The sequence below is a fragment of the Actinoallomurus oryzae genome (assembly GCF_039541955.1).
In the GTDB taxonomy this organism is placed as follows: domain Bacteria; phylum Actinomycetota; class Actinomycetes; order Streptosporangiales; family Streptosporangiaceae; genus Actinoallomurus; species Actinoallomurus oryzae.
Genome location: NZ_BAABHF010000016.1, coordinates 458,192 through 501,219, shown reverse-complemented (window position 1 = coordinate 501,219; position 43,028 = coordinate 458,192). Strand labels below are relative to the sequence as shown.

Below are 43,028 nucleotides of genomic sequence, written 5' to 3'. Positions count from 1 at the left end.
CGAACTTGGGATACATCGTGTTGGCCTCGTAGTGCTCGCCGGAGATGGCGGCCCGCAGGTTCGCCGCGTCGTTCCCGACCAGACCGGCCATCGCCGCGCTCTCGGCGAAGTGCTCGTCCCGCTCGGTCGCGGCCGTCCGCTCGAACAGGTCGGCCACCGACCCCAGCCCCTCCCGCCGGGCCTGGTCGGCGTACAGCCGGTACGAGACGTTCGCGAAAGCCTCGCCCCGCATGGCCTTCGCCAGATCGGCGCGTGTCTGGGGGCTCGGCGTACGGGTGACCACAGCAGCGCTCGCGCTGCCCGTTGCGGCCGCGGCGAAGGCCCCGTAAAGCGGGACACTCAGTGCGGCGGCCACCGTACTGCCCAGCAGGAACCGCGTCGGCAGGCTCGTCATGGTGCCTCCTCGCAATGCCACGCCCGGCCTCATGACCTGGGGCGTCTTCCTCCGCTCTGTCACCTCCCAACCTGACCTCGGTGATACGCAAGGGATAGAAGTCACAGCTCCCGACCATGGGGGCGAAAGGGCCCGGCCTCAGATGACTTTCGTCCACTCCCGCGGCGCCCGGTCGCCCGCCAGAGAGCCACGCCTGGTCACTACCGTGGGGAGTGGACCACTCAGCGTGGGAGACGGCATGGTCGGCGAGCGAGACACGCAGGGGATGCTCGACCGTGACGCCTGCCTTTCGCTGCTGCGTTCCGTGGACATCGGGCGCGTCGCGTGGGCGACCGACGACGGGGACGTCACCGTTGTACCGGTGAACTTCGCCCTTGCCGGTGAGGACATCGTTTTCAGCACCGCCACCGGAGGAAAGCTGGACGCCGTGCGCAGCGGCCGGTCGATCTCGTTCGAAGCCGACGATCTTGAGCCGGCGCTGCGCTCCGGATGGAGCGTGCTGGTGGTCGGCCATGCTGAGCTCGCGGCGGAGACGGATCCGGCCGCCGGGCAGCGGTCGATGCCTTGGGACCGGCGTCCCAAGCCGTACGTGATCCGCCTCCATCTCGAACGCGTGAGCGGATACCGGCTTCCGCTGCACGGCGGAGGCGTCTCGATCGAACAGGGATTTCTTTAGCGGCGAGTTTCGCGGCTGAGTGCCGTGATGCGGTCGGCGACCTCGGATACGGCCCGGACGACCGGCGGGCTCAGGCCGGGTCCGAAGCCGAAATCGGTGCCCTCGATGAGGTAGATCCGCATCGTGGCGGGCATCCGGCCGAGGGCCTCCCCCAGCCGTGTCGCGACGCCGAGGCCCAGAGCGTGGCTGCTCGTGTCCGACACGGCACCGCTCACGGCGTCGAGTTCGCGGACACGGCCGGGCTCGTCGGTGGACGGAACGGCGTCGACCACGACGGCGAGGTCCGCCCCGGCCCACAGATCGAGGAGGCGGCTCGGCTCTCCGTCGGAGACCGCGAGGGTCGCCCCCTCCAGCGGCCGGCTCCGCAGCTCGTCGACGACGGCCGGACCGGCGCCGTCGTCGCGGCGGAGTTCGTTGCCGACTCCGATGACGATCACGAGCGCTCCACGGTCAGGTCGAGGAAGTGCGTCGCGCAGGAGATGCAGGGGTCGTAGTTGCGGATCGCCCGTTCGCACACCGCGGTCAGCGCATCGTCGTCCAGTTCGAGGCGCGCCTGGACCACGGCGCGCATGTCGTCTTCGATCGCCGCCTGGTTCTGTGAGGTCGGCGGGACGATGCGCGCCGAGCCGATCACGCCGGCGGGGTCGAGTTCGTAGCGGTGGAACAGCACGCCTCGCGGAGCCTCCGTCGCCCCGTGCCCGATGCCCGCGCGCGGTGGTACGGCGACGAACGGTCCGGGCGGCGGCCGGTACGCCTCGATGAGCCGTAGCGCCTCCTCGACCGCGTAGACGACCTCGACGGCGCGTACGACGATGCTCTGGAACGGATTGCGGCACACCTGTCCGAGGCCCGCCGTGCGTGCGGCGTCACGGGCGAGCGGCGACAGCCTGTCTCGGTTGAGCGCGTAACGCGCCAGCGGGCCGGTCAGGTAACGACCGCCTCCGGCGAGGCGGGCGTGCAGGGCCGTCGAGTGGGGCACCTGTTCCTCGATGATGTGGTCTTCGAAGTCGGCGACCTCGAACGTTCGCCCGCCGGTGGTGCGCGGGACACCGCCTTCGATCGGGTAGACGTCGGCGGTCAGGGCGAGGAACTCATGCTCGAGCCGGTCTTCGGGCATGGCGAAGCCGGCCACCCACTCGACCGTGGCGAGGGCGTGGTCGAGGGCACGGCGCAGGGGCTCGGTCAGCGCGGTGAGTTCGGCTCGGGTGGGCGCGCGGTAGAAGCCGCCGACCCGGACGTTGATCGGATGGATGGGCCGGCCGCCGATCAGCTCCATGATCGTGTTTCCGGCCTTCTTCAGGGCCAGACCGCGTTCGAGGACCTGCCGGTGGTCCCGTGCCATCTCCACGGCGCCGGGGTAACCGAGGAAGTCCGGGGCGTGGAGCAGGTAGATGTGCAGGGTGTGGCTCTCGATCCACTCACCGCAGTACAGCAGGCGCCGCAGTGCCTCCAGGGGTTCGCTCACGGTGACGCCGCAGGCGGCCTCGATGGCCCGGCACGCGCTCATCTGGTACGCGACCGGGCAGATTCCGCAGATCCGGGCGGTGATGTCGGGCGGTTCGGTGTGGGCGCGGCCGCGCAGGAAGGCCTCGAAGAACCGGGGCGGCTCGTAGATGTCGAGCCGGACCTCCTCGACCCGGCCGTCACGAGCCCGTACGTACATCGCGCCCTGTCCCTCGACCCGGGCCAGGGCGCCCACCCGTAAGGTGCGCTCACGGTGGGTCATCGGTCTGCTCCTCGAACGCGGCGACGTTGAAGGTGGAGAACACCCGGTCCACCTCTGGGCGTGACATGCCGATATTGCCCAGCCACGTCTTCAACGAACCCATGTTCGGCCTGGTCGCGGGGCCGAAGCAGCCATAGCAGCCGCGCCCGTACGCCGGGCAGATGGCGCCGCAGCCGGTGTGGGTCACCGGGCCGAGGCACGGCGTGCCGTGGGCGACCATCACGCAGACGGTGCCACGCATCTTGCACTCGAAGCAGACCGGGTGGGAGGGGATACCGGGCTTGCGGCCGGCGAGGTAGGCCGAGATCACCTCCAGCAGCTGACTTCGATCGATGGGGCAGCCGCGCAGCTCGAAGTCGACCGGGACGTGCGCGGAGATCGGCGTGGAGCCGGCAAGAGTGGCGACGTACTCCGGCTTGGCGTAGACGACCGAGCGGTACTCCTCGGTGTCGGCGTAGTTTCGCAGCGCCTGGATGCCACCCGCGGTGGCGCACGCTCCGATCGTCACCAGTCTCCGGGACACGCGCCGGACGTGCTTGATGCGTTCGGCGTCGGCGGGCGTGGAGATCGATCCTTCCACCAGCGACACGTCGTACGGTCCGGGCGCGGTCATGGCGGAGGCCTCCAGGAAGTGGGAGATCTCCACTTCGCCGGCGAGCGTCAGCAGCTCGTCCTCGCAGTCGAGGAGGCTGAGCTGGCAGCCGTCGCACGAGGCGAACTTCCACACGGCGAGCTTCGGAGACACCGCCGGCTCCTTTCTAGAGTTCCTTCACTCCCAGCAGCGGCGCGGCGTCGCCATAGGACACGACCGGGCCGTCGCGGCAGAGCAGCCACGGGCCGAGCTGGCAGTGCCCGCACCAGCCGATTCCACAGCGCATGTTGCGCTCCAGGGAGATCCGGATGTCATCGATCCCCCGGGCGAGGAGCTCGCGTGCGGTGAGGCGCATCATGATCTCCGGTCCGCAGACGAACGCCACGGCGTTCGCCGGCGCGGCGTCAAGCCGGCCGACGAGCGTGGTGATCAGGCCGACGTGCCCGTCCCAGCCCGAGTACGCCCGGTCGACGGTCACCTCGACCCGGACCCCTCGCCTGCGCCAGTCCGCGATCTCGGCGGCGTACAGCAGGTCCCCGGGCGTACGGGCACCGATGAGGAGCGCGATGTCGCCGTAGGAGTCACGGTGCTCCAAGGCGTACAGCAGCGCGGATCGCAGCGGGGCCAGCCCGATGCCGCCTGCGGCGAAGACGACGTCGCGGCCGGCGGCCTCCTCGACGCCCCAGCCGACCCCGAGGGGACCGCGGACGCCGACCATCTGTCCAGGCCCGGCCTCGTGCAGGGCGTGGCTGACCGCGCCAACGTCGCGGATGGTCTGTTCGAGGAGCGGCCCGGTGCGGCTGACCGAGATGGGCGCCTCCCCGACGCCGAAGGCGTACAGCATGGTGAACTGCCCGGGCCGGACCGGCGCGATCGCCGCGCCGCACGGTTCGAGGGTGAGAGTCGCCACATCGTGGGTCTCCACCCGCCGGGACATCACCCGGTACGGCGTCGGCGCCATCGCGGTCACCAGGCGCCTCCGGCCGGCGCGCCGTACAGGTCGAGGAGACGCATGCGGGTGTTCTGCAGCCGGTCGAGCATGACCGCGGCGAACCGGCGGGTCAGCTCGTACCCGAGCGCGGGATCGGCGGCGCACCGGACCCGTACCGCCGCGGCGTCGAACGCGATGGCGTTGACCGGCTCCGCCGCGACGGCCCCGAACCTCCATTCGTAGGGCGGGAACAGCCACGACCAGCCCAGCACCGACCCGGGTCCGAGCGACTCGATGATCAAGTCGCCGCGGGCGGGCGCATGGAGATCGAGCACGACGCGACCGGACCGGATCAGCCAGAACCGGTCCGCCGGACCGCCCTCGTCGAACAGACGGTGACCGGCACGTAGGCACTCGGTGCGGGCCACGGCCGCCAGCCCGTCCAGGTAGTGGGCCGGCATGCCCCGGAAGAATCCGTTGGCGGCGAGAAGAGATCCGGACGGACGTTCAGCCACCCTGTGTCTCCCGCCCGACGGGACACCACATGATGCAGCGGCTACATCCGGCACAGTCGGAGGAGCGTTTCGCGTGCTCGCCCGCACGCAGAGCGCGATGCGGATCGGCGAGTCCGTCCAGCATCCACGGCATAGCCATCCCCCCTGCTCAGCGTGACCGGTGCGGCGCGGTTCCCGAACGGGGCGAAGGTCCTATGGCCAGAGGCCGTTCGACACTCACGACCGGGCCGCGACGGGAGGGAGTGTTGCGAATGGGGGAGGTCATTGATGCGGATCATCATCCCGGGACCCAGGTATGTGGCCGTCGGCTACGACGGCTCACCGAACTCCACGGTGGCACTGCGACGGGCGGCGGCGGAGGCACGCCGCCGGCACGCGCGGCTCGACGTCGTCCGCGTTATTCCTCGGCCGGGCGGGCTCCGGCACACTCCGGCGTCCTGGCTACGGTTGCGCAGGGAGGTCGCGCGACTCCTTCCGCGCGTTCAGCACGTCTCCACCCGGTTGCGGATCGCCCGAGGTGACACGAGCACGGAGCTGTGCCGCATCGCGGAACATGCCGAACTGCTGGTCATCCGGGCACGGGTGAACTCCCGGCACGGCCGGCCGCTCGGCGGCACGACCGTGCCCGCGGTCCTGTCCGGCGCTCCCTGCGAGGTCGTCGTCTGTGAGAACGAGCCCGCCGATGACGACTAGGGACCGGCCGTCCGCCCCGGTCGGAAACATGGTCGTCGTGGGAACGGACGGGTCAGACCGCGGTATGTGCGCGGTCGAGTGGGCCGCCGACGAGGCGGCACGCCGTGACTTCACCGTGCACATCGTCCACACCGTTCCCTGGCTGTACGGCACGCCGATCGACCCTGGGTCCGGGGTAGTGCCCGGCGATGTGATCATGCGGGGCCGGGCCGCGCTGGAGACCGCCGTCTCCGCCGCCCGCGAACGTGCTCCCGGCCTGCTCGTGGAGAGCGAGCTCGAGGCCGGCTCGCCCGCTCGGGTCCTGTTGGAGCGGGCGCGTACCGCCGCTCTTGTCGTGGTCGGCTCGCACGGGACCGGCCTGGCCGCCCGGCTGGCGATCGGCTCCACGGCTCTGCAGGTCGTCACGCACGCGCCGGTACCCGCCGTGGTCGTACGCGAGGTGGAGGACGTCTCGTGGCAGGAGATCACCCTGGGGGTCGACGGGAGTGAGACGGAGGGACCGGCCATCCGCTTCGCGTTCGAGGAGGCGGCCCTGCGGAAGGCGCGCCTCCACGCGATCCATGCCTGGCCGCATCCCGGCTCGGCGGGGCCGGGCGACATGCGGCCGCTGGTCTACGACCCCGCGGTCCTCGGCGAGGAGAAGGGCCGTGAGCTGGGCGAGTTCCTGGCGGCCTGGCGGGCCGAGTTCCCGGACGTGGAGGTGTGCGGTGAGGCGGTGCACGGCCGCCCGGCGCGGATCCTGGCGGGTGCCTCGGCGCGTTCGGACCTCCTCGTGGTCGGCTCACGCGGGCGCGGGGGCTTCCCCGGTCTGCTGCTCGGCTCGGTGAGCCACGCGGTGCTGTACTCCGCGAACTGCCCCGTGGCCGTGGTGCGCTCCGCCTCCCGGCAGGAGGAACCGTGAACATCACCGACGCGGATACCGCGTACTTCCTCGTCGACGCCGCGGCGTGGGCGCCGTCGGTGCACAACACCCAGCCCTGGTGGTTCGGCACGCGAGGCTCGACGGTGACCCTGCACGCCGATCCCGACCGGCGGCTGAACGTGGCCGACCCCGACGGCCGGGAGATGCTGATCAGCTGCGGCGCCGCGCTGTGCACCCTGCGCCTCGCGGTCCGCCGCCTCGGCCACGATCCGCAGGTGCAAACGGCCTCCGACCCCGAACGCCCCGGACTGATCGCCGACGTGAGCCTGGGCCCGGCCCGGCCGTGCGAGGAGGACGAGAACCGGATGTACGACCAGATCCGGCGCCGCCGCACCCACCGCGGCGGCTTCCGTCCCGAAGGCCTGCCGGCCGGCCTGTTGCAGGCGCTGCGTACCTGCGCCCTCGACGAGAACGCCACCCTCCGCGTCGTCGCGGACCCGAGGGCGCGCATCGCGCTCGGTGCCCTCACCGAGGTCGCCGAGCAGATGCTGCGCCAGAACCCGGACTACTGCCTCGAAATGGCCCGCTGGGCGCCGCGCCCGGGCAGCCGCCGGCGAGACGGTGTACACGAAGACGCCTACCCGCGTGACCCCGCACGCACCGACCCTCATTTCGCCCAGCGCGACTTCGCCCGCGGCCGCGGCTGGGGCCTCACCGAAGACGAACGACATGGCGCGCCAGGTTTGGTGGCTCTCCTGACGACGAGAACCGACGAACGCGCCGCGTGGCTCCAGGCCGGACAGGCGCTACAACACGTACTGCTGCGCGCCGCCGAGAACGACGTCTCCGCCGCCTTCCACACCCAGGCACTGGAGATCCCGGAGCTACGCGACTTCATCCGCACGCACTTCTGCGACGGCGGACACCCACAGACGATCATGCGCCTGGGCATCGCCGAGGGGGAGAGCCGGAGCGTACGGCGTCCTCCCGAGGAGCTCCTTCGGCCCGAGCCGTGAACCGGTCGGTTCACCGATGGACGTAGGGGCCGCCGCAGCGTGTGAGACACCGGGGGCGTCGGGACAGAAGTCCCCCCAGCCGCAGGAAGGCCGCCTCTACACCGCGCGCCGGCCATCGGGCGGAATGGGAGGTGCAGGCGAGCTGAGGAGGAGACGATGAGTGTGCCGGCCCGCAGAGAGGCGAGGGGGATGTTCCCTGACCTGTTCGACCTGTTCGAGATGCCGCTCACAGCGCTGCGGCCGTTCACCGGCCAGACCGGTCAGGTCATCCGGGTGGAGGACGCCGTCGAGGACGACCGGTACGTCGTCCGAGCCGAGATGCCCGGCATCGATCCGGAGAAGGACCTGGAGATCAGTGTGTCCCGCGACGTGTTGACGCTTCACGCCGAACGCCATGAGTCGCGGGAGGGACGCCGCCACTCCGAGTTCCGGTACGGCTCTTATGAGCGGCACATCCGGCTGCCGGACAACATCAAGGAAGACGAGATCAAGGCCACCTACGACAAGGGCATCGTGACCATCACGATGCCGTTCGCGGAGCAGAAGGAGACCACCCGGCGCGTGCCCATCGAAAGCTGACTCCCGGCGGGGCGCGAACGTCCGTTCCGGTCCACGACGGCGTTCGTGACCCCGGTGTCGGGAGACGGACCGAAGGTCCTTTGCGGGAATGACCTCGGCCCGCTGCCTGTGCACAGCTGCCGTCCGATGCTGGGAGACATGGCGGATCCTGTGGCTCCGGAGGGGGTCTACGCGCTGCTCACGGACGGCACGGCGGTGGCGATCCGCGAGGTGCGCTCGACCGACCTCGACGCCGTTCACAACCTCCATCGCGACATGTCACCGGATAACCTCTACCTCCGGTTCTTCGGAATCAGCCCACGGATCGCCGACGAGGTGGCGGCGCGCCTGTGCCGGGAACCCGACCCCGATCACGCGGTGCTCGGCGCCTGGCTCGCCGGCGAACTCATCGGCGTGGCCGAGTACGACCGCACCGCGCAGCCCGGCGAAGCCGAGATCGCGCTCGCCGTCGCTGACCGGATGCACAATCGCGGGGTGGGCACCCTGCTGTTGGAGCATCTCGTGTCGCTGGCCCGCTCGCGGGGTCTCGTCGCGTTCCGCGCCGAGACCCTCCCTCGGAACGTCCCGATGCTGAAGGTGTTCGCCTGCGCCGGCCTACCGGTCGACCGTCGCACCGCGAACGGGGTCATCGAGGTGACGATCCCCCTCACCGGGAACGGGACCTACCTTGATGCCGTCGCCGAACGCGAACGGCACGCCGACATCGAAAGCCTGCGTCACCTGCTGCGCCCGGCCTCCGTGGCGGTCGTGGGAGCCGGACGCCGGACCGGATCCGCCGGCGGCGCGATTCTTCGCAACCTTCTCGCCGGCGGTTTCGGCGGACCGGTCTACGCGGTCAACCCGAGGGCAGGGAAGGAACTGGCAGGTGCCGCGTGCTTTCCCTCGGTGTCCGCGCTGCCCGAGAGCCCCGACCTCGCGGTGATCGCGGTGCCACCGGAGGCGGTCGCCGACGTCGCCGAAGAATGCGGGCGCCGCGGTGTGCGCTCGCTCGTAGTAATCACCTCTGGCGTTCACGGGCGCGCGTTGCCCGCGATCTGCCACCGGTACGGGATGCGGCTGGTGGGACCCAACTGCTTCGGCATCGCCAACACCGCCGTACGGCTCGAGGCGACGTTCGCCGCGCGGGCAGCCCGCGCGGGCGGCGCCGGGGTTGTCGTCCAGTCGGGCGGCATCGGCATCGCCCTGCGCGACCACCTGTCGCGCCTGGACATCGGCGTATCGACCTTCGTCTCGACCGGCGACAAGTACGACGTCAGCAGCAACGACCTGCTGCTGTGGTGGGAGTCAGACCCCGCCACCCGGCTGGGCGTCCTGTACCTGGAATCCTTCGGCAACCCGCGCAAGTTCTCCCGGACCGCCCGGCGCCTCGGACGCCGGATGCCGCTGCTCACTGTCGTCGCGGGACGCTCCGCCGCCGGGCATCGGGCGGCCGCCTCCCACACCGCCGCGGCGGCCACCCCCGCCGTCACGCAGGAGGCGCTGTTCCAGCAGGCCGGCGTCATCGCCGCCTCAGGCCTCGGCGAACTCCTGGACACCGCCACGCTGCTCGCCCACCAGCCGCTGCCGGCCGGCCCCCGCGTCGCGGTCGTCTCGAACGCGGGCGGCGCCGGAGTCCTGGCCGCCGACGCCTGCGCCGACGCGGGACTGACCGCCGCGGCCCTCGGCGACGCGACCGTACGGGAGCTGACGCGCCTGCTCCCACCGGGAGCCGCCTGCGCCGGACCGGTCGACACCACCGCGGCCATCGATCCCGGACGGTTCACACGCTGCCTGGACATCGTCGCCGCCGACCCGCACGTGGACGCGGTGATCGCCATTGTGGTGCCCACGGCGGTCTCCGACCTCGCCTCCGCGATCACCACCGGGTGCGCCACGCGTCCCCTGGCGGCCGTCGTCCTCGGCCAGCACGAGACCGTGTGCGCCCGGCCGGGGCCCGGCGGGCGTCGCGTCCCGTCCTACGCCTTCCCCGAACACGCCGCGCGTGCCATCGCCCGCGCCTGGTCCTACAGCCGATGGCTCGCCCGTCCCCAGGGACGCGAGCCCGGCCTGACGGACGTCGCGGCGGCTCCGGTGGCCCGGATTATCCAGGATGCGCTCGCCGAATCACCGGAGGGCGACTGGCTCTCACCGGCCGCGTGCATGGACGTGCTGACCGCCTACGGCGTACCGGTCATCGACTGGCGCTGGGCCGCCTCGGCCGACGAGGCCGTACGCGCCGCAGCCGAACTCGGCGGCCACGTCGCGCTCAAGGCCCACGTTCCCGGACTCGTGCACAAGAGCGATGCGGGCGCCGTCGAGCTGGACCTGCGCGGCGAACAGGACGTACGGCAGGCCTACGCGCGGTTCGCGCACCTGTTCGACGACCGGCTCTGCGGCGTGCTCGTCCAGCGGATGGCCCGCACGGGCGTGGAGGTCCTGTGCGGCGTCGTCCAGGAACCCCTGTTCGGCCCGCTCATCGTCTTCGGCCTCGGCGGCGTGACCACCGACGTACTCGGGGACCGCTCCGCGCGACTTACCCCGCTGACCGACCTGGACGCCACCGAGCTGATCCGCTCGATCCGCGCAGCGCCGCTTCTCCTCGGCCACCGCGGCGCCCCCGCCGTCGACACGGCGGCGCTGGAAGACGCTTTGCTGCGTCTGTCGCGTCTCGCCGACGATCACGCGGAAATCGCAGAGGTCGACATCAACCCGCTCATCGCCCGCCCAGACGGCGTCACCGCCGTCGACGCCCGGATTCGCGTCCTGCCACACCGCCGTTGGGATCCGCACCTGCGGCGTCTCCGTTGACTTCCCCGCGGCGCGCACTGGCCGGGACACCGCGGCGATCCTCCTCGGTCACGCCGCGCCATTCCTGCCCTCTGCCGAACTCGCGCCCGAGGCGGTCTCCGGACCTGCCAGATTACCGGTCGGGCTCGTTACGCGGGAAACGCCGAAGCCGAAGATGGCGCCTCTCACGTTGTAGCTTCGACGATCACGAGATCTCTGACCCTCGCTCGCAGTTCGCCGAGGCGTGCGGCGTCGGCGTACAGGCTGTCCACGAGTCCCCGGCCATGCCTGACGTCGGGGCTGCTGGCGGTCGGAGAGGCGCCGCCGGGCGCGAGGGCGGCGGCGCGGGGGACACGCGCCTATGCGCAGGTGATGGTGTGGTCCTTGTGCGCTTGGCAGGTCATGTTTCTGCTCGTTGTTGCCTTGTCGATCTGTCGCGGTCCTGAGGTCTCTACGTCGGTTGCAGTGATCTTGATTCTCTCTCCGGCGGTGATGGGAGCCGCGGGGGTCGTCTTGATCGCGGTGGTGAATTTCTCGTTCCCGCCGTTGCCTGCCTGCTGCACTGACCCGCTGCCGATGTCGGCACCGCCGTTTGCCGGGGCGACCGTCGTGGTCAGGTTCTCGGTGTGCCCGGGCCGGGTCGCGTTCACAGTCCCGCTAGCGAAGCAGATGTGTTGGTCGACAAGGCACTTGAGACCGTCGAGAGCCAGCCCGACGGCGGCGGACGCGGACGGCGCGGGAACGACCGATCCCGCGCTCAGGGTCAGCGCGGCGGCGATGGCGCCGATACGAAAGTGGAAGATCACAGACTGCCCCTTCATTGACTACTCTGAGTGATCGCCCCGAACAGTATCACTCTAAGTAACTAGTGTGATGGCGATCCGTAAGGCCCTGGCCGACGAGCGTTCGCCGCGATGGCTACGTCCGACGACGGCGGAGACATCGGCGACGAGGAGGAAGTTTCATGATTCCTGAAGTGCCCTCATTTCTGCTCAAACATGGTGGAGCGGAGAGAAAGACCGGGTCACAGGTGAAGGGGTGCAGCCGGACCGGCCAGTGAGCGCAGGAACTGCGAGGTCATTTCTTGCTTGGTACCCGCTGGACTCAACCTGCGGATATGATCGCGTACAGCCCGCGCATGGGTTCAGAGTGAAGGGCCGCATGAGGACCAGGATCAACGGGCAGGCCCGGCTGGTTCAGGCTACTGAGCAGATCACCGTGTTACCGGCCCTGACGAGGGGTAACTGATACTGCTGGCATCCAAAGGCTGTCCGCTCCGCAGCGCTGGTCGACGAATGAGGCGGGTCCGGTCGGGTCATCGGTAAGACCGATCAGGCCAACAGGGTCCGATGTGTGCTTCGTCTGGGCAACTCGGTCCCCTCTCGGCCCGGGCTCCTGGGCCGCGCACGGCGGATAGTGATCACATGTTGCTCGGTGGGCACCAACGCCAAACCGCCAGAACACGCGTCTGGCAACTCTTGATCAGCGCTTGAGCGATCCGGTATCTGGGGGTCGAGCCGAGTCTGGTTGTCAGCCCACTGGGCTAGCTCGAAGCGCGCTGCCGGTGTTTTCGCTGGAGGACGAGTAGCACCAGCAGGGCGGTGAGGATCAGTGCTCCGAGCACGATGAGCGCGATCGCCCAGAATGGGATGGTGTTGTCCGGGAGTGTCGTGTATGCGCCGTTGCCGGTATGGATGATCTTCTTTTGGGTCCGGGAGGGCAGGGTCACGGTGCCGGACCACAGGGCCGCGGGGCCGGTGCTCTCACGCAGCCGGACCTTGCACGGTATCGATTCGCCGCTCAGGCCCGGGGCGTTGATCGGGAGGACCGCGTTGGTGCCGGGCAGGACCGTTTGCATGATGACGTCGTAGGCGTGGGGTCTGTCGTGGACTCGGCAGGAGATGGTTCCCTTCGCCTTGACGAACGTCTGGCCGGGATTGTGTACCGGGATGAGCAGGCGGGGGGTGTGCCCGATCCATTCGGCTGAGACCGGTGCGACCGCCAGGGCGGTCTTCATCTGCGTGAGTGCGCCGACGGTGATCGCGACACCGGCGGTGACCTGCCTGACGATGTTCACTTTGGCTGATGCCTGCCCGTTCGAGCCGGCTGCGACCGCGCTGGATGGTGTGAGGGACTCGGCGGTTATGCCGGTGAGGTATTGCGCCGGCTGGGCATCGGCCGGAACGGCGATCCGGAACCGCAAGGCCCTGCGTTCACCGTGGGCCAGAGTGATGGCGGTGGGAAGCCCGGTCACCCAGCAACTGGCCCCGGTGCAACCGCCGGGCGTGTTCTGGTATGCGGAACCGGAATTGGCCGCGGTGACGCCCTGGGAGATGGTGATCTTCAGGCGCTGGGTCCGGGATCCGGTGTTGCTGATGATCGCGGTGTCCCGGGCCGTTTTTCCGGGCGGCACGGTCAGGTTGAAGTATGAGCGCGGCCGGCCGGTGGAGGTCGAGGTTGGTGTGAGGCCGAACGAGCCGCCCCCCACGCTGCCACCTGCACGCGCCGGGACGGCCGTGCCTGCGGCGGCGAGCGCGAGCGCGGCGATGCTCACGAGGCCGATGGCGGCATGCGGTACGCCCTGACGTCGGGCCGGTGATGCTGTCAAGCCGATGACCTCCGGTGGCGTTGACTGGGCCTCGTTGACCGGTCCCGGTCTGATGGGCACCGTCCGGTTGCAGGTGTGGGCGCTGGCCAGGACGCGCCTGCGTGTACGACGTGGTGGCGGACGGGATCGGTCGCGGTGTGCCGGGACATCAGTGTGGTTGGGCCGCCGGGCGGCCGGCCCGATCGTGCCGTGTGTGATCGCAAGGTCTGGTAACCGGCGGTCGCGGGTGCCGTGCGGGTGGGTATCGTGCTCGCGTGGGAGACGGCGCCGCCCGTTGCCGGGTGGCACCGTCCTCACGACCGCGAAGAGCCCACCGTTACCCCGCGGTGCGGGCACGCGGACCGCCGGCGCCGGACTCAGGGCCCGGAGATGATCGCCATCGTGACCGTAGAAGTGTACGAACCGGCCGACGCACTGGCCGGAATGTTCACCCACCAGCCGACCGGGTTGGCCGCCGTACTGCCCCCGATGACCACCTGCCCAAGCCCGGACGCCGCGGCGGCGTTGTAGATGGTGACCGGGGTGGGCGTCGATGCCGCCGTGGTGATGGCCACGGGGTAGGTGATCGAATTGGTCGGCAGCGTACAACTCCCACTACAGGTGGCCGTTGGCGCCGTAGTGCCAGTGATCGAACTGGTGCTGCCATTCGTCACGAACGTGCCGCTGTCCGGGAAGGTGTGACTTCCGTTGGTGAAGGTCGTGGCGGACGTCGTGACGTGCCAGCCTGCCCCGCTACCGGTGGCGTCATTGACCGTGTACTCCTGGTCGGCGGCCGTCGTGTCGACCAGGCTCTGATTGAGGCCGTTCAACGTCGTGGACCAGGCCAGTGACGCCGGCGCCGCCAGCGTCAACGTGCCTGCGGTCAAGCTGGCCGTCGCGGTCAACGTGCAATTGGTACTGGTCGGCGAGCCAGGCGCACACGGGGCGGCGCTTGCTCTGCCTGACAGCAGAGCAGCAGACCCCGCAACGACAAGGACGACCGCGCCCAGCGCGTGAGAGAAATGCCGCATTTAGCATCATCCATCTGCCGCGTGACGTCCCCGCTGGGACACCACTGATCAACTACGCGGCGTGATCATAACATCACTATCAGTAGTCAGGCGATTGTCGATGTGCGACACGCGAATCCTCTCCGATTGCCGCCGGGAGCGGCCGAGGGCTCAGGCGATCCACTCGTAGTCCTCTGTAACCCAGACCCGGTCATCGCCGCGGTCGGCATCAGGCGGCAGCTCGGCCAGCTCCCGCTCGTCTGGATCGGCGGGTTCGATCGTCACCGCGGACTTCCTTCCCGGAGGTTGTGCCGGTAATGATCGTGCCAGGCCGGCGGGGCGGCGCGGGGCGAAATCGCCCCCCACAAGCCGGTTCGCCTTAATGGCTGGCGGGCGACAGGAAATATGATAAGCGCTGGTAAATGGCAATTTATGTATCAGTGAGTGCGGGTGGCAATTAGGTGCAGTAGGTAATTCTGTCGTTGTCATATATATGCTTCGTCCTTCGTAGATGCTGGAATCGCAGAGTTGTATCGGGTTCGGCGAGAGGCTGCGAGTTATGGCTGCGTGGGTGCCAAGCCCACTGGCGGGGGCGGCACAGGATGCGGGTGACACGCTCCTGGCCTGGGCTGAGCGGTTCGCCGATCACCCGATGGTGCCCCGAAAGGGTGGGCTGCGTTTCGCGTTCTACGGGCGGGTATCGACGGAAGATCATCAAGATCCGGTGACGTCGCGGGCGCGACAGCAGGATCAGGCCGCTGCACTCGTCCGCGGGCACGGCCGCATCGTGGCTGAGTTCTTCGATGCGGGGCAGAGCCGGGTGCTGCCGTGGGCGCGCAGGCCGGAGGCTGCGGCGTTGGTGGCGGCGATGGCTGATCCTGATCGCGATTTCGACGCGATCGTGGTGGGGGAGTACGAACGGGCGTTTTACGGAAACCAGTTCAGCCTGATGGCGCCGCTATTCAAGCATTACGGCGTCCAGCTATGGATGCCCGAGGTTGGCGGCCAGGTCGACTTTGAGGCCGAGGGGCATGAGCAGCTGATGATCGGATTGGGTATCCAGTCGAAGCGGGAGATCGCCCGGACGCGGATCCGGGTGAGCGCCGCGATGGCAACCCAAGTTCGCGAGCAGGGCCGGTACCAAGGAGGCCGTCCTCCCTACGGCTACCGCCTGGTGGATGCGGGCCCGCATCCGAACCGGGCGCATGCCGCCTGGGGGCGCCGAGCGCATCGGCTCGAACCGGATCCTGATACCGCGTCGATCGTGAAGTGGATATTCGCTCAGCGGCTGGCCGGACATAGCGTCGCCCGGATCGCGCGGGCGTTAAACGAGATCGGAATCCCCTGCCCGTCGGCGGCCGATCCAGAACGGAATACGCACAGGTCCGCGCGAGCTTGGCCGCTGACCACCGTGCGGACGATCCTGGCAAACCCGCGCTACACCGGCCGGCAGGTCTGGAACCGGCAGCCCACCGCTCATGACCTGATCGACCCGGCCAACACCGGGCTCGGGCACCGGCAGGTGCAGCGATGGAACCTGCCTGATGGCTGGGTCATCTCCACCCGGCCCGCCCATCCAGCGCTCGTCAGCGAGGCCGACTTCATCACGGCCCAGAACATCCGCGCCCCACGCGGTAACCCCAACCCGGACCGGTGCTACCGACTCGCCGGGTTACTGCGCTGCGGGATCTGCGGGCGCCGCACGGAGTCCTGCTGGGCGAACAACCGGGCCGCCTACCGCTGCCGGCACGGCCACAACAGCGCGTCCAAGACGGATCCGGACCGGCCGAAAAACCTCTACATCCGTGAAGACCGGATCCTGCCCCACCTGAGAGGGCGTTTCGCGAATGAATGTCCTTTCCGTCGTTGGGGTTGCGTAAGGCGGGCTGGTCGGAGGCTCGCTGCCGGGCTACGGGCGCGGCTGTGTGAACAATCCCGGCTCTGTCTCGATGAGGATGCCGCGGTTGACCAGGCGTTTGAGCTTGGAGCGGATGTTCTCGGTGTTCTTGGAGACGATGGGCATGTCCATCGCCTGGCACAGGTCGCGGGCCCGCATGGGCTGGCCGACGTCGGCGAAGACGGTCAGGATCTGCTGGTAGGCGGGATGATCGGGCAGCGTGGGCGGGGTGGCTGGTTCGGTGGCGTCCTCGTCGGCGAGCGCGAGGAGGGTCTTGCGGGTGATCCGCAGATGATCGATCGCCTCGTCGAGTTCGCGGAGCCTAGCGGCCAGTTCGTCGATCTGGGCACGGGTCTGCTCGGCCTCACGGGCCAGGGCCGCCTCGCGTGCGTCGATCTTGTCCAGCAGTGGCCTGGCCGGGTCCTGCCCGTTCATGCGCCGCGCCAGGTTGGGGTTGAAGTGCTGGTCAGCCGCCGGGCCATCACATCGCTCATCGCCCAGTACACCCGCGATTCGGAACTGGCGGGACGGTGCTCGTAGTCGCGGACCAAGCGGCGATGCAGGGCCAAAATGCCGTAGGTCTGCTCAACCACCCACCGCTTGGACTGCGGGACGAACCCCTTATCCGCCGGGTTGCGCTCGACGATCTCCACGTCGATGCCGAGCCTGGCGCCGTGGGCGAGGACCGCGTTCTTGAACCCCTGGTCCACCAGCGCCTTTTGCACGGTACCGGTCTGCGCGGCGACCCGGTCCAACAGCGCGATCCCAGCGGTGTTCTCGTGTGCCGAGGCGGCCAGTGCCACCACCGCGACGACCAGGCCCAGCACATCCACGGCAAGTCCCCGCTTGCGTCCGGGCACCCGCTTGCCCGCGTCCCTGCCGGTCGTGGACGCCGGGACCCCGGCCGCCGCGTGCACGCTTTGGGTGTCCAGCACCACCAGGCTCGGGTCGGCTAATCGCCGGCGTTTCTCCCGCGTCTGCCATCGCAGCAGATCGTGGATCGTCTGGTCGGTGCCGTCATCGCGCCACTTGGCGAAGTAGTAGTACATCGCGCTGCGGGGCGGCAGGTCGTGCGGCAGATAGTCCCACTGGCAGCCGGCACGGCTCTGGTACAGGATGGCGTTGACGATCTCCCGCATCGCATAGCCACCCTGATGGCCGCTGACCGACGGGTGCGCGGCCTTCCACGCCGTGATCACCGGCTCGATCAACGCCCACCGTTCGTCGGATAAGTCGCTCGGGTACCGCTTGCGCTCGCTCACCCCGCCATCCCAGCACGCCCAAACCCGCCGATCTGCCATAACGCTACAAATTTACACGATCACGCTACGCAGTTCGGACATTCACTCGCGAACCGCCCTCTCACAACAGGGGGAGCTGCTCGGCCGCGTCGGGCGGTTGGGGATCGTCTTGCATTGGGAGCCCGGATACGTGTCGTAGTTCGTTCAGGCCTAAGGCCGCACTGTTGGGTAGGTCGTTGACCAGTGCGGTGAGTAGCAGAGCTGCTGCGGTGGCGTCCCACAGGGCGCGATGGGGGCGGCTGCCAGGTGCCAGGTCGGTGACGCGATCGGTGAGTGCATAGCGCTCGATCAACGCAGTGAGGCTTTTCTCCCGTAGGCCGGGGTGGAGGTGGCGGGCGAGGCGCAGTGTGTCGATCAGGCCAGAGGGCTTGATGGTCGGGCAGCGGCGGTGCAGGAGTCGCCAGTCCACGGCGATGTTGTGTCCGACGAGGATCTTGGCGGACAGGCGCTGGTGGAGCAGGGGCTCGACGTCGGAGAGCCGCGGTGCTGCGGCGAGCGCGGAATTGGTCAGCCCGGGTGAGATCCACGGACGCTGCCGAATGCGTCTGCCGGGATTGATGAGGGTCGTATAGGCGCCGTCTGGAGACGGGCGGCCGGCCGTGATGGGGATGAGAGCGATCTCCAGGATGGCCTCGGCATCGCGGTCTTGCGCCCCTGTGCCTTCCAGGTCGAGCGCGACCAGGGGCGCGTGCGTCCACAAGGCACCGTCAGCCACGCTCGCCCGCCTCTCAAGTAGGTCAGAGATCAGTCGTCTTCATCAAAGCGTGTCGTGATGGTGAAGCGCTCGCGTATCGCGGCGAGGCGTTGTCGTTCTTCGTCGGTTGGGCCGTGGCCGGTGAGAGAGCGGCCGTGGGCGTGCAGGTAGTGCGGTTGGTCCAGTTCCCAGATCTGGTGCCGGAAGGTGTGCTGGATGGGGTAGCGCCGCTGTTCGCCGAGCCCGTGTGTCCAGACATGGCCGCCCTCGGCGTCGATGAGATAGGGGCTGGAGTAGCCGAAGCCCTGCAAGACCTGTTCGAAATCCGAGCAGCTCGGTACATGGTGGTCGGCTGCGCACAGGTTCTGCTGGGCGACGGGGCAGATGTCGCACAGCTCGCGGACTCCCCAGTGGCCGTTGTAGTCGGGCAGGTCGTGGGCGTAGGAGACGCCGCACGAAGTCTTACGGAACAGTGGTGTGGTGACCCCGGAGGCGCGCCAGGCGTCGATGACGCGAGCGTCCAGCTCGGCAGGCATCGTCTTGCGGCGGTGGAAGTCGGCGGCGTCGTAGGGCACGTCGACGCCTTGGGCGTGCAGGTAGGCGGCGTTTTCGGGCTTGTGGTAGTAGCCGGTGAACACGATCGCGTCCGCGGCGTCACCGACGTCGAGGACACGGCGCATGGTCTCGGGGGAGTCATTCCAGCCGGGCACGATCGGCCGCCAGTACAGCACGACCTTGGTCCGGCTTTTGTGCTCGCAGGCGGTGACGAGCGAGGAGACGGTGACGGTGCTCTTGGCGATCGGTTCGACGCGGGCGTCGGTGATGCCGGAGTAGGTGAACAGGAGCGTGACGCGAAGGTGCCGGAGTCCCTCTAGCTTGGCCATGTCGGCGGCCGTCACACGGAACCGGGTGATGATCAGGACCAGGTTGTCCAGGCCGCGGTCGTCCAGGGCTTGCAGGATGTGGAACAGGTGGGGTTTGACGCCGGGCAGGAACGGATCGGTGGCCTTGTTGAACAGCTGGATCGGCGTGATCGACGGGCGGAACGTCTGGTGGCCGACGAGCATGTCGATCGCCTGGTCGGTGGGGCACAGCAGGTGGGGTGTCTTGTGCTCGAAGTCGCCCCAGAAGTGGCGGACGCAGTAGCCGCAGTCCAGTGGGCAGCCGATTATGTGATTCAGCGACAACCCGGACTTGCGGTAAGTGATGATCTGCGCCATGTACGGGTCCAGCGCCGCGCGCTGGTCGACGGGCATTAACGCGAGTGTGCGGGGGCCGGTGGGGATATCGGTCATTGCGGGCTCCGATCGGTGGTGGGGATGAGCAGGTACCGGTTGGCGGCGCCGTACCAGATCGTGAAGTCGCGTTCGACGACGCCGGTGTGGTCGGAGGTGTGGATCAGGTTGTCGATCAGCCGTCCCGCGGCTCGGGCCGTGGCCAGGTTGTCGGCACCGAAATGGCCGCGGATGCTGTCCGGATCGGCGAGGGAGGGATCGGTGCCGCCCAGGACCGCTCTGAGCCGGTCGGCGGCCTGATGACCATGACCGAGGGCGACGATGACCTGGTTATCGACGAAGATGCGGCGCAGCTCAGCGGGGACGTCGAGTCCTAAAGTGCGGGAGACCTCGGGTGGAAGCATGTCGTCGTAGTGGGCGAAGACCTGCGCCTCCGTTGGGATGAGACTGCGGACGGCCGAGACGGTGACCACGCGGCCGACCCGCTGGAGCACGGCGTCGGCGAGTCCGCGGCGAAGGCAGTCGGGCTTGAGCAGGATCACCGTCCATTGCGCCCAGTCGACGACACCGAAAGGTGTCGTATCTCGTGGCGTAGCGGGCGTCGTCATCGGCTCGTGCTCTCGGCGGGCTCAGCGTCGGCTCGAGTGGGCCAGCGCTGGGTCACCAGCCAGCGGTGTGCGGGAGTGAGGGCGTCGAGCGTCGCGGCCTCAATCGGTTCGCCGGGCTGGTGGATGATCTGCCGGTACACCTCGAACAGCAAGAGAATCTGGCGCCAGTACAAGCTCGCTGGGGCCGGCGGACGGGCCTTAGGATCGAAGCGGCGCCGGTTCGTGCGGAGCTCGGACTCCCACCGTAGGACGTGCCTGATCGTGTCCCAGGAGGTGTCGGCAGGCAAGGAAAAGCCGGGGAACGGATCACTGAGTGCGGGCTCAGCCAAGATCACGTCCATGCGCGCCAGGTCGGACTCGTTGACGTGCATCGAAGCCACCTGGTGCGTGTAGGTGCCGAGCTGGGCACCGAGCTGGACGGCCGTGAACTCCTGGATGAGGGTGAAGGAGAACACGTCACAGACCAGCCCGATCATCGCGTCGTTGCCGCGCATACCGACCACCAGGTGCAGGTGGCCGTCCCGAAGCAGGAACTGCAAGGACAGGGTGCAGGCCACATCCGGGTTGTCGGGATCGGTGAGTTCATCTGGTCGCATGACGGTTATGACGGCCCGCTTGGAATCCGGGTCGTTCCCTAGCAGGTCGACGATCTGTTCCCACTGGCTGGGCCGGTCGGTGCCGGGGGAACGGAACAGCCGTGGTCCGTACGCGGTGCCGGTGAGGTGGAGCCCGTCGCGTGAGAGCGAGCGCAGGCGGGGCGCGTAGTAGCCGATCATCGCCAGGTCGTCGCGGCCGGACAGGTACCACAACGCTTCGGCGTAGTTGAAGACGATGTTGGGCCTACGGGCCTTCAGGTACGGGGTGCGCCGTCGCGGGTCGGTGAGGGTGAAGGCCACGTTCAGGCACTCGCGGGACCGGTTGCCGCGGGAGGCGGTGGTGTATTCGGCCCCGGTGTGGAGCTGGTGCAGGACGGCCCGGTAGGCGTCGGTGAAGGCGGGGAAACGGGGCGGGTGCATCAGGTGCGCTCCGATCCGGTCGGGATGGTCGTCATGAGTTGAGTGAGCCGGCACGCCCATGCCGAAAGTCGGAACGGCTCCAGAAGGAGCAGGCAGGCCTCGATCAGCTCCTCGTGCTCGCGGCTGCCGACGATCCGCTGTGCCCACGCGATGCGTTCGACGGTCTCGGCACCGTCGGCCACGTGGAGGGCAGAAGGCGTGTAGACGTCGGCGCACGCAAGGCTGGCCGGGGTGAGCGGAAGACAGCCCGCCAGCACCGCCTCGCCAAGGCGCTGGCTGACGTGACCGACCCGGGAGTAGCGGGCGCGGTTGAGCAGGATGGTTGTGGTGGCCGTCAGATACACGGCGCGGGTCTGGGAGAAGGAGCAACGTCCGGTGAAGTTCACCCACGGCCACCGACTGGTCTGAGTCCACTTTCCCGCGACCTGGTGAGGGAATCGCGCGGCGGCCGGTGCGAAGAACGCGTCGAAGTCGCCGTCGCGGTCGTACTGGTTCCCCACGTAGGCCAGCGCCAGCCTCCGCGCTCGCGCCGATAACTCGGCAGGGTCAGCAGCGTCGAGAAGACGGTCGGGCACAGGGGTAGGCAGAGAGACGCTCCCTGGTGGCAGCGCCAAGCCAGGTTCGCACACGAGGACGTTCCGCAGCTGCCGTAGGGATACATCGGTGGGCAGTTGCCGGTCGGTGTCCCAGATGAGTGTCGGCACACCTGCGTTGGAGTAACTCGTGATCAAGTCGGCCTGTCGATGCAGGTCGCAGGTGTGGCCGACCGAGCCGCATGGGGTGGTGTTGCGTCCAGGGAGCGGCCACCGCCACTCACACATCAGTACGTCTACCGCAGGGAACCCCGCATGCCAGCGGTACGGCAACGCCTGACCGGCCTCCGTATGGTCCCGATCGGTCTGCAGAAGCACGACCTCGTGCCCGAGCCCGATCAGCTCATCGACGATCGGACGACGCCAAAAACGCCCCCCATCAGGAGTGTCGATGATCCCCGAACCGAGAAATCCCCAAAAGCTGAAACCGATCCGCATGCCGCACTTCCCTGGTCGGCGTAGGAACGCTGTCAGGCGACACGCTCGCGCGAGGTCGGGGTTCGTCCAACGTCGGTTTGTCATGGACCGGCTGTGGCGGGCATGACACATTGGAATAGCCCGTGCCGCGGGGCGTGGTTACGGTGGCTTCGGTAAGAACGTGTTGTTGAGGAAGCCGGCTGAGATGGAGGGCCGCTGGATGGCCCGTGAGCAGGTCTGCCCGTCTTGTCGCTTGACGTCCTTGAGCAGGTACAGCTCGGACTTACTGTGTGCCAGCTGTCTGCGTGCGTCGCGGGATGTCGGTATATCGGCTCCCAGGCGGCTTTGGGATTCGGAGCCGATGCGGCAGGCGCTGGCTCGTCTTGATGTCGGGGCCGTGGTGGCGATACTGCGTGCCGCGACCGGTCTTTCCCAGCTCGATCTCGCGAACGTCGTCGAGGGCTGGTCACAGTCGACGGTGAGCCTGATCGAACGGGGCCGGCGGGACACACTGTATGACGTGCGTGAGCTGTTGCGGTTCGCGGACGCCGTCGGTATGCCTCGCGAGAACCTGTTGCCGCTGATTCTCGGTGATCCCGGTGCGGTCCTGGGCGACAACGAATCTGCGGGAGGGCGTGAGGTGGATCGCCGGTCTTTCAACACAATGGCGGCCGCTCTGACCGTCGGTGCGGCCTTGCCATCGAGCCCTGTGCCTGCTCGGGTCAACGAGGGACACGTCCGCCATCTGCGCGCCAGTTTGGCGCAGATCCGCCGCCGCCATCAAAACGCGGGCGGGGGCGCGGCGCTGGAGGAGACACTGCGGCAGTACAGACGGTCCCGGGCGATGCTGGACGAGTCCGATTACACCGACGGCGTCGGCCGCCAGCTCCTGGCGGTGACGGCCGAACTCGGTGAGGCGGCCGGCTGGGCGGCCTACGACGGGAACGACCAGAAGCTCGCTCGGCAGCTGTACGGCGAGGCGGAACTGCTGGCCGGAAGCTCTGGCGACACCGTATTGACGATGCTCGTGTACACAGACCTCGCCCAGCAGTCGACGTACCTGGCACGGATGACGGGGCGGCGGGGGATCGCGCGCGAGTCGCTGCGGTTCGCGGATCGGGCCGCCGAGGTCGCGCGGCATGAACCGTCAGCACGTCTGCACGCGTTGATCGCCCTGCGGCGGGCGCTCGCGTACGCTGAACTCGGAGACGAACCCGCGTTTCGGACGCAGATCACCACGGCTCGCCGGGAGCTTGAGCGTGGGGACCATTCCACTGACCCGGCGTGGGCCCTGTACGTGAGCGATTCGGAGATCACCGGATACGAGGCCGCGGGGTACGAGGCGATCAGCCGCGTGCGGCAGGTGACCGACGGCCGAGCGGTGACGCTCTACCGGACGGTGCTCGATGACCGAGGTCGAACCGCACGCGACCAGGCCTTCTACCGTGCACGGCTGGCCGACGCGCTGTTGAACGAGGGCGATGTGAGTCTGGCCATCAGTGAAGGGGCCGCGATCCTGCCCGCGATGATCGGTGGACAGATGATGTCGGCGCGTTCGCTCGCCGAGCTGCGCCCGCTGCGCGCCGCGGCCGAACAAGCCTCCAATGAGGAGTTCTGCGTCCGTTTCGACGCGGCCACGCGCGCGCTGGCCGCCTGATGGTGAAGAGAGGCGCGATGCCCGACCTGACGTTCCGCAGGTATGACGCCGCAGGGGCCCAAGCCATCAGAGACACGGTCTGGCTGATCTACCGCGAGGCCTTCGCCGAGGAGATCGCAAGTGGTGATCCGTTCGAGTCCGGCGACGCGCCGATGCAGCGTTTCGACGCGTACACCACTGCCAAGGATTTCGAGCTGGTCGTAGCGTTCATGGATGGCGAGCCGGCCGGGCAGGCGTGGGGCTGGCCCCTCGGCCCGAACAGTGCCTGGTGGACTGGCCTGGCCGGGGAGGTCGAACCGGGGTTCACCGATGAAGACGGGACGCGCACGTTCGCGTTCAGTGAGTTGATGGTGCGCCCTCGATATGCCGGTCAGGGCGTCGGCCGCGCGCTCCACGACGAGTTGCTCGCACCTCGAAGGGAGCAGCGAGCGACCCTGCTCGTACAGCCCGAGAACGAGAACGCCTACCGGAGGTACACAAGGTGGGGCTGGCGCAAGGCGGCCGAACTGCGTCCCGCCATGCCCTATGCCCCGCTGATGGATGTGCTGATCCTTCCGCTGCCGCAGACATAGGCGTGCGGCGTCCCCGCCATCTTCCGCTGTGTGGGTCACTCGAGGTGGAGAGCTGCGATCAGGCGCGCGAGTACGTCTGTTTTGGCTGCGGCTTTTGAGCCACCTGTGCCGGTGACGGTGAGGGACTCCCCGGTGTCGCCGTCGACGGTCGCCGCGGTGGCGATGTGTGTCGGGCGGTGGAGGGGCCCGACCGTGGAGAACTCCCATGCGAGAGTTTTTAACCGGCCGCTGTGGACGAGGTGGTTCACGGCGTTCGCCACCCGCCCGGCCCGTAGGTCCTCGCGCCAGCTTTCGTCGAGTCGAGAGCCTTTCCGGACGGCACGAGCGAGTGAGTCTGCGGCTCGATTTCCTCGGCTTGTATGGTGCGCGCGGACCCAGACCCAGGTGACGTGATGGCTCGCGGAGACCTCCCGTAGCTCGTTCCACAGGTCGCGGTGGGCGCGTGGCGCTGCTCGCGCGGTGGCGCCGTCGACGAGGGCTTCGTGGTCGCAGTGCATGGTGACACATGCGGGCTGATCGAGCGCTCGTAGGGCGTGTATTGCGGCCGCCAGTTCAGCCCGAGCGATGTTGGGTTTTGACAGCCGTCCGCCCAGCTTCCGTATTTCCGCGTTCGGGCCGGCTCCCCATCGGATGATGGCCGCCCACGCGGCGGGACCGTGACGGTTCCCTCCGGGCGCCGATCCGTCCGTCCATACGAAGGCGAGCGGTAACCCGCAGTCGCTTCGCTGATCCATGCGAGCGCGCATGCCGGGCGGGACTTCGCCAAGGAGTTCAGCGGTACGGAGCAGTCCATAGACGCGACGCTTACCGATGCCAAGCTCGTCCGCGATCGTCTGATTGGAACTGTCCGGAGCACGCGTGAAGATGGCGACGGCGGCCGCACGCAGTCCCCGATCGGGGTCCTCCGAGGTGGGCGGGACCCGACCGTAGCGGCGAGCGAACCACAAGAGCTGGCTAGCCTTTTTCGGCGGAATGCCGAGCTTTTCGGCGAGAACCTCGTCGGTGACGTCGGGGTCAGCGGTCGCTGCGGCGACCACGGCAGCACTCAGAGACGGGGCCTGTTCAGTCCGCCAGGACGGCACAGGTTCGCCGAGACTCTGCCCTGGATCAGGCATTATCGACACCCCCGGCTACTCGGTGGTGGGGTAGGTGCCGCCGCGGTTGCGGAACGTGACGCGGGTCATCAGGATGCGGCGCATGGCGCCGTAGCTGCACTCGAACTGGTCCGCTACCTGCCGAATGCTCCACCCCTGCTCATAAAGCCGGACCGCGTCTTCCGTCATTTGTTGCCAGTCCGCGCTGGACTCAGGGTTATCGGCCAGTAGCGCCCGTATCGCGGTTCGGCTGTAGCGGCGGTGGCCGCCCGGGGTGCGAAGCGGCGTCAGTTTCCCTTCGCGGGCCCAGCGGGCGATGGTCGTCGTGCGGACGCCGAAGAGTTCGGCGGCTTCGCGCGGTTTGAGCAGGTCACTGGGTTCTTGGGCGAGCATGATGTCTTTCTTTGTCAGCGCCCGGCCCTGAGCCGTCTCGCTTCCCCGGGACGCGCCGTACGGGGGCTTCGGCGGCGTCCACAGTGGCTCAGGGCCGGGAGTCGATGGGTGCCTTGATCAGATGCGCGCGAGCGGGTGCGGCGTCGCGGATGAGGTGTCTGGAAGGTCGATGGCCGCCCAGACGGTCTTGCCGCCTTGGTCCTCCAGGCGCCAGCCCCAGTCCTTTGAGCAGGCTTCGACCAACATCAAGCCACGTCCGTCCACACGGTCGACGGACTCTTGCTGGCGGTCGGGGGCTGCTTCGCTGCTGTCCCAGACTTCGATCAGCACGGTTCCTGCCTGCCGGGAGACAGCGACTCGGAACACTTCTCCGATCTTCAGGGCGTTCGTGACCAGCTCGACCGTGACGAGTAGGACGCTGTCAAGGACGTCGCCGAGCTCCCAGCCGGCGCACGCGAGCCGCACCAACACACGCGCCTGTTCGGCTGCGATCGGATGCGGAGCAAGAGGCAATTGGTACGCCGCGTTCTCGGTTATCTCAGGCGGCGCTGAGCTATGTCCAGGATCGACTAGTAATTCACGTGATGCGCACACTTGCCCTCCATTGGATTTGACCGAGCCGCTGCTTCCATGCGACCGCGCAATTAACGGCGGTGGGTCTGTCACCTTGCCGGGAGGGTTTTCGGCACCTCAACGCTGATACGTCATGCGGTGCGCTATGAGCTCATGACACATCGGAATATTCAACGACGTGCGCAGACTCGCTGATGGCGAATGGGTGATGGCGCTATGCGGTAAAACTAAGAAGTGGGTATATGGCCTAATCAGCTATATCGAAGACTGCGATGACCGTCCGTCCGTTCACGTCACCGGTCCAGTCCCAGCGGCTGGCCAGAGCCGCGACGGTCTTCAGGCCACGTCCGGACTCTTCCATCGGGTCGGGTTCACGTGCTGCGGGCTCGCTTGTTCCACCTTGGTCGGTTACACCGATGGAGATGCCGGAGGGCCACCGCCGTACCTCCACGGTGAAGCGGCCGCCGGGCAAGGCGGAGTGTGTGTGCCTGAGCGCGTTGACGACGAACTCTCCCACTGCCGAGACGGCGTCGTCGGCGAGCGCGCAGCCGCTTAGGAGGTACGCGACGAACTCGCGGGCCGGTTGAGCCTGCTCGGGACGACCCGGGAAGGTGCGCCGCCAGCGCATGGCGTAGCGGTCATCCCCGAGGTCATGACTGGCATCGGTGAGTGGCATGGACATGCGAACGCTCCTTTATGGTCGGCTGCGGTCCCGGCCTGGGGGGCTGCTCGATGAGCGGCAGCCGGGACCGCAGCTTCCTCACCGGCGGAGCAGCTCGGGGGAACCGCCCCGCCGGGAGCCTGGCAATCATGCGTCGCAAGGACAGTGGTCAGTCGCCGAGATCACCCGCCCGCTCGTGACCGGTTGACCGGCCAAGACCTGCGCTGACCTCACGCTTCGTCTTCCCTGCACTACGCATCGTGCAGGGCGTGAGAAGGTATCCGCAACTGTTTCAAGAAACTATTTCAAGATCGATCTCGGCTTTGAGGCTCAAGATGGTTGCCGCCACGGTCCCTGCTGGGCAGACTGCTGCGGGTGTCGACGAGGCAACCCACAGTGCGGGAACGCCGGTTGGCCGCTGAGCTGCGCCGTCTCCGCGAATCGAGTGCGGTGACCCTTGAGGAGGCAGCCGAGCGGCTTGGCTGGAGCAAGACCAAGCTGTCGCGGATCGAGAACGTCCTACGGCGCGTCGCCGTCCCAGAGGTCCAAGGCCTCCTGGACCTCTACGGAGTCGCCGGCGGCCGCCGCGATGCGCTGATCGCGTTCGCGCGGACCGCACGTCAACGAGACTGGTGGGACACCGAACCGCTGCGCACCGACTACGCGACCTACATCGGCCTGGAGGCCGAATCCGAAGCGCTGAGCTGCTACAGCATGGGAGTCATCCACGGTCTCCTGCAGACCGAGGAGTACGCCCGCCATGTCATCCGGGCGGCACTGATGCGCTTCAAGCCTCCCGCCGAGGTCGACAGGAGAGTGGCCGTACGCGCAGCGCGCCAAGCCGTACTGACCGAGCGAGCCCAGCCCCTGCGGTTCTGGTCGATCATCGACGAGGCAGTACTCGATCGCGAGATCGGCGGGAAACAGGTCATGCAGGCGCAGTACGAGCGCCTGCTAGAGCTGGCAGAGCTGCCGAACGTCATGCTCCAGGTAATGCCGGCCAGCGTCGGCGCCCATCCGGGCGTCATCGGCTCCTTCTCGATCCTGCAGTTCCCTGAGCAGTACTTCCCGAACGTCGTCTATGTCGAGAGCATGACCGGCGCTCTGTACATTGAGGACGAGGGCCAGGTGCACACGCACACCCTCGCCTTCGAGCAGATGCAGGCCACAGCGCTCAGCCCGGACGATTCGACGGCATTGCTCGCACGCCGGGTGGGACGCTGACCGCAGAGAGGGACCGCATGCCCGACCGTGACATCTCCCGGGTGGTCTTCCGCAAGAGCACACACAGCGATGGCGGGGAAGGCTGCGTCGAGGCGGCGACGCTGAACGGATCTCGACTCGTACGCGACTCCAAGGACACTGACGGCCCGACGCTGACGTTCACGCCGTCAGCGTGGGGTACGTTCGTCGACAAGGTCAAGCAGGGCAAGCTCGACCTGGACTAGCGTCGGCTGGCACGGCCCGGCCCTGCCGGAACCGGTCAGCATTGCCTCGGCAGCGCCGCCTACGTGGCTCGGCGTCGAGTTCCGACCGCACAAACCGACGCCGCGCTGTTGCTGCACCTGGACAGGACTCCGCAGTACGGTCCGGACGCTTCCGCAGAGGGTTGGGCGATTTCGCAGGTTGTGTCGGGTTGGGCAACGGGGCATTCGGAGAATGTCGCTCCGATGGACAGCGTCCGGGAACGCGTCCACCTCACGGGCCGGTACGCACTCGCCCTGTCATGCCGAAAGTCGGATGCCGCACCATGCGTCATTCCGCGCAGGGGGTCGCGGGCGGCCGACGCGATGTCGTGTTCCTCGTTCACGTGCCGGCCGAGCGTTGGGGGCACGCTCTCCAGAAAGAGTCGGAGGCCACTCCTAGAATCGCCACATGACTCAATGCACAGCGCCCGTCGAGGGCCACCGCACGGCAAGCGGCGCGGCGAACTGTCCCGCCTGCCGCGGCGGCCGGTCGTACGACCGGCCGTCCTATCCCACCTACTACAGTCCCCCTCCGCGCTACCCCGGTGGCTCGGCGTCTAGCTCCGGCGGAGCCTCCGGCCGGGGCGGGTCGTCTGGCGGTGGGGCCAGTCGGAGGACCCGCGGAGGAACCTCCGTCTCGTACTCATCCTCCGAGTGGCGCACGGTCGAGCCCCTGGCCCGCAAGGCGGCGGAGCAGGCCTTCGCCTACCCGGACCGCCGCGACCTCTTCCTCTGCCACGCGTGGGACGACCGGCAGGGCTGGGCGGCCGAGTTGGACGGGCTGCTGCGCTCCCACGACGCAACCGTGTGGTTCAGCGAGAGGGACGTCGGCCTGGGCAAGCCTCTACTGCGCGAGATCGACCGGGGGCTGGCCTCCTCACGGGTAGGCATCGTGCTCGTGACCCCGGCAATGCTCAACACCCTGAAGGGTCAGGGTATCGCCGACAAGGAGTTGTCGACGCTGCTCGCCACCGACCGGGTGATCCCCGTCGCCCACGGGACGACCTTCGAGGCCCTCCGCGAGGTCAGCCCCATGCTCGCGTCCCGCTCCGGCCTGGACACCGCGGAGTCGTCACTTGCGGACGTCGCCGCCAAGATCGCGGCCGCCGCGGCGGCGCTGGCGGACGCGGGCGTCTGATAGACCGGCGACGCCCGGCCCCCTCCTGTTCATTAGTAGTGAATGGGTCGACGTCTTGTGCACGCCCTGCCGCCGGCCTGGGCAACGGTCCCCTCCCGCTGGCAGCGGCTCCTTGACCGTGGCGAGGCTGTCAGCCACCTGGCCGACATACGGGGGGCTCCGTCCATCCGCAGCGGGGACGCACCACGATCATCCGGATCTGCCGTAGACCGGCACTGTGCTCGGAGAGTCCGAGTAGATGACCCGTCGAATTGCGAAACCACCTTGGGTTAGCGTGGGTGTCCCAGCGGAGTGCCGGTGACCAACTCATCCCAGCCGCTCTCGGAGCCGAGCTTGTGTCGGCGCTTCACGTTTCTGGTTTGAGGCGGCTGATGAGGAATTCACCGACCTGCCTGTAGGCCGCGATCTCGTTGTCGCGGTTGGTGAAGCCGTGACCTTCGTCCTCATAGACGATGTAGCGCACATCGACGTCACGGCCGCGGAGCTTGTCGACAAGTTGGTCGGCCTCGTCTTGGGGGACGCGCGGATCGCGGGCGCCCTGGATGACCAGCAGGGGAGCGGTGAGCTGGTCGACGTAGGTGATGGGTGAGCGCTCGGTCAGGAGCTGTGCGTCGGCTACGGGGTCGCCGAGGACGATGTTGACGAAGGCTCGCCAGGTGGGTGGGCAGGCGGCGGCGAGGGTGACCAGGTTCGAGGGGCCGTACAGCGATATTCCGGCGGTCCAGAGATCGGGTAGCCGGGTCAGGCAGGAGAGCGCGCCGAATCCGCCGTACGATGCGCCGGCCACGGCGAGATGCTTGGAGTCGATCCAGCTCAGGGAGGCGACGTAGGCCGCTGCGTCTTCGAAGTCGCGAAGGTCGACGCCGCCCCAGTCTCGGTAGATCAGGGTGCGGAAGGTGACTCCGTACCCCGTCGAGCCGGCGGCGTTGGGGGCGTAGATCGCGATTCCCCGGTCGAGCAGGTATTGGTAGAGGCCTGATCGTTCGTAGGTGAAGCGCTCCTGGGCCTCTGGGCCGCCGTGGATCCACATGACGACAGGGAACGGGCCCTCTCCGTGCGGGCGGTACATCAGGCCGTGTACGTCTCGGCCGTCTCGTGCGGTGAATGTGACCGTCTGCGGTTCGATGGGCTCGATGGTGGCCAGCGCGGATGGGCGGCTGTCGGTGAGGTAGGTGAGGTCACCGCTGGCCAGGTCGAGAACCGCAATCTCGGCTGGCCGTGTCGCGGTCTCGAGATGCAGGGCGGCGATCGCCCCGTTACTGGAGACTTCGATCGCGTTGATGACGCCGGGCGGGAGCGGCGGCTGCGTCGGCGCGTTGTCTCCCCGTCGGACATTGAGCACCGATCGGCCGTTCTCGTTGACGATCCACAGCAGCGTTTCGGCAGCCTCCCGTACGGTCTCGATGTCCCAGTCGGCAGTGACGGCGGGCCGCAGGCTCTGGTCATCCAACGAGTAGCGGGCGCCGGCGATGAACTCGCCCCAGACCGTGGTGAGCAGGTAGAAAGCACGCGAGTCCGCGGTCCAGCCGACGGGGTCGAAGTGGGCGCTCCCGTCCGTCACCTTGACCGGATCCGCGTCCGGCTTAGCAAGATCGACGAGATAGCAGTCAGAGTCGATGTTGGAGTTGAAGCCCTCCACCACCAGCCAGCGACCGTCCGGGGAGACGCGGCCAGCCTGGTAGGAAGCCTTCCCGACGGGGATATGGCGGTGTTCCCGGCCGTCGTGGAGGTCGCAGATGATGAGGTCCTGGACGGTCTCGTCCCGGTCGTTCGCGGCGTAGATCAGGTAGCGGCCGTTCGGGTCGTACGGGTCGGCGGCGAGCCGGTATTGGCGATTGTCGGCTGCGGAGAGTTTCTCGGGTGTGCCACCGTCGGCCGGGATTCGGTAGAGCTGGTACTGCTCGTCGCCGTCGCGGTCGGCCATGAAGACGAGGGATCGGCCGTCGGGCGCCCACGCGATCTGCCGTACGGCCTGGTCGGGAAATTCCACGAGACAACGAGCTTCCCCTCCGCGTACGGGAGCGACCCACAGCCCGTAGTGGCTGGAGACGTTGCTGGAGTAGGCGACCTTGGTGGCGTCCGGCGAGAGAGCGACGCCTGGCTGGAATCGGGCTTTGGGGACGAAGGCTGTCAGGTCGAGCATCACTGTCCCGGGGGATCGGCGCGCCGGCCCGGCCGGCGCGCGGGGTCATTGGATCCAGCCGCGGCGCATGGCGGCCACGACGATGGCGATGCGTGTGTCGACTGCGAGACGTTTCTTCAGGTTGGCGAGCCGGCGTTGCACGGTCGGCAGGCTCACCTTCAGCCGGTTCGCGATGGCCTCATCGGTCAGTCCCTGGGCGAGTAGCGGAAGGATGCGCTCTTCGACCGGCGGTAGCCCCGTGCTCGACTCCGGTCGCGTCCCCACGGGCATCGCGCGCTCCCACAGCAGCTCGAAGTACTCGCGAAGCGCACCCGCGACGACCGCCGAACGGATGACCATCGCGCCCTCCATCCCGGTGGGCGTGAGCGGCAGCATGGCCACCGACTCGTCGGCGAGCTTCAACTTCATGCCGATGCGGGGGAGAAGGCGTGCCTCCTCGCCGTGTCGTATCGCCTCCTCGACGGTGCGTCTTCCGATGGTGTTGTCCAGCAGAGAGGCCTCGTAGATCGCCCGGCATCGCAGGCTCTGCTCGAACGCCGGGGGTGGGCTGTAGCCGGTGGCTTCGTCGAGCGGCGTCTCAAGCCGAGCGTTCTCCAGGCTCATCCAGTCGTCCTGGGCGACGTTGACCAGCGCGTGTGACAGGCGCGTGATTTCCGCGCGGTCGGTGACGATCTCAACCAGCCTGTGGCGGAACTCGCCAGATTGCGGGCGTGTGCGATCGATGCGCGAGAAGCGGCCGTGGCCGTCCATGAGCAGCTCGCAGTCGGCGAGCAGTTGCTGTTGCCTTTTTCGCAGAACTCCCTGAAGCGCCATCTCGGGCGGCGCCGGTACGAAGTGAGGAGGATTCGGGCTGGCTGAGCCGACGTGAGCCATCCCGCAATCGAGCAGTTCCTGGAGCATCTCGGGACCGCCGACGAACTGCTCGGCTTCCGAAGCGGGACATCCATCGGCGGTGACAAGCTTCTCGAATACGGCCAGAACATCGTCTCTAACCAGGCCTTCAAAGAGTCGCTGGACGCCGCCCGGTTCCCAGGAGCTCATCCATCGACTCCGTTGCCCCGTGCAAATTGGACCAAGGGGTCGAAGTGCGTTGATTTGCCATGACAGGCCGAGTGCCGAGTGCTGATGTGATCACCTCACTAACAACTTTTAGTCATCGTACATGCGCGCACCGTAGTCAATCGCGACCTCCGTGTGACGACACGAACGGATGGCCTTGAGCCATGGGGCTTGAGAGGCGATGACCGTCGGCGTGCTGCGTACCTCCCGACGAGCCGGCGCAAGGCGGCTCTGGCCGGCGACGGTGATGAGAACCCATCACTGTGGAGTGCTCCCTCTTCTCTGCAGGTCAGACACACAGTTGCCTTGACTGGCGAAAGTCCGGCACATGGCCGCGTACATCGGGGGGTAAGGCACATGGCCACCACAGATCGTGAGGTGAAGGCCGCGAGGCGGCTTCCGTCCTTGGCCGTCGTCGTCTGCTCGGCGTTGCTGGCGGGGGCGCCACAGCCGCAGGACCGTATAGAAGAGATCGCGCACGCGACGTCAGTCGGTCGGCCGTCCGGCCACGGCTGCGTGCCTGACGGGATCCCTCCTGAGGGCCAGGCGTACGCGCAGATGGTCTGTCGGGAGATCAGGCCGTGGCTTCCCCGCCACAGCGAATCAAATGAAGCGCACATCGTACGGTCGGCCGGTCCACACGCGACGCTGCGCCACCGTGAACGACATGCCCGACGATCCACTTTCAGAGCGCATCGAGAGGCGACAGCCGGCAAGAGGCATCCCGGCGCAACCGGAGTGCGTACGACTCGTACGAAGCCGCGGCCTCCGCGGCACGTCTCGACTCATGCCCCGGTTTCCCCGTCCGAAAGCATGGGATCGCGGTCCTCTCACAGTCCTCGCCCCGAGCCGTCACCGGACCCTCGTATCGCCAGGCCGATATCACCGCGTCCCGATGCTTCCCGGCCCGCGGTCATGTCGTCGTCGTTCTCCCTGAGGCGTCGTACGGAGAAGCCGTTGCGGCTTCCGCTGGCAGTCGCGGTTCTGTTGATGCTCGCGGTCTCGACGCTCGTGCTCAGTGCTGGTCGCTTTCCGGCTCTCGCGCGGCACGTGGGCCGGCTTCCACGGATGAGGCACATCCGCCGTGCGCCGGACGTAGAAGAGGTCGTTGCCGATGCCACAGATGAGATAGTCCGACGCCCCGAGGTGCGACCGGACCCCGGCGAACCCATCCAGGGCTGGTCCTGTGCGGGGCCGATCGCTGTGAACGTGGCGTCTGCTGGAGGCGTGATCGGGGTGTGCGGCACCGGCGCCGTACGTGCAGCGCTGAAGGCCCTGACCGCGTCGAGCCGTCACACCGTCATCATCACCGCCGACTGTGCGAGAGAGCTGTACGGGGAGGGCGCCCCACCTGAGCAGGCGACGCAGGCGGCCACGCTCGATGAGGCGATCGGTCTCGTGCACGCTGCGTCGGTCGCACGGATCAGAAACGAAGAGGACGGCGGCTCGGAGGAGGACGGGCGGCAGATCTGGCTACAGAGGTTGAATGGCTGGGGTCTGATCATGGTGTGCGGCGTGTCGGCGTGATCTTGGCCGTCATGTGATCTATGCCGGGGTCATGAGGTATCCCGATGGTGGCGGTCTGTCCGCTTCGGGACGGGCCAGACGTGAGCAGGTGCGGCTGCGGGCCGCGCGGATGTTCGAGCAAGGGATCAATCCGGTGCAGGTGGCCCGAGCGTTGCGGGTCAGTACGAAATCGGCCTACCAGTGGCGGCGGCGATGGCGGGCCGGCGGTGAGGCGGCGCTGGCATCGGAAGGGCCGGGCGGGTCGGCCTGCCGACTCAACCCAGCCCAGCTGGACCGGCTGGCCGCAGCGCTGGATGAGGGCCCGGCCGCGCACGGGTGGGACCAGGACCAGCGCTGGACTCTGGCCCGCATCACCACCCTCATCGGGCGGATGTTCCACGTCCGCTACACGCTTCGCGGCACGTCCTACCTGCTGCACCGCATCGGGTTCACCCCGCAGGTTCCTGCCCACCGGGCCGCCGAACGGGATGCGGCCGCGATCGCAACATGGCGGAAACGGACCTGGCCGCGGGTAAAAAGTTAGCGGCGGCGACCGGAGCGTGGATCTGCTTCGAGGACGAGGCCGGGCAGAACCTGCGCCCACCCAAGGCCCGCACCTGGGCCCGAGCCGGCCACACCCCCATCATGGAGGTCTCGGGCAAAGGCTCGGGACGGGTATCGGTCGCCGGGCTCGTGTGCCTCAAGCCCGGCAAGCGGGGCCATGTGTTCTACCGGCTGCGTATCCACCGCGGTCGTAAAGGCGAACGCCGTAGTTTCTCCGAAGCCGACTACGCCGCTGCGATCACCGCCGCCCACCAGCAGCTACAGGGCCCGATCATCTTGATCTGGGACAACCTGAACACCCACATCAGCGTCGCGATGCGCGCCTTCATCGATGCGCACGCCGATTGGCTGACGGTGGTGCGCCTGCCCGCCTATGCTCCCGATCTCAACCCCGTCGAAGGCGTGTGGGCCCAGATGAAGAACGGTCTGGGCAACCTATCCGCCGGCACCGTCGGCCAACTCGCCGCCACCGTCAAGAACCGACTCAAACGCATCCAGTACCGACCCGAACTCATCGACGGGTTCCTCGCCCAGACCGGACTCACCCTCGAACCCAAACCCCCATAAGCAAAGAGACCCTGACATTTCAACCTCTGTATGCGCGAAAGCCGACGCCCAGCAGGCCCGGCTTCGCTCCTTGTTCCAAAGTGCTGGCCGATACGGAGTCCGCGCCGTGTTGCTCGGATATTGGCCCTACGGTTTGTCTCTCACTGTCGACGATGACGGAAGGATCCTCTCCGCTCCGCCGAATGCTGAGGAGCTCACCGGCTCATACCTTGCGACGGTCCCACCGGTAGCGACCGATGTGTCATTCCCTCGCGCGTTGCCTGAGACGGTCGGGGCGAGCACCGATGTGCCGTCCAGCGGTGCAGAGGCGTCGCGGGCCGCGATGGAGGCGACGACGGGGTTGCGTCTGTTGATCCTCGGTCCGGAAGCGATCCAGGCCGGTGGCGATGAACTGCCGGGCCTCATGGAGCGCCGATTCTCTTGGGAAGTCGCAACGTACCTCGCCTGTCACCCGGACGGCGCCACAGCAGACGCCATCATCGAGGATCTGTGGCCGAGTGAACCCCTGATGAGCGCACGTAAGCGGTTCACCGACGCTGTCTATCACCTACGACGCGCTCTAAGAGCCGCGAGCGATAATCCCCAGGAGAAGTTCGTGCTTCTCCGCATGAACCGCTACAGGCTCGATGAGAATATGTTGAGCGTCGACTTGTGGGACTTCAACGCTGCTGTAATCGCTGGCCGGTCCGCATCGGATAACGCCGAACGTCTGGCTCACTATCGGCGAGCCGTCGAGTTCTACCGTGGTGAGTTCGTTCACGTCGGCGACGGTCTATGGGCGGAGACGTTCCGGTATGATGTCCGCCGTAAAGCCCTTGCTGCGTTTGAAGGGGCCGCCTCGTTGCTGGAGCAGCAGAATCCGGCGATGGCGATCACGATGTTGGAAGGCGCTCGCGAGATAATGCCGTGGAGCGAAGAGGCTGATCGTCGCATCATGCAGATCTACCAACGACTCCATCGCATGGATGACGTTAGAATCGCCTACGAGGCGCTAACTGAGCGACTTGCTCGCCTTGGCGAAAAGCCAAGCGCTGAGACCAGCGAGCTATTGCGCGCAATGGCAGCCGGTGACTCGATGAACTGACGGTCGAGCATCCTCGTGGCGTCACCGGTCGCCCTATCGGACGACTCGCCGACTCGATCACCTGCTTAGAACCGGTGACCTCGACCTGCGTATTTGCGCTGGTCATAGACGCTCCGAGCCTACCGGATGGCCGTCGCGACACACGGGGTGATGAAGAACCCTGCCAGATGTTCCGGCTGATGCCGCCGACGGCTGTTGTCTTTCGACACCCTAATACCCAACTAATTCACTCCTCCTCAAAGTCGATTCAACATGCTGTCGACCTATTTCCTTCTCTCGTCGCCGCTCGCGTGTGTCTGCCTGCATCGAATGCAACGGCTCTGAACTGGGAAACGCTGGAATCTTTGCTGTCCAGGGGGCTCCCAAGCGCGAGCTTATGTGGTCGAATAGAAGTAGCGCAAGGGAAGTGATCGCGGGGGTGTGGAATGTCGAACGATACTACTCGGAAACTGCTCATCATCGTCGATGCGCCTGACCTGTTGCCAGAAGCCCACACGCAAAGCTGCGACCGGATGGCTGAGTTCGTGCCATGCGTGTCGGCGAAACGTGGTGCCCAGTGCTCCGGATTCGTGTCCGATCTCGATGAGGTGCGAGAGCGCTTCCCGTCCGTCGTATGGTGCGAATGCATGGACGATGTCCTTTCCCGTGGCGTCGAGAGCGACACGTCCTTCACGGACGGCTTGGAGCACATCCAGACGATCCAGAGTGCTGGCCAGTCGATGGATGTCTACTACCAGTGGGAGTACGAGGGTTACGTATTCGCTGTAGACGGTCGCGTCGGTGCGCGTCTGTCGTTCGATGCGATCAGAGATGAAGAGGCACGACCTTCAATCTTTGCCGAACGTGCTGCGCGCGCGATCATTGCAATCCGCTGGGCGGAGCGGGACTGGAAAAACCGTAAAGCTCACCCAGCGTTCTGATCGGATCTGGCGGGCCAGAATACTAAAAATCATCTCTTGGGGGAGAGATAAATGTCATCGACTCACACGCTCGACCTGTCCGTCGATACTTCGGCACGACTGACTCTGCTATGGCGTATAGACGCCGACCACATTCTCGGCATCGGAAGCGACGGTCGTACCGATGATGGGCGCATTCGCTATGCGTATCACCTGTCCCGCAAGGGATGCACGATCTTCGAAGGCCGTGACTTCTGCTCGGGGAGCAACGCAAAGCCCACCGTCGAAGCGCTCTCCCACGCCGCAGGATGCCTTCTCGGCTTCCTGACCGTGCGGCCCGGGGACGTCGAAGAAGACTACTTCGCCGAATACACGTTCCAGCAACTCTCGTGGCGCGACGAGTTCGCCGAAGAGCTGTCGATCTACGCCCAAGACCGCTCCTGCGGCTACTGCGGAGGCGACCACGATTCGCCGACCCGTCTCCACTGCTGAACGCCACTCGCCGGAAGGAGGTATCCGATGACCCGCAGCGCGTCACCGCAACTCACGACCACGACGCCACAGATCTACGTCGCATGCTTGTCCGCCTACGTCGCCGGGCGTCTGCACGGTGAGTGGATCGACGCGATCGAGGACGCCGAGGAGATCCGCGCGGACATCGCCGAGATGCTCGCGAGATCGCCGGAGCCGGACGCCGAGGAATGGGCGATCCACGACACCAGCGGCTTCGACGGTGTGCCGATCGGCGAACACGAGTCACTGGAGCGAGTTGCCGCGCTCGCAGAGCTCCTCCTCGACTACCCAGGGGCCGTCGTAGCGGCCTTCCTCGACGGGTGGGGAGAGCGTGGCGCCGATGAGCTGATCTCGACCTTCAGAGACGCCCATGGCGGGTGCTGGACGAGCGTGGAGGAGTTCGCCGACGAAGTGCTCGTCTCCGACGACGTGAAGGAAGCGCTCGGAGAAGAGCTCTACGGCTACTTCGACCTCGCACGCTACGCGCACGACAGCGAGGCCGACGGTGGCTTCTCCACCGTCGACACTCCCAGCGGCGTGCACGTGATCTGGAAGAACTACTGAGGAGGACGCGCGATGTACAGCAACGATCATCTTGACGGCGTCTTCGGGTACGTGCGTGCCGACGAGCTCCGCCGGTGGGACGTGCTGTTCGCTCCGGTCCGCCAGGTCGTCGACGACCCGTCGACAGCGGGCCCCAAGACCGTCGAAGTCGAGACGGCGATAGGCCCACAGGAATACGGCTCCGACACCCTCCTGTGGACCTATCGGCCCACCAGCACGAGAACGGGCTGCGGCGAGTGCGGTGCCGAGCCCGGCGTGCCGTGCAACCCCATGACCTGCTGCGCTCTTGAGATGCTCGCTGACCTCTCCGAGACAGTACGGGAGCGCCACGCGCGCTAAAACGGGGGCTCTATGCCGTGTGGGCCGGACGGGTTGACCGTCCGGCCCACGGTCATTCACAGATCAGCAGCCCGTCCACCACATCGGCGTGGGGCGGCCCGTGAGCCTGTGCCACGCCGTCGAGACGGTCAACACGTGCGGGGCCGGTGCGGACATGTGTTCAGCCGTGGTCGGGATGGTGGGAACCGCAGCGGCACCGGCTGCGGTGGCGGTCGTGACGCGACGAATCCAGCTGACTCCCTGTCCTGTCATGCGTTGCACACCTTTCTCTTCTCGGTGGCGGTGTGGGCCCGCCCTGGGCGGCGGGTCCCTCGCCAAGCCGGAGCGCCGGCCTCGCGAGGTCAGTGGTGGCGGGCATAGGGCCGGGTGAAGCCCACGACTCCGCCGGGGTAGTTGCGGTAGGACTGCACGCGTACGTTCGTGCCGGTGTGTGGGGCCACGAGCATGAGGCCGCGCGGGACGTCGTAGACGATCCCGACGTGCCCTGGCCCGGAGTGACCAGGGCGGTAGTCGAAGAAGACGAGATCGCCGGGTGCTTCCTGGCCTGCTGGCACGCGCGGACCGAACCAGTACTGGGCGTCCGACAGCCGGGGGATGGCGATGCCGGCGGAGCGGTACGCCATCATCGTGAGACCCGAGCAGTCGTAGCCGGTGGGACCGGTGCCGCCGTAGATGTATGGCTTGCCCACCTGTGCTCTGGCGTAGGAGATGACTCTGGCCGCGATCACCGTCCGGGCGGACACTGGTCCGGCGAGATCACATCCGTCGTCGCCGGTGGTCTCGGTGATCTTGCCTGCGGCGTACCCGCGCGCCTGGGTGATGACGTCGTCCACGTACGACCTGGAGTGGTTGTAGGCGAAGATCGCCTCACGCAGACGTACGGGCGCGCCGTTGGCTCTGAGGTAGTGCGCTGCGGCGGGGATGGCGTCAGCGGGATTCGTGATGTCCTTGTGTCCGTCTGTGTCGCCGTCGACGCCGTACGCGGCCCACGTGGCGGGCATGAACTGCATCGGGCCGCGGGCGCCTGCGCTGGAGGTGCTCTGGTCACGTCCGTGGTGCGATTCGATGTGGCCGATGGCGGCGAGGATCGTCCATGGGATGCCGTACGCGTTCCCGGCGGCCTGGTAGAGCCGGAGGTATGCCGCTGGGATGTCGCGTGCGCCATCACTCGCGCCAGGCTGGGCACTGGCCGGACAGCCGCCGTCCACCCTGTTTCCGCCAGAGGTCAGCGCGCCGGTCGCGCCGCCGATCAAGGTCGCCATCAATACGGTTCCTGCGCCTGTCGTGGCGCCGATGACGGTCAGCGCCGGCATGGGACACCCGCCAGTTCTGTCGGGTGTGTCGTCCATGCGCTCGGCTCGAGACTCGACGATGCGGAGCCAGCGCCTGCCCGCTGTTGCTCGGCCGGTCGGGCGAAATCCACCAGCAAGCGGCGGTCGTCGCGGTGTAGGTCGGCCCAGATCGGACCGCTTGGATGTCGAAGCGTCTCGTCGTGAGAGGCGGTCAGTACGGGCACGGCTGCGGCGGAGCAGGAGCGGCGGAAGTTGGCCTCTCTACGTGTAGAGGTGAAGTAGAAAAGCAGCGGCGTGCTGATCCCCGTCGCTCGGATGAGACGTCCGTAGCCCTCGGTCTTGGCGACGACGCGGGAGAGCGTCTCGGTGCCGTTGTCGTACTCCAGGAAGAAGTCGAGTCGGCGGTCGGCGGTGCTCCATCGGCCGTATCCGTCGGGTTGGACGAACTTCTTCCACGTGACCGCGCACCGTGCCTCGGGCCACCACTCGGCGAGCCGGCCTTGCCCGGTCGGAGCCGCCAGGCGAGCGAAGAAGCCATTGACGCCGAGCAGGTGCCCGAGCTTGGCGGACAACATCACGGCGCCGGTCCGATCGCGTCGCCAGCCCAGCTCTTTGAGGGTGAGGCCGCGCTCAGCGGCGACCACCTCGGCGCCAGCGGTGTTCAACAACCAGTGGCAGGGCGCGGACCCGCCGCCCGGTCGCAGCGGGCGGACCTTGGTCAGTACGTCGAGCCGGTGCAGGACGAGCAGCCGGTGATCGGCGGTGTCCCGGTTACCGGCGAACGCGAGGTCGGCGACATGCTCGGTGGTGAACACCTTGTGTTCGAGGAGCATCCGCAGCAACCAACGGTCGCGAGCGGTCAACCGGGTCGACAGCAGGCTGAGCAGGTCGTGCCCTGGTCGCCGGGACCTGGTGGTCTCGGTGGACATGATCGATCCCCCCGTGTGGTCTTAGGCGGCCTTAGCGCGGATCTCCCGGAAGTGGGCCCGGCGTCGTCTCGGTCGTGCGCTTGCGTCCGTAGCGCTCTCGTGAGGCCTTCCGGACGGCCCTCTCTCGGCCGGGTATGGGCGGCGGCAGCGGGCGGGTCCGGAGCGTGAACGCGTTGGTCAGCGTGCCGTGGTCGATCAGTCGTGCGGCGGCCTGGAAGGCGGCCAGATTGGCGAGGTCGTGGGCGCCCAACTGCGGCGCCATGTGGCGCTCGAGGTGGCGGGCGTCGCTCGGAGACACCGTGAAGATCAGCTTGTTGCGGGCGTTCGCGGCGATCGAGTCCCGAAGCTCCTGCGGCAGCTGGGTAAGGTTCTGGTGGGCGAGGACCAGAGCGGCCCGGTAGGACCGGGCCTCGGCGAGCATGTCGTCGATTCCGTGCGGGAGCGTGAGGAAGTTCTGGCACTCGTCCACATAGACCGCACAGTCGGGCCGATCGGCGTCGGGACGCCGCGCGCGGGCCTGAACGGCCTGCCAGGTCTTGGCGAGAACGAGTGATCCCAGGAGCCGGGCGGTGTCCTCTCCGAGTACCCCTTTGGGAAGGCGCGCGATGAGCAGGCCGCCGGTATCGAGAAGCCGGCCGATGTCGACGGTGCTCCGCCCTGCGGCCAGGACGTCGCGGGCGAATCCGCGCAGCAGGACCGCGCGGAGCTTGTTCATCACCGGCCCGGTCACCTGAGCACGTTGGGCGTCGGAGAGTTTGTCGTACCAGCTCCAGAAGTCGGCCACGAAGGGGTTCCTGACCGACGTCATGGCGCGTGCCCGGTACACGTCGTCGTCGAGTAGCCGGGGAACGTCCGCCAGGGTCGCGTCCGGATTGGTCGCGGCGGTCAGGAGGGCGGAGCGAAGGATGTCATCGGTGCGGGGTCCCCAGGAATCGGCGTAGATGCGGCGGAAGATCCCTACCACCACGTCCGCCGTCAGTTCCGGGTTGGCGCCGTCGAGGATGTTCACGCAGGGCGGTGGCGTGTCGTCGTCGGGATCGATCAGTGCCACGTTGCCGACGAGTCCTTCGGGGAGACGCGGGAGGACGAGCGTTGAGTCGCCCTTCGGGTCGATGGAGACGAATCCGCGTCCTGCCTGCGCGTCGTCGAGTTGCATGGACAGCAGGCCGGTCGTCTTCCCCGTGCCGGTCTCGCCGATCACATGGAGGTGATGGCGAGCGTCCGCGACGCGGACGCCGACGGTCCTGCGCGGACCTGCCTCGGCCTCGCCCAGCACTCTGACGCCGGGACCTGCCGACGGCACTGCTGGCGGTGGTGGAGTCGGCCTGGCTCCGGCGCGGTCCAGTCCGGGCACGGTCTCATCGATCGGGACATGGCAGAGGGCGGCCAACTCCGGCACGGACAGCAGGTCTCCGTGTCCCATCCGCCGTGTCTCGCCGCAGTCGCGGAGTCGCTGCCGGCGGAGGTAGTTGAACCCGGTGTGGGCGGCGTAGGAGGAGGCGATGGCGTGTGCCCGGCCGTGCATCCACGCCTGCCCGCGGGTGCTGCTGTCGCCGGTGGCGACCACGTACCGTACGACGGTCTCCAGCCGCGGGCGGGATGCCTTGGCCAGGATGGCGCGTACCTCGGCAGGAGTCTCCGCGGGACGCGCTGTGCTCGTACTGGGCGCGTTGACCGCGCCCACCGGCAGTAGCTCGAAGAGACCGGCCTTGACGCTTGTGACGGCGCCGGGTGAGCGGAGCGCGGTGGCGTACCGTCCCGCTCGGCGGAGCCTGCGTCCGGTAACCGGCCGGGCGAGCACCTGGACCACTACGCGTTCAGAGGCGGTGAGTGATCCGGCGGCGGCCAGCAGTCCGCGGAGCGGGTCGATGTCGAAGTCCGAGCGCAGGGGATAGTGGTCGGGGCGG

At 67.6% G+C, this 43,028-nt stretch carries 44 protein-coding genes (1 of these 44 cut by a window edge); 20 read left to right on the top strand and 24 right to left on the bottom strand.

Annotation, left to right across the window (positions count from 1 at the left end):
- On the bottom strand, positions 1 to 394 hold a 394-nt coding region (locus ABEA10_RS12845; RefSeq protein WP_345462204.1), incomplete at its 3' end, for a ferritin family protein.
- A 238-nt stretch (positions 395 to 632) separates the two neighbouring features.
- Between ABEA10_RS12845 and ABEA10_RS12840 the strand changes: the two genes are divergently transcribed.
- Positions 633 to 1,070 carry a pyridoxamine 5'-phosphate oxidase family protein gene (locus ABEA10_RS12840; protein WP_345462201.1) on the top strand — a complete coding sequence of 146 codons (438 nt, stop codon included), beginning with the start codon at positions 633 to 635 and terminating at the stop codon, positions 1,068 to 1,070.
- Here ABEA10_RS12840 and ABEA10_RS12835 read toward each other — a convergent pair.
- Genes ABEA10_RS12835 through ABEA10_RS12815 form a run of 5 tightly spaced genes read right to left on the bottom strand, consistent with a single transcriptional unit; the run spans position 1,067 to position 4,834 of the window.
- Entirely contained in the window at positions 1,067 to 1,507 is a 441-nt protein-coding gene (locus ABEA10_RS12835) for a hydrogenase maturation protease (RefSeq protein WP_345462199.1), read from the bottom strand. The genes ABEA10_RS12840 and ABEA10_RS12835 overlap by 4 nt on opposite strands.
- Positions 1,504 to 2,796 carry a Ni/Fe hydrogenase subunit alpha gene (locus ABEA10_RS12830; protein WP_345462197.1) on the bottom strand — a complete coding sequence of 431 codons (1,293 nt, stop codon included), beginning with the start codon at positions 2,794 to 2,796 and terminating at the stop codon, positions 1,504 to 1,506. The genes ABEA10_RS12835 and ABEA10_RS12830 overlap by 4 nt, the downstream gene beginning before the upstream one ends.
- Complete coding sequence (locus ABEA10_RS12825) at positions 2,783 to 3,541, bottom strand: NADH-quinone oxidoreductase subunit B family protein (RefSeq protein ID WP_329248997.1); 759 nt, start codon at positions 3,539 to 3,541, stop codon at positions 2,783 to 2,785. The genes ABEA10_RS12830 and ABEA10_RS12825 overlap by 14 nt, the downstream gene beginning before the upstream one ends.
- Before the next feature lie 13 nt (positions 3,542 to 3,554).
- Positions 3,555 to 4,349 carry an FAD/NAD(P)-binding protein gene (locus tag ABEA10_RS12820; RefSeq protein WP_345462230.1) on the bottom strand — a complete coding sequence of 265 codons (795 nt, stop codon included), beginning with the start codon at positions 4,347 to 4,349 and terminating at the stop codon, positions 3,555 to 3,557.
- A gap of 5 nt (positions 4,350 to 4,354) precedes the next feature.
- The gene (locus ABEA10_RS12815) at positions 4,355 to 4,834 is read right to left on the bottom strand and encodes a cyclic nucleotide-binding domain-containing protein (RefSeq protein WP_345462192.1); all 480 of its coding nucleotides are present in this window, start codon (positions 4,832 to 4,834) and stop codon (positions 4,355 to 4,357) included.
- A 267-nt stretch (positions 4,835 to 5,101) separates the two neighbouring features.
- Here ABEA10_RS12815 and ABEA10_RS12810 point away from each other — a divergent pair, with 267 nt between their 5' ends.
- The 5 genes from ABEA10_RS12810 to ABEA10_RS12790 all read left to right on the top strand — a co-directional run bounded on the left by ABEA10_RS12810 (position 5,102) and on the right by ABEA10_RS12790 (position 10,771).
- Positions 5,102 to 5,527: a universal stress protein gene (locus ABEA10_RS12810; protein WP_345462189.1), complete on the top strand. Its 426-nt coding sequence runs from the start codon at positions 5,102 to 5,104 to the stop codon at positions 5,525 to 5,527.
- Positions 5,517 to 6,428: a universal stress protein gene (locus tag ABEA10_RS12805; protein ID WP_345462186.1), complete on the top strand. Its 912-nt coding sequence runs from the start codon at positions 5,517 to 5,519 to the stop codon at positions 6,426 to 6,428. The genes ABEA10_RS12810 and ABEA10_RS12805 overlap by 11 nt, the downstream gene beginning before the upstream one ends.
- Positions 6,425 to 7,405, top strand: coding sequence for an Acg family FMN-binding oxidoreductase (locus tag ABEA10_RS12800; RefSeq protein WP_345462183.1), 981 nt, complete (start codon positions 6,425 to 6,427; stop codon positions 7,403 to 7,405). The genes ABEA10_RS12805 and ABEA10_RS12800 overlap by 4 nt, the downstream gene beginning before the upstream one ends.
- Positions 7,406 to 7,561: 156 nt before the next feature.
- On the top strand, positions 7,562 to 7,984 hold the full coding sequence (locus tag ABEA10_RS12795; RefSeq protein WP_345462181.1) for an Hsp20/alpha crystallin family protein: 423 nt from the start codon (positions 7,562 to 7,564) through the stop codon (positions 7,982 to 7,984).
- 138 nt (positions 7,985 to 8,122) lie between these two features.
- Positions 8,123 to 10,771 (top strand): bifunctional acetate--CoA ligase family protein/GNAT family N-acetyltransferase, encoded by a 2,649-nt coding sequence (locus tag ABEA10_RS12790; RefSeq protein ID WP_345462179.1) that lies wholly within the window; start codon positions 8,123 to 8,125, stop codon positions 10,769 to 10,771.
- Between the two features lie 338 nt (positions 10,772 to 11,109).
- Here the strand turns inward: ABEA10_RS12790 and ABEA10_RS12785 are convergent, their stop codons facing one another.
- The 3 genes from ABEA10_RS12785 to ABEA10_RS12775 form a co-directional block, all read right to left on the bottom strand.
- Entirely contained in the window at positions 11,110 to 11,556 is a 447-nt protein-coding gene (locus tag ABEA10_RS12785; RefSeq protein WP_345462176.1) for a hypothetical protein, read from the bottom strand.
- Positions 11,557 to 12,293: 737 nt separating this feature from the next.
- Positions 12,294 to 13,304, bottom strand: a complete 1,011-nt coding sequence (locus tag ABEA10_RS12780) for a WxL protein peptidoglycan domain-containing protein (protein WP_345462173.1) — start codon at positions 13,302 to 13,304, stop codon at positions 12,294 to 12,296.
- Between the two features lie 410 nt (positions 13,305 to 13,714).
- Positions 13,715 to 14,242, bottom strand: a complete 528-nt coding sequence (locus tag ABEA10_RS12775) for a hypothetical protein (RefSeq protein WP_345462170.1) — start codon at positions 14,240 to 14,242, stop codon at positions 13,715 to 13,717.
- Positions 14,243 to 14,858: 616 nt separating this feature from the next.
- Between ABEA10_RS12775 and ABEA10_RS12770 the strand changes: the two genes are divergently transcribed.
- Positions 14,859 to 16,784, top strand: a complete 1,926-nt coding sequence (locus ABEA10_RS12770) for a recombinase family protein (RefSeq protein WP_345462167.1) — start codon at positions 14,859 to 14,861, stop codon at positions 16,782 to 16,784.
- Here the strand turns inward: ABEA10_RS12770 and ABEA10_RS12765 are convergent.
- The 6 genes from ABEA10_RS12765 to ABEA10_RS12740 form a co-directional block, all read right to left on the bottom strand.
- Positions 16,676 to 17,506, bottom strand: a complete 831-nt coding sequence (locus tag ABEA10_RS12765) for an IS5 family transposase (RefSeq protein WP_345462164.1) — start codon at positions 17,504 to 17,506, stop codon at positions 16,676 to 16,678. The genes ABEA10_RS12770 and ABEA10_RS12765 overlap by 109 nt on opposite strands.
- Positions 17,507 to 17,606: 100 nt before the next feature.
- The gene (locus ABEA10_RS12760; RefSeq protein ID WP_345462161.1) at positions 17,607 to 18,260 is read right to left on the bottom strand and encodes a 3'-5' exonuclease; all 654 of its coding nucleotides are present in this window, start codon (positions 18,258 to 18,260) and stop codon (positions 17,607 to 17,609) included.
- A gap of 29 nt (positions 18,261 to 18,289) precedes the next feature.
- Positions 18,290 to 19,495: a hypothetical protein gene (locus tag ABEA10_RS12755; RefSeq protein ID WP_345462158.1), complete on the bottom strand. Its 1,206-nt coding sequence runs from the start codon at positions 19,493 to 19,495 to the stop codon at positions 18,290 to 18,292.
- Positions 19,496 to 19,530: 35 nt separating this feature from the next.
- Positions 19,531 to 20,082: a nucleoside-diphosphate kinase gene (locus ABEA10_RS12750; RefSeq protein WP_345462155.1), complete on the bottom strand. Its 552-nt coding sequence runs from the start codon at positions 20,080 to 20,082 to the stop codon at positions 19,531 to 19,533.
- On the bottom strand, positions 20,079 to 21,098 hold the full coding sequence (locus ABEA10_RS12745; RefSeq protein WP_345462152.1) for a thymidylate synthase: 1,020 nt from the start codon (positions 21,096 to 21,098) through the stop codon (positions 20,079 to 20,081). The genes ABEA10_RS12750 and ABEA10_RS12745 overlap by 4 nt, the downstream gene beginning before the upstream one ends.
- Complete coding sequence (locus tag ABEA10_RS12740; RefSeq protein WP_345462149.1) at positions 21,098 to 22,129, bottom strand: hypothetical protein; 1,032 nt, start codon at positions 22,127 to 22,129, stop codon at positions 21,098 to 21,100. The genes ABEA10_RS12745 and ABEA10_RS12740 overlap by 1 nt, the downstream gene beginning before the upstream one ends.
- A 340-nt stretch (positions 22,130 to 22,469) precedes the next feature.
- Between ABEA10_RS12740 and ABEA10_RS12735 the strand changes: the two genes are divergently transcribed.
- Both ABEA10_RS12735 and ABEA10_RS12730 read left to right on the top strand, forming a co-directional pair.
- Positions 22,470 to 23,765 (top strand): helix-turn-helix transcriptional regulator, encoded by a 1,296-nt coding sequence (locus ABEA10_RS12735; protein ID WP_345462146.1) that lies wholly within the window; start codon positions 22,470 to 22,472, stop codon positions 23,763 to 23,765.
- A 17-nt stretch (positions 23,766 to 23,782) separates the two neighbouring features.
- Positions 23,783 to 24,337, top strand: coding sequence for a GNAT family N-acetyltransferase (locus ABEA10_RS12730; protein WP_345462143.1), 555 nt, complete (start codon positions 23,783 to 23,785; stop codon positions 24,335 to 24,337).
- Positions 24,338 to 24,372: 35 nt separating this feature from the next.
- Here the strand turns inward: ABEA10_RS12730 and ABEA10_RS12725 are convergent, their stop codons facing one another.
- The 4 genes from ABEA10_RS12725 to ABEA10_RS12710 all read right to left on the bottom strand — a co-directional run bounded on the left by ABEA10_RS12725 (position 24,373) and on the right by ABEA10_RS12710 (position 27,079).
- The gene (locus tag ABEA10_RS12725) at positions 24,373 to 25,374 is read right to left on the bottom strand and encodes an RNase H family protein (protein ID WP_345462140.1); all 1,002 of its coding nucleotides are present in this window, start codon (positions 25,372 to 25,374) and stop codon (positions 24,373 to 24,375) included.
- 93 nt (positions 25,375 to 25,467) lie between these two features.
- The gene (locus ABEA10_RS51100; RefSeq protein WP_425550897.1) at positions 25,468 to 25,824 is read right to left on the bottom strand and encodes a helix-turn-helix domain-containing protein; all 357 of its coding nucleotides are present in this window, start codon (positions 25,822 to 25,824) and stop codon (positions 25,468 to 25,470) included.
- Between the two features lie 117 nt (positions 25,825 to 25,941).
- A complete protein-coding gene (locus ABEA10_RS12715) occupies positions 25,942 to 26,418 on the bottom strand; it encodes an ATP-binding protein (RefSeq protein WP_345462137.1) in 477 nt (158 codons plus the stop codon).
- Positions 26,419 to 26,644: 226 nt separating this feature from the next.
- Positions 26,645 to 27,079 (bottom strand): ATP-binding protein, encoded by a 435-nt coding sequence (locus ABEA10_RS12710; protein ID WP_345462134.1) that lies wholly within the window; start codon positions 27,077 to 27,079, stop codon positions 26,645 to 26,647.
- 354 nt (positions 27,080 to 27,433) lie between these two features.
- Here ABEA10_RS12710 and ABEA10_RS12705 point away from each other — a divergent pair, with 354 nt between their 5' ends.
- The 3 genes from ABEA10_RS12705 to ABEA10_RS12695 all read left to right on the top strand — a co-directional run bounded on the left by ABEA10_RS12705 (position 27,434) and on the right by ABEA10_RS12695 (position 29,662).
- Positions 27,434 to 28,282: a helix-turn-helix domain-containing protein gene (locus ABEA10_RS12705; RefSeq protein ID WP_345462131.1), complete on the top strand. Its 849-nt coding sequence runs from the start codon at positions 27,434 to 27,436 to the stop codon at positions 28,280 to 28,282.
- Between the two features lie 17 nt (positions 28,283 to 28,299).
- Complete coding sequence (locus tag ABEA10_RS12700; RefSeq protein WP_345462128.1) at positions 28,300 to 28,506, top strand: DUF397 domain-containing protein; 207 nt, start codon at positions 28,300 to 28,302, stop codon at positions 28,504 to 28,506.
- A 427-nt stretch (positions 28,507 to 28,933) separates the two neighbouring features.
- Entirely contained in the window at positions 28,934 to 29,662 is a 729-nt protein-coding gene (locus tag ABEA10_RS12695) for a toll/interleukin-1 receptor domain-containing protein (protein ID WP_345462125.1), read from the top strand.
- Positions 29,663 to 30,008: 346 nt separating this feature from the next.
- Here the strand turns inward: ABEA10_RS12695 and ABEA10_RS12690 are convergent, their stop codons facing one another.
- Both ABEA10_RS12690 and ABEA10_RS12685 read right to left on the bottom strand, forming a co-directional pair.
- Positions 30,009 to 31,805, bottom strand: a complete 1,797-nt coding sequence (locus tag ABEA10_RS12690) for an alpha/beta hydrolase family protein (protein ID WP_345462122.1) — start codon at positions 31,803 to 31,805, stop codon at positions 30,009 to 30,011.
- 45 nt (positions 31,806 to 31,850) lie between these two features.
- Positions 31,851 to 32,846 (bottom strand): helix-turn-helix transcriptional regulator, encoded by a 996-nt coding sequence (locus ABEA10_RS12685; protein ID WP_345462119.1) that lies wholly within the window; start codon positions 32,844 to 32,846, stop codon positions 31,851 to 31,853.
- A gap of 975 nt (positions 32,847 to 33,821) precedes the next feature.
- Between ABEA10_RS12685 and ABEA10_RS12680 the strand changes: the two genes are divergently transcribed.
- The 8 genes from ABEA10_RS12680 (at position 33,822) to ABEA10_RS12645 (ending at position 38,900) form a co-directional block, all read left to right on the top strand.
- Entirely contained in the window at positions 33,822 to 34,391 is a 570-nt protein-coding gene (locus ABEA10_RS12680) for a hypothetical protein (protein WP_345462116.1), read from the top strand.
- A gap of 31 nt (positions 34,392 to 34,422) precedes the next feature.
- A complete protein-coding gene (locus ABEA10_RS12675; protein WP_345462113.1) occupies positions 34,423 to 34,914 on the top strand; it encodes a helix-turn-helix domain-containing protein in 492 nt (163 codons plus the stop codon).
- Positions 34,878 to 35,501 (top strand): transposase, encoded by a 624-nt coding sequence (locus ABEA10_RS12670; RefSeq protein WP_345462110.1) that lies wholly within the window; start codon positions 34,878 to 34,880, stop codon positions 35,499 to 35,501. The genes ABEA10_RS12675 and ABEA10_RS12670 overlap by 37 nt, the downstream gene beginning before the upstream one ends.
- 256 nt (positions 35,502 to 35,757) lie before the next feature.
- On the top strand, positions 35,758 to 36,585 hold the full coding sequence (locus tag ABEA10_RS12665) for an AfsR/SARP family transcriptional regulator (protein WP_345462107.1): 828 nt from the start codon (positions 35,758 to 35,760) through the stop codon (positions 36,583 to 36,585).
- A 425-nt stretch (positions 36,586 to 37,010) separates the two neighbouring features.
- Positions 37,011 to 37,505 carry a hypothetical protein gene (locus ABEA10_RS12660; RefSeq protein WP_345462104.1) on the top strand — a complete coding sequence of 165 codons (495 nt, stop codon included), beginning with the start codon at positions 37,011 to 37,013 and terminating at the stop codon, positions 37,503 to 37,505.
- 51 nt (positions 37,506 to 37,556) lie between these two features.
- Complete coding sequence (locus ABEA10_RS12655) at positions 37,557 to 37,976, top strand: hypothetical protein (protein WP_345462101.1); 420 nt, start codon at positions 37,557 to 37,559, stop codon at positions 37,974 to 37,976.
- 27 nt (positions 37,977 to 38,003) lie between these two features.
- Entirely contained in the window at positions 38,004 to 38,561 is a 558-nt protein-coding gene (locus ABEA10_RS12650) for an antirestriction protein ArdA (protein WP_345462098.1), read from the top strand.
- A 12-nt stretch (positions 38,562 to 38,573) separates the two neighbouring features.
- The gene (locus tag ABEA10_RS12645) at positions 38,574 to 38,900 is read left to right on the top strand and encodes a hypothetical protein (protein WP_345462095.1); all 327 of its coding nucleotides are present in this window, start codon (positions 38,574 to 38,576) and stop codon (positions 38,898 to 38,900) included.
- Between the two features lie 341 nt (positions 38,901 to 39,241).
- Here the strand turns inward: ABEA10_RS12645 and ABEA10_RS12640 are convergent, their stop codons facing one another.
- The 3 genes in view from ABEA10_RS12640 to ABEA10_RS12630 are tightly spaced (at most 38 nt apart) and all read right to left on the bottom strand, a layout consistent with a single transcriptional unit that may run on beyond the window.
- Entirely contained in the window at positions 39,242 to 40,162 is a 921-nt protein-coding gene (locus ABEA10_RS12640; RefSeq protein WP_345462092.1) for a C40 family peptidase, read from the bottom strand.
- 38 nt (positions 40,163 to 40,200) lie between these two features.
- A complete protein-coding gene (locus ABEA10_RS12635; protein ID WP_345462089.1) occupies positions 40,201 to 41,121 on the bottom strand; it encodes a replication-relaxation family protein in 921 nt (306 codons plus the stop codon).
- A gap of 31 nt (positions 41,122 to 41,152) precedes the next feature.
- Positions 41,153 to 43,028 carry the 3' portion of a type IV secretory system conjugative DNA transfer family protein gene (locus ABEA10_RS12630; protein WP_345462086.1) on the bottom strand. It continues 527 nt past the right edge of the window, so 1,876 of the gene's 2,403 nt are visible here — the last part of the coding sequence; the start codon falls outside the window, past its right edge; the stop codon is at positions 41,153 to 41,155.

Excerpts from the sequence above, each read along its gene's own strand:
- ABEA10_RS12840 (WP_345462201.1), top strand. The coding sequence starts at position 633 with ATGGTCGGCGAGCGAGACACGCAGGGGATGCTCGACCGTGACGCCTGC.
- ABEA10_RS12830 (WP_345462197.1), bottom strand. The coding sequence starts at position 2,796 with ATGACCCACCGTGAGCGCACCTTACGGGTGGGCGCCCTGGCCCGGGTC.
- ABEA10_RS12820 (WP_345462230.1), bottom strand. The coding sequence starts at position 4,349 with ATGGCGCCGACGCCGTACCGGGTGATGTCCCGGCGGGTGGAGACCCAC.
- ABEA10_RS12810 (WP_345462189.1), top strand. The coding sequence starts at position 5,102 with ATGCGGATCATCATCCCGGGACCCAGGTATGTGGCCGTCGGCTACGAC.
- ABEA10_RS12805 (WP_345462186.1), top strand. The coding sequence starts at position 5,517 with ATGACGACTAGGGACCGGCCGTCCGCCCCGGTCGGAAACATGGTCGTC.
- ABEA10_RS12795 (WP_345462181.1), top strand. The coding sequence starts at position 7,562 with ATGAGTGTGCCGGCCCGCAGAGAGGCGAGGGGGATGTTCCCTGACCTG.
- ABEA10_RS12790 (WP_345462179.1), top strand. The coding sequence starts at position 8,123 with ATGGCGGATCCTGTGGCTCCGGAGGGGGTCTACGCGCTGCTCACGGAC.
- ABEA10_RS12770 (WP_345462167.1), top strand. The coding sequence starts at position 14,859 with ATGCTGGAATCGCAGAGTTGTATCGGGTTCGGCGAGAGGCTGCGAGTT.
- ABEA10_RS12755 (WP_345462158.1), bottom strand. The coding sequence starts at position 19,495 with ATGCCCGTCGACCAGCGCGCGGCGCTGGACCCGTACATGGCGCAGATC.
- ABEA10_RS12750 (WP_345462155.1), bottom strand. The coding sequence starts at position 20,082 with ATGACGACGCCCGCTACGCCACGAGATACGACACCTTTCGGTGTCGTC.
- ABEA10_RS12745 (WP_345462152.1), bottom strand. The coding sequence starts at position 21,098 with ATGCACCCGCCCCGTTTCCCCGCCTTCACCGACGCCTACCGGGCCGTC.
- ABEA10_RS12740 (WP_345462149.1), bottom strand. The coding sequence starts at position 22,129 with ATGCGGATCGGTTTCAGCTTTTGGGGATTTCTCGGTTCGGGGATCATC.
- ABEA10_RS12735 (WP_345462146.1), top strand. The coding sequence starts at position 22,470 with ATGCGGCAGGCGCTGGCTCGTCTTGATGTCGGGGCCGTGGTGGCGATA.
- ABEA10_RS12730 (WP_345462143.1), top strand. The coding sequence starts at position 23,783 with ATGCCCGACCTGACGTTCCGCAGGTATGACGCCGCAGGGGCCCAAGCC.
- ABEA10_RS51100 (WP_425550897.1), bottom strand. The coding sequence starts at position 25,824 with ATGCTCGCCCAAGAACCCAGTGACCTGCTCAAACCGCGCGAAGCCGCC.
- ABEA10_RS12710 (WP_345462134.1), bottom strand. The coding sequence starts at position 27,079 with ATGTCCATGCCACTCACCGATGCCAGTCATGACCTCGGGGATGACCGC.
- ABEA10_RS12700 (WP_345462128.1), top strand. The coding sequence starts at position 28,300 with ATGCCCGACCGTGACATCTCCCGGGTGGTCTTCCGCAAGAGCACACAC.
- ABEA10_RS12695 (WP_345462125.1), top strand. The coding sequence starts at position 28,934 with ATGACTCAATGCACAGCGCCCGTCGAGGGCCACCGCACGGCAAGCGGC.
- ABEA10_RS12690 (WP_345462122.1), bottom strand. The coding sequence starts at position 31,805 with ATGCTCGACCTGACAGCCTTCGTCCCCAAAGCCCGATTCCAGCCAGGC.
- ABEA10_RS12685 (WP_345462119.1), bottom strand. The coding sequence starts at position 32,846 with ATGAGCTCCTGGGAACCGGGCGGCGTCCAGCGACTCTTTGAAGGCCTG.
- ABEA10_RS12675 (WP_345462113.1), top strand. The coding sequence starts at position 34,423 with ATGAGGTATCCCGATGGTGGCGGTCTGTCCGCTTCGGGACGGGCCAGA.
- ABEA10_RS12670 (WP_345462110.1), top strand. The coding sequence starts at position 34,878 with ATGGCGGAAACGGACCTGGCCGCGGGTAAAAAGTTAGCGGCGGCGACC.
- ABEA10_RS12660 (WP_345462104.1), top strand. The coding sequence starts at position 37,011 with ATGTCGAACGATACTACTCGGAAACTGCTCATCATCGTCGATGCGCCT.
- ABEA10_RS12655 (WP_345462101.1), top strand. The coding sequence starts at position 37,557 with ATGTCATCGACTCACACGCTCGACCTGTCCGTCGATACTTCGGCACGA.
- ABEA10_RS12650 (WP_345462098.1), top strand. The coding sequence starts at position 38,004 with ATGACCCGCAGCGCGTCACCGCAACTCACGACCACGACGCCACAGATC.
- ABEA10_RS12645 (WP_345462095.1), top strand. The coding sequence starts at position 38,574 with ATGTACAGCAACGATCATCTTGACGGCGTCTTCGGGTACGTGCGTGCC.
- ABEA10_RS12640 (WP_345462092.1), bottom strand. The coding sequence starts at position 40,162 with ATGGCGACCTTGATCGGCGGCGCGACCGGCGCGCTGACCTCTGGCGGA.
- ABEA10_RS12635 (WP_345462089.1), bottom strand. The coding sequence starts at position 41,121 with ATGTCCACCGAGACCACCAGGTCCCGGCGACCAGGGCACGACCTGCTC.